Origin of the sequence: Chlorobaculum sp. MV4-Y, from assembly GCF_025244685.1 — a bacterium.
Classification (GTDB): domain Bacteria; phylum Bacteroidota; class Chlorobiia; order Chlorobiales; family Chlorobiaceae; genus Chlorobaculum.
Genome location: NZ_CP104202.1, coordinates 186,857 through 243,399 on the forward strand (window position 1 = coordinate 186,857; position 56,543 = coordinate 243,399).

General features: G+C 55.9%; 55 protein-coding genes, 2 tRNA genes, 3 pseudogenes and 1 riboswitch (2 of these 61 running past the window's edge). Of the genes and pseudogenes, 32 read left to right on the plus strand and 28 right to left on the minus strand.

Annotated elements, in window-relative coordinates:
• The 4 genes from NY406_RS00895 to NY406_RS00910 form a co-directional block, all read left to right on the plus strand.
• On the plus strand, positions 1-293 hold the 3' portion of the coding sequence (locus NY406_RS00895; RefSeq protein ID WP_260534717.1) for a phosphatidate cytidylyltransferase. Its footprint begins 508 nt before the window's first position; the window shows 293 of its 801 coding nt (coding positions 509-801); its start codon lies beyond the left edge, outside the window; it ends in the stop codon at positions 291-293.
• Positions 294-553: 260 nt separating this feature from the next.
• Positions 554-1,024 carry a PTS sugar transporter subunit IIA gene (locus NY406_RS00900; RefSeq protein WP_260534718.1) on the plus strand — a complete coding sequence of 157 codons (471 nt, stop codon included), beginning with the start codon at positions 554-556 and terminating at the stop codon, positions 1,022-1,024.
• A gap of 21 nt (positions 1,025-1,045) precedes the next feature.
• Positions 1,046-2,338: a histidine--tRNA ligase gene (gene hisS / locus NY406_RS00905; protein ID WP_260534719.1), complete on the plus strand. Its 1,293-nt coding sequence runs from the start codon at positions 1,046-1,048 to the stop codon at positions 2,336-2,338.
• The gene (locus NY406_RS00910; RefSeq protein ID WP_260534720.1) at positions 2,335-2,577 is read left to right on the plus strand and encodes a glutaredoxin family protein; all 243 of its coding nucleotides are present in this window, start codon (positions 2,335-2,337) and stop codon (positions 2,575-2,577) included. Before hisS ends, NY406_RS00910 begins: the two co-directional genes overlap by 4 nt.
• A gap of 62 nt (positions 2,578-2,639) precedes the next feature.
• Here NY406_RS00910 and NY406_RS00915 read toward each other — a convergent pair whose 3' ends face one another.
• The 7 genes from NY406_RS00915 to NY406_RS00945 form a co-directional block, all read right to left on the minus strand.
• Complete coding sequence (locus NY406_RS00915) at positions 2,640-3,863, minus strand: MFS transporter (RefSeq protein WP_260534721.1); 1,224 nt, start codon at positions 3,861-3,863, stop codon at positions 2,640-2,642.
• Positions 3,853-4,221, minus strand: a complete 369-nt coding sequence (locus tag NY406_RS00920; protein WP_260534722.1) for a DUF190 domain-containing protein — start codon at positions 4,219-4,221, stop codon at positions 3,853-3,855. Before NY406_RS00920 ends, NY406_RS00915 begins: the two co-directional genes overlap by 11 nt.
• A gap of 1 nt (position 4,222) precedes the next feature.
• The gene (locus tag NY406_RS00925; RefSeq protein ID WP_260534723.1) at positions 4,223-5,557 is read right to left on the minus strand and encodes a voltage-gated chloride channel family protein; all 1,335 of its coding nucleotides are present in this window, start codon (positions 5,555-5,557) and stop codon (positions 4,223-4,225) included.
• Positions 5,558-5,588: 31 nt separating this feature from the next.
• Positions 5,589-7,304: a dynamin family protein gene (locus tag NY406_RS00930; protein WP_260534724.1), complete on the minus strand. Its 1,716-nt coding sequence runs from the start codon at positions 7,302-7,304 to the stop codon at positions 5,589-5,591.
• On the minus strand, positions 7,258-8,541 hold the full coding sequence (eno, locus tag NY406_RS00935) for a phosphopyruvate hydratase (RefSeq protein WP_260534725.1): 1,284 nt from the start codon (positions 8,539-8,541) through the stop codon (positions 7,258-7,260). The genes NY406_RS00930 and eno overlap by 47 nt, the downstream gene beginning before the upstream one ends.
• Positions 8,542-8,557: 16 nt before the next feature.
• Positions 8,558-8,983 carry a fused DSP-PTPase phosphatase/NAD kinase-like protein gene (locus NY406_RS00940; protein ID WP_260534726.1) on the minus strand — a complete coding sequence of 142 codons (426 nt, stop codon included), beginning with the start codon at positions 8,981-8,983 and terminating at the stop codon, positions 8,558-8,560.
• A 112-nt stretch (positions 8,984-9,095) separates the two neighbouring features.
• Positions 9,096-9,362, minus strand: a complete 267-nt coding sequence (locus tag NY406_RS00945; protein WP_260534728.1) for a hypothetical protein — start codon at positions 9,360-9,362, stop codon at positions 9,096-9,098.
• 164 nt (positions 9,363-9,526) lie between these two features.
• Positions 9,527-9,588: riboswitch (Fluoride riboswitch) on the minus strand.
• A 440-nt stretch (positions 9,589-10,028) separates the two neighbouring features.
• On the opposite strand from NY406_RS00945, the gene NY406_RS00950 reads away from it, so the two are divergent.
• The 13 genes and pseudogenes from NY406_RS00950 (at position 10,029) to NY406_RS01015 (ending at position 21,478) form a co-directional block, all read left to right on the plus strand.
• Positions 10,029-10,232 (plus strand): hypothetical protein, encoded by a 204-nt coding sequence (locus NY406_RS00950; protein WP_260534729.1) that lies wholly within the window; start codon positions 10,029-10,031, stop codon positions 10,230-10,232.
• A gap of 153 nt (positions 10,233-10,385) precedes the next feature.
• Entirely contained in the window at positions 10,386-10,907 is a 522-nt protein-coding gene (locus NY406_RS00955) for a ribosome maturation factor RimP (protein ID WP_260534730.1), read from the plus strand.
• A gap of 66 nt (positions 10,908-10,973) precedes the next feature.
• Positions 10,974-12,557 (plus strand): transcription termination factor NusA, encoded by a 1,584-nt coding sequence (nusA, locus tag NY406_RS00960; protein ID WP_260534731.1) that lies wholly within the window; start codon positions 10,974-10,976, stop codon positions 12,555-12,557.
• An 86-nt stretch (positions 12,558-12,643) separates the two neighbouring features.
• Positions 12,644-15,425 (plus strand): annotated as a pseudogene (gene infB / locus NY406_RS00970) (translation initiation factor IF-2).
• An 18-nt stretch (positions 15,426-15,443) separates the two neighbouring features.
• A complete protein-coding gene (gene rbfA / locus NY406_RS00975; protein ID WP_260534734.1) occupies positions 15,444-15,806 on the plus strand; it encodes a 30S ribosome-binding factor RbfA in 363 nt (120 codons plus the stop codon).
• Positions 15,807-15,833: 27 nt separating this feature from the next.
• Positions 15,834-16,556 carry a tRNA pseudouridine(55) synthase TruB gene (gene truB / locus NY406_RS00980; RefSeq protein WP_260633714.1) on the plus strand — a complete coding sequence of 241 codons (723 nt, stop codon included), beginning with the start codon at positions 15,834-15,836 and terminating at the stop codon, positions 16,554-16,556.
• Positions 16,557-16,569: 13 nt separating this feature from the next.
• On the plus strand, positions 16,570-17,535 hold the full coding sequence (locus NY406_RS00985) for a bifunctional riboflavin kinase/FAD synthetase (RefSeq protein WP_260534735.1): 966 nt from the start codon (positions 16,570-16,572) through the stop codon (positions 17,533-17,535).
• 60 nt (positions 17,536-17,595) lie between these two features.
• Positions 17,596-17,865, plus strand: coding sequence for a 30S ribosomal protein S15 (gene rpsO / locus NY406_RS00990; RefSeq protein ID WP_260534736.1), 270 nt, complete (start codon positions 17,596-17,598; stop codon positions 17,863-17,865).
• Positions 17,866-17,933: 68 nt separating this feature from the next.
• Positions 17,934-18,821, plus strand: a complete 888-nt coding sequence (locus NY406_RS00995) for a YicC/YloC family endoribonuclease (RefSeq protein ID WP_260534737.1) — start codon at positions 17,934-17,936, stop codon at positions 18,819-18,821.
• 4 nt (positions 18,822-18,825) lie between these two features.
• Entirely contained in the window at positions 18,826-19,413 is a 588-nt protein-coding gene (gmk, locus tag NY406_RS01000) for a guanylate kinase (protein WP_260534738.1), read from the plus strand.
• A 12-nt stretch (positions 19,414-19,425) separates the two neighbouring features.
• On the plus strand, positions 19,426-19,779 hold the full coding sequence (locus NY406_RS01005; RefSeq protein ID WP_260534740.1) for a hypothetical protein: 354 nt from the start codon (positions 19,426-19,428) through the stop codon (positions 19,777-19,779).
• Complete coding sequence (locus NY406_RS01010) at positions 19,760-20,254, plus strand: VOC family protein (RefSeq protein ID WP_260633715.1); 495 nt, start codon at positions 19,760-19,762, stop codon at positions 20,252-20,254. The genes NY406_RS01005 and NY406_RS01010 overlap by 20 nt, the downstream gene beginning before the upstream one ends.
• A gap of 51 nt (positions 20,255-20,305) precedes the next feature.
• A complete protein-coding gene (locus NY406_RS01015; RefSeq protein WP_260534741.1) occupies positions 20,306-21,478 on the plus strand; it encodes a 6-phosphofructokinase in 1,173 nt (390 codons plus the stop codon).
• A gap of 75 nt (positions 21,479-21,553) precedes the next feature.
• On the opposite strand, the gene NY406_RS01020 is transcribed toward NY406_RS01015, so the two are convergent.
• The 7 genes from NY406_RS01020 to fni form a co-directional block, all read right to left on the minus strand.
• On the minus strand, positions 21,554-22,297 hold the full coding sequence (locus NY406_RS01020) for a sugar phosphate nucleotidyltransferase (RefSeq protein ID WP_260534742.1): 744 nt from the start codon (positions 22,295-22,297) through the stop codon (positions 21,554-21,556).
• A 29-nt stretch (positions 22,298-22,326) separates the two neighbouring features.
• The gene (gene panD / locus NY406_RS01025; RefSeq protein WP_010931944.1) at positions 22,327-22,713 is read right to left on the minus strand and encodes an aspartate 1-decarboxylase; all 387 of its coding nucleotides are present in this window, start codon (positions 22,711-22,713) and stop codon (positions 22,327-22,329) included.
• A gap of 21 nt (positions 22,714-22,734) precedes the next feature.
• Entirely contained in the window at positions 22,735-23,244 is a 510-nt protein-coding gene (lptC, locus tag NY406_RS01030) for an LPS export ABC transporter periplasmic protein LptC (protein ID WP_260534743.1), read from the minus strand.
• A gap of 139 nt (positions 23,245-23,383) precedes the next feature.
• Positions 23,384-23,827, minus strand: coding sequence for an OmpH family outer membrane protein (locus NY406_RS01035; RefSeq protein WP_260534744.1), 444 nt, complete (start codon positions 23,825-23,827; stop codon positions 23,384-23,386).
• Positions 23,828-23,998: 171 nt separating this feature from the next.
• Positions 23,999-25,141: a DNA-processing protein DprA gene (gene dprA / locus NY406_RS01040; RefSeq protein WP_260534746.1), complete on the minus strand. Its 1,143-nt coding sequence runs from the start codon at positions 25,139-25,141 to the stop codon at positions 23,999-24,001.
• Between the two features lie 57 nt (positions 25,142-25,198).
• Positions 25,199-26,197: a polyprenyl synthetase family protein gene (locus NY406_RS01045; RefSeq protein ID WP_260534748.1), complete on the minus strand. Its 999-nt coding sequence runs from the start codon at positions 26,195-26,197 to the stop codon at positions 25,199-25,201.
• An 11-nt stretch (positions 26,198-26,208) separates the two neighbouring features.
• Positions 26,209-27,282, minus strand: coding sequence for a type 2 isopentenyl-diphosphate Delta-isomerase (gene fni, locus NY406_RS01050; protein WP_260534750.1), 1,074 nt, complete (start codon positions 27,280-27,282; stop codon positions 26,209-26,211).
• Positions 27,283-27,389: 107 nt separating this feature from the next.
• Between fni and NY406_RS01055 the strand changes: the two are divergent.
• Positions 27,390-28,657 (plus strand): annotated as a pseudogene (locus NY406_RS01055) (ABC transporter permease).
• A gap of 130 nt (positions 28,658-28,787) precedes the next feature.
• Here NY406_RS01055 and NY406_RS01060 read toward each other — a convergent pair.
• The gene (locus tag NY406_RS01060) at positions 28,788-30,617 is read right to left on the minus strand and encodes an ABC transporter ATP-binding protein (RefSeq protein WP_260534752.1); all 1,830 of its coding nucleotides are present in this window, start codon (positions 30,615-30,617) and stop codon (positions 28,788-28,790) included.
• A 5-nt stretch (positions 30,618-30,622) separates the two neighbouring features.
• Entirely contained in the window at positions 30,623-32,056 is a 1,434-nt protein-coding gene (gene glmM, locus NY406_RS01065) for a phosphoglucosamine mutase (RefSeq protein ID WP_260534753.1), read from the minus strand.
• A 209-nt stretch (positions 32,057-32,265) separates the two neighbouring features.
• Here glmM and rpsT point away from each other — a divergent pair, with 209 nt between their 5' ends.
• From rpsT to NY406_RS01100, 7 genes are all read left to right on the plus strand, one after another.
• Complete coding sequence (rpsT, locus tag NY406_RS01070; protein ID WP_260534754.1) at positions 32,266-32,544, plus strand: 30S ribosomal protein S20; 279 nt, start codon at positions 32,266-32,268, stop codon at positions 32,542-32,544.
• 124 nt (positions 32,545-32,668) lie between these two features.
• Positions 32,669-33,274, plus strand: a complete 606-nt coding sequence (ruvA, locus tag NY406_RS01075) for a Holliday junction branch migration protein RuvA (protein WP_260534755.1) — start codon at positions 32,669-32,671, stop codon at positions 33,272-33,274.
• A 6-nt stretch (positions 33,275-33,280) separates the two neighbouring features.
• On the plus strand, positions 33,281-34,588 hold the full coding sequence (locus NY406_RS01080; RefSeq protein ID WP_260534757.1) for a bifunctional folylpolyglutamate synthase/dihydrofolate synthase: 1,308 nt from the start codon (positions 33,281-33,283) through the stop codon (positions 34,586-34,588).
• Between the two features lie 289 nt (positions 34,589-34,877).
• Complete coding sequence (gene rho / locus NY406_RS01085) at positions 34,878-36,167, plus strand: transcription termination factor Rho (protein WP_010931956.1); 1,290 nt, start codon at positions 34,878-34,880, stop codon at positions 36,165-36,167.
• A 296-nt stretch (positions 36,168-36,463) separates the two neighbouring features.
• A tRNA-Lys gene (locus NY406_RS01090) sits at positions 36,464-36,536 on the plus strand.
• A 37-nt stretch (positions 36,537-36,573) separates the two neighbouring features.
• A tRNA-Leu gene (locus NY406_RS01095) sits at positions 36,574-36,655 on the plus strand.
• A gap of 250 nt (positions 36,656-36,905) precedes the next feature.
• Positions 36,906-37,517, plus strand: coding sequence for a bifunctional nuclease family protein (locus tag NY406_RS01100; RefSeq protein WP_260534759.1), 612 nt, complete (start codon positions 36,906-36,908; stop codon positions 37,515-37,517).
• Between the two features lie 98 nt (positions 37,518-37,615).
• On the opposite strand, the gene bamA is transcribed toward NY406_RS01100, so the two are convergent.
• Positions 37,616-40,132 (minus strand): outer membrane protein assembly factor BamA, encoded by a 2,517-nt coding sequence (gene bamA / locus NY406_RS01105; RefSeq protein ID WP_260534760.1) that lies wholly within the window; start codon positions 40,130-40,132, stop codon positions 37,616-37,618.
• Between the two features lie 35 nt (positions 40,133-40,167).
• The gene (locus NY406_RS01110) at positions 40,168-40,965 is read right to left on the minus strand and encodes an isoprenyl transferase (RefSeq protein WP_260534761.1); all 798 of its coding nucleotides are present in this window, start codon (positions 40,963-40,965) and stop codon (positions 40,168-40,170) included.
• Positions 40,966-41,219: 254 nt separating this feature from the next.
• Between NY406_RS01110 and gatA the strand changes: the two genes are divergently transcribed.
• Together gatA and sucD are read left to right on the plus strand one after the other, a co-directional pair.
• A complete protein-coding gene (gene gatA / locus NY406_RS01115) occupies positions 41,220-42,665 on the plus strand; it encodes an Asp-tRNA(Asn)/Glu-tRNA(Gln) amidotransferase subunit GatA (protein ID WP_260534762.1) in 1,446 nt (481 codons plus the stop codon).
• A 35-nt stretch (positions 42,666-42,700) separates the two neighbouring features.
• Positions 42,701-43,603, plus strand: a complete 903-nt coding sequence (sucD, locus tag NY406_RS01120; RefSeq protein ID WP_260534763.1) for a succinate--CoA ligase subunit alpha — start codon at positions 42,701-42,703, stop codon at positions 43,601-43,603.
• A gap of 80 nt (positions 43,604-43,683) precedes the next feature.
• On the opposite strand, the gene NY406_RS01125 is transcribed toward sucD, so the two are convergent.
• A complete protein-coding gene (locus NY406_RS01125) occupies positions 43,684-44,583 on the minus strand; it encodes an SIS domain-containing protein (RefSeq protein ID WP_260633716.1) in 900 nt (299 codons plus the stop codon).
• A 274-nt stretch (positions 44,584-44,857) separates the two neighbouring features.
• Between NY406_RS01125 and NY406_RS01130 the strand changes: the two genes are divergently transcribed.
• The 3 genes from NY406_RS01130 to NY406_RS01140 are packed head-to-tail and all read left to right on the plus strand — an operon-like array spanning position 44,858 to position 47,586.
• Entirely contained in the window at positions 44,858-45,205 is a 348-nt protein-coding gene (locus NY406_RS01130; protein WP_260534764.1) for a hypothetical protein, read from the plus strand.
• 24 nt (positions 45,206-45,229) lie between these two features.
• A complete protein-coding gene (locus NY406_RS01135) occupies positions 45,230-46,774 on the plus strand; it encodes a lipopolysaccharide biosynthesis protein (protein WP_260534765.1) in 1,545 nt (514 codons plus the stop codon).
• Entirely contained in the window at positions 46,771-47,586 is an 816-nt protein-coding gene (locus NY406_RS01140; RefSeq protein WP_260534766.1) for a nitrilase-related carbon-nitrogen hydrolase, read from the plus strand. Before NY406_RS01135 ends, NY406_RS01140 begins: the two co-directional genes overlap by 4 nt.
• A gap of 15 nt (positions 47,587-47,601) precedes the next feature.
• Here the strand turns inward: NY406_RS01140 and NY406_RS01145 are convergent, their stop codons facing one another.
• The 6 genes and pseudogenes from NY406_RS01145 to NY406_RS01170 form a co-directional block, all read right to left on the minus strand.
• Positions 47,602-48,099 carry a hypothetical protein gene (locus NY406_RS01145; RefSeq protein ID WP_260534767.1) on the minus strand — a complete coding sequence of 166 codons (498 nt, stop codon included), beginning with the start codon at positions 48,097-48,099 and terminating at the stop codon, positions 47,602-47,604.
• Positions 48,100-48,250: 151 nt separating this feature from the next.
• Entirely contained in the window at positions 48,251-48,418 is a 168-nt protein-coding gene (locus NY406_RS01150; protein WP_260534768.1) for a DUF4405 domain-containing protein, read from the minus strand.
• A gap of 16 nt (positions 48,419-48,434) precedes the next feature.
• A complete protein-coding gene (locus NY406_RS01155; protein WP_260534769.1) occupies positions 48,435-48,995 on the minus strand; it encodes a Spy/CpxP family protein refolding chaperone in 561 nt (186 codons plus the stop codon).
• Positions 48,996-49,089: 94 nt separating this feature from the next.
• On the minus strand, positions 49,090-49,443 hold the full coding sequence (locus tag NY406_RS01160; protein WP_260534770.1) for a hypothetical protein: 354 nt from the start codon (positions 49,441-49,443) through the stop codon (positions 49,090-49,092).
• Between the two features lie 64 nt (positions 49,444-49,507).
• A pseudogene (locus tag NY406_RS01165) lies at positions 49,508-50,001 on the minus strand (RNA polymerase sigma factor).
• Between the two features lie 241 nt (positions 50,002-50,242).
• Positions 50,243-51,625: a phosphoglucomutase/phosphomannomutase family protein gene (locus NY406_RS01170; RefSeq protein WP_260534772.1), complete on the minus strand. Its 1,383-nt coding sequence runs from the start codon at positions 51,623-51,625 to the stop codon at positions 50,243-50,245.
• A 118-nt stretch (positions 51,626-51,743) separates the two neighbouring features.
• Between NY406_RS01170 and lpxB the strand changes: the two genes are divergently transcribed.
• Together lpxB and NY406_RS01180 are read left to right on the plus strand one after the other, a co-directional pair.
• Positions 51,744-52,910 (plus strand): lipid-A-disaccharide synthase, encoded by a 1,167-nt coding sequence (lpxB, locus tag NY406_RS01175; protein ID WP_260534773.1) that lies wholly within the window; start codon positions 51,744-51,746, stop codon positions 52,908-52,910.
• Positions 52,911-52,920: 10 nt separating this feature from the next.
• Entirely contained in the window at positions 52,921-53,220 is a 300-nt protein-coding gene (locus NY406_RS01180) for a hypothetical protein (RefSeq protein WP_260534774.1), read from the plus strand.
• Positions 53,221-53,247: 27 nt separating this feature from the next.
• Here the strand turns inward: NY406_RS01180 and NY406_RS01185 are convergent, their stop codons facing one another.
• From NY406_RS01185 to murI, 3 genes are all read right to left on the minus strand, one after another.
• Positions 53,248-55,209, minus strand: a complete 1,962-nt coding sequence (locus tag NY406_RS01185) for an FAD-dependent oxidoreductase (protein WP_260534775.1) — start codon at positions 55,207-55,209, stop codon at positions 53,248-53,250.
• Positions 55,210-55,234: 25 nt separating this feature from the next.
• The gene (locus NY406_RS01190; protein WP_260534776.1) at positions 55,235-56,233 is read right to left on the minus strand and encodes a 4-hydroxy-3-methylbut-2-enyl diphosphate reductase; all 999 of its coding nucleotides are present in this window, start codon (positions 56,231-56,233) and stop codon (positions 55,235-55,237) included.
• A 174-nt stretch (positions 56,234-56,407) separates the two neighbouring features.
• Positions 56,408-56,543, minus strand: the 3' end of a protein-coding gene (gene murI / locus NY406_RS01195; protein WP_260534777.1) for a glutamate racemase. 683 nt of this gene lie beyond the right edge of the window; the window shows 136 of its 819 coding nt (coding positions 684-819); its start codon lies off the right edge, out of view — the gene reads right to left on this strand; its stop codon occupies positions 56,408-56,410.

A 56,543-nucleotide genomic window follows, 5' to 3' on the forward strand; every position in this document is an offset into this window, starting at 1 on the left:
TCAGCCCGAAAAAAACCTGGGAGGGGTACCTTTTTGGTATTGCCGGGAGCGCCTCGGCGGCATGGTTCTGTTCGACGTACATCTCCGCTTGTCCGGATGGCCGGGCAGTAGCTGCTGGTCTCTTGATCGGCGCGGTTGCGCCTGCTGGCGATCTGCTGGAGTCGATGTTCAAGCGTGATGCCGGGGTCAAGGACTCATCGGGCCTCATTCCGGGGCATGGCGGTGTGCTCGACCGCTTTGATACGGTGATGTTCGTTTCCCCGCTGCTCTATTTTCTCGCGCATCACTGGTGATCTTTCGCCGGTTGATGCCGGTACATAAAAGAATGTTTTTCTTATATTCCGGTTCTGTTTTTTAGAGGTACTCCTCTGTTGACGGTATCGTGATCTCCGGTTTGCTGGAATTCTGAGCGGATCGCCTGCGGCAGCCAGACTGTACGCGGGTTTTTACTGTTTCCGGTCAGTCCGGTTTTCCAGTTCGGCGGCAGTCGGCAACATGCTCCGGAGAATGCGGTTTACGATCTTGCTTCCACACTCTGCAATGCTGATCGATCATGAAAATCGAAGCCCTTCTCACAGAAAAGCACATCAACCTGAATCTCGGTTCCAGTTCAAAGGACGAGGTGATCGATACGCTGATCGCCATGCTGGCTGGTCATGACAAGGTCAGGGATTTAAAGCAGCTTGCCGAGGATGTACGAAAGCGGGAACGGGAGATGTCCACGGGTATCGGCAAGAACATCGGGTTGCCTCATGCCAAGACCTCGGCTGTGACCGAACCGGTGCTGGCACTCGCCACGCTCTCCAATGAGGTCGATTTCGAGTCGATCGACAACCAGCCGGTGAAGATCGTGTTTTTGCTTGCCACGCCGGAGACCATGCTTGCCGAGCATCTCAAACTGCTCGGACGCATTACCAGGCTCGCGGGCCGCGACGATGTCCGTCGCAAGATTATCGACGCGGCAACTCCCGGCGAGGTGCTCGCCCTTTTTCACGAAGAGGAGAAGGATTTACCCCAGATTTAATTTGATGACCGCAAGGCAGCTATGACGCAGTTCCAGGGAGTGAAAGGGACAAGGGATATTTTTCCCGATGAGATTTCGAGATGGCACTATGTCGAGGGGGTTGTCCACTCGGTAGCCGCGCTGTACGGATTCAGCGAAATCCGCACGCCTGTTTTCGAGTACACCGAGCTCTTCCAGCGCGGCATAGGAGCGACCACCGACATTGTCGGCAAGGAGATGTTCACCTTTCTTCCCGATCCCAATGGACGCTCCCTGACGCTTCGTCCGGAAATGACTGCCGGGGTGATGCGCGCCTGCTTGCAGAAGAACCTGCTCTCGCAAGCACCGGTGCACAAGCTCTGGTACATCAGCGATCTGTTCCGCAAGGAGCGCCCGCAGGCTGGCCGTCAGCGCCAGTTCACGCAGTTCGGCGCGGAGCTGCTCGGTGTCTCCAACCCGGCGGCGGTGGCCGAAGTGCTTACCTTCATGATGCAGGTGTTCGAGACGCTCGGCCTGCACGGCTTGCGGCTGCGCATCAACTCGCTTGGCGACCTTGACGACCGCGCGCGCTACCGCGAGACGCTCCGGGGCTACTTCAAGCCCTACGAGTCGGAGCTCGACGAGGCGTCGAAGGAGCGGCTCGAAAAGAATCCGCTGCGCATCCTCGATTCGAAGAATCCGGCTTTGCAGGAGATGATCGCGGGCGCGCCGAGGCTCTACGCTTCGCTCAAGCCGGAGTCTGTGGCTGAATTCGAGGCTGTGCTCGCCTATCTCGACGACAGGCAAATCGCCTACGACGTCGATTACCTGCTGGTGCGCGGACTCGATTATTACTGCCACGCGGCTTTCGAGGTGACCAGCTCCGAGCTTGGCGCGCAGGACGCCATCGGCGGCGGGGGGCGCTATGATGGCCTGGCCCGTGAACTCGGATCACCAAACGATCTGCCCGCGGTCGGTTTCGCCGTCGGCATGGAGCGGCTGATGATCGTCATGGAGAAGCAGGGATTGTTCGCGACGCTCAATCCTCGCGGCCCGCTCGTTTACGTCGTCATACAGCAGAAGGCGCTTGTCGGGCATGCCATGCAGGTCGCTTTCCATCTGCGCAAGGCGGGCATTAAAACCGAGATCGACCTTGCCGGACGGAGCATGAAAGCGCAGATGCGTGATGCCAACCGAATGGGTTCGGCTTACGCGCTTTTCGTTGGCCAGTCGGAATTCGAGTCGGGCGTCTACACGCTCAAGAACCTCGTCACCTCGGAGCAGACCTCGCTCGATCTCGACGCCATCATCGATGTGCTGCGCGAACCGGCGGCGCGGGAGTCGTTTAGGCCGTGAAGCCGCAGGTGACCATCTACGGCAAGCCGGAGTGCTGCCTCTGCGACCAGGCGCTCGAAGTGCTCGAAGCGGTGCGAAAGCGTATTCCGTTCGACATCGACAAGCGGGACATCTCCGGCGACGCCGACCTCGTCGAACGCTACGGCTTCGACATTCCGGTCATTTTCGTCGATGGCAAACTCGCCTTCAAGCACCGGATCGACAAGGAGCGCCTGATTGCTCTGCTCAAAGGGAAGTAAATCACCATACCTGCGGTGATTGAAAAATGGCTGTGATGAAAGAGTGGCCAACTGTCTGTCACCTATTCTATGGCAGATGACTTGTCACGCATTCCGATGATGAGCATCAGAAACAGCATCGCCGAAATCGCTGCCATAACCGCCCCAAACCAGAAGGTCGCCGCCGGAGAGACCTTGTCCCACAGCAACCCGGCAACAAAGCTTGAAGGCAACGCGGCAATGCCGATTGCTCCCGCATAAATCCCGTAGGCCGTGCCTTTGAGAGATTCGGGTACGAGCGTCGCGAGAAACGCTTTCTGAATTCCTTCGGTCAAACCCATGAACACCCCATAGAAACCGAACAGCACCCAGATAGCCATCGGGCTTTTCGCCAGCGCAAATCCACTGTAGAGCCCTGCGAAGAGCAGGAAGCCGGCAAAAATCAATCGTTTCCTGCCGTATCTGTCGGCAGCGATCCCGGCGGGAATGGCCGTCACGGAATAGATGAGATTGAACAAGAGATAGACCACCGGTATCATCGTTATGGGAACGCCGAGTTGCCTGGCTCTGAGAATCAGAAATGCGTCGCTGGAATTGCCAAGCGCGAAAAGTGTGACGATCAGAAAAAAGAATCGTGTCCGGCCACTGAAGCCGGAGAGAGAAAGCCTCAGGCTCTGCGATGGGCTGGATGGCACGGCTTTTTTACTCTCGGTAATGAAGAGCGCGATGATCAGTAGAGCGAGAAGCCCCGGTACCATCGAGAGCCAGAAAAGCTGACGGTAACTGCTGTGGTACATCTGAAGCCCGATAAAGGCGATTCCCGGCCCGGCAACAGCCCCCATCGTGTCCATGGAGCGATGAAAACTGAAGGCTCTGCCAAGGCTGGACTGCTCGGTGGATTCAGCGATGATCGCGTCACGAGGCGCGGTGCGGACGCCCTTGCCGAAACGATCGACAAGCCGCGAGGCGAACACCTGCGGCCAGCTTCCGGCGGTTGCGACAAGCGGGCGGCTCAAGGTAGATACTGCATATCCGGCAAGCATGAGTCCTTTCCGTTTTCCCAGCCGGTCGGAAATCCAGCCGGAAAACACCTTGATAAGGCTCGCCGTCGACTCGGCGCTTCCCTCGATCAGCCCGATCATCGACTTGTTCACCCCCAGCATGCTCGACAGAAACAGCGGAACAAGCGGATAGATCATCTCCGAACTCACGTCCATGAAAAAACTGACCAGCCCGGCCATAAAGACGTTCCGGCTCAAGCCGAAAAGGCGCTTTCCGTGCGCGTTATGTGATTCTTCAGTCAACATCCCAAAACTCGACCTTCTTGTAGATGACAACGTTTCCCCGCAATGACTCCCGATGCTTCAGGAAAAATGCCTCGAGTTTTTCGCGTTGATCCACCAGCTCCACACACATCGCCAGTTTTGCATTATCGCTCTCCACACTGAATGAAATAATCTTCCCGTCTGTCGTAAAGCTCGTATGCGTCGTATGCGCCGAAGCATTAAGAATACCGTCCTTTTTGGCATCTTCGATCAAATGCATGTAGACGGACTTGGGAAACAGCTTGCGAAACAGGCTTTTGCTTGCATGTTTGACTTTCTGCGCTGGAGCGATATAAATCACCAGCTTTCCGAGAGAGTGATGTTTGACTTTGTTCGACATGTTATCCCTTTTTCATCCGTTTCTGGTGCAATTCCCGCAAGGTCGTATCGGCATGATGCCTTAATTCATCGATTTTTGGTACGCCAATTCGTTGAGCGTGATAAATGCCTGAATGGCCGCTGAAATAATAGGCAGTGAAGCAGGCGACTGCATAGTAGAGCACATTGTTCGCGCCAAAAAGCTCAACCCCCATAAGTGTGCAGGCAATCGGGGTATTGGTAGCACCGGCAAACACGGCGATAAAACCCAAGCCAGCCATGAGATCGACAGGCGCTCCGGTCAACATCGCCAGTGTATTGCCAAGCGCCGCGCCAATAAAAAACAGCGGCGTCACCTCTCCCCCTTTAAAACCGGTGCCAAGCGTGATGGCCGTAAAAAGCAGTTTCCATAACCAGCTGTAATAAGTGGCTCCGCCCGCATGGAAACACGAAACAATCGATACGGCTTTCGGATCAGGATTGGTCACGCCGAGGCTCAAATAGTCCTGCGTGCCCAACAAGTATGTCAGGGCAATGATCGTCAGGGCACCGGCAACTGGAATCAGCCATTTTGTTTTGATCAGCCGGTTACTGCCATTTTTAATAGCATGGGAGAACTCGGCGAACAGGGAGCCAACCAGACCGAAGGCCACGCCGCCAAGAATCACCTTGAGCAGCAAGAGCACATCGAAATGGAGAAAGTTCAGAAACACTATCTCTTTGCCGACATAATCAATATGGTAATGCGTGTGATGAATGCCCCATGCGGAACAGACAATATCAGCCATGACGCTAGCCATAAAGCAGGGCATGAGCGCATCATGTTTGATTCGTCCCAGAGCGAGGACTTCGAGGGCAAAAATGGTGCCGGTGATCGGCGTGCCGAAAACGGCCCCAAAGCCAGCAGCAACGCCGGTCATCAGGAGTGTTTTAACATCTTCCTGTGACAGTTTCAGCTTTCGGCCATAAAACTGCGCGATACTGCCCCCGATCTGAACGGCGGTCCCCTCTCTGCCTGCAGAACCTCCAAACAGGTGCGTGATCACGGTCGTGAGCAATACCAGCGGAGCCATCCTGAACGGCACGCCGCCGCCCGGTTCATGAATTTCATCCATGATGAGATTGTTGCCGCCCTCTGCATTTTTACCGACATAGGCATAGAGCGCATGAATGCACACTCCGGCGACAGGCAACAAAAAGAGCAGCCACGGATTGGCGAAACGGATTGTTATGGCTTTTTCAAGCAGCCATAAAAAGAACGCGACAAGTGAGCCGACCGTCAGGGAAACAGGCAAGACAAGGACGAGCCACTTCACGATGTATGACACGATAAACAGCTGCTCGACAGGTTTTTTCATTTTTTCATCTTGAGTTATTCGTTTGCAGGGCTCAATCTCTTTCGCTTCGCGACTCGGCAAGGAGCCGGCTCATCTCCTCAAGACGCGATTTGTTGTCAGTCAGATGCTTGAGTCCTGATGCATCACGCTGAAGCACACGCTCAAGATTGGCGATCTCATTGCCGACATAGCTTGAGACCTGGCGATGCATGTTATCGATCAGCTTGAAAATTTTCAGATTGACCGATGAAATATATCGCTCAAGATTTTTCTCGACTTCTCTCGGGATTTTGTTTTGGAAGTGTTTTAAAAACAACCATCTGAAAAGGCTCATGGGCAGAAAGAATATGAACATGTCAAGATGGGTATCAAACGCCCGATAAACGGCAATATCGGGCTTTTCGATGCCAGCGAAATCGAGTTGCCATGATTTTTCCGGAAGCTGAACGCCCAAAAGCTCAAACACTTTTTCTTCCAGACGAACGCGAAACTGCCGGGCCGCATATTCGAAGTGACGGAGCATTTCGTGTATCAATGCCTCAATCCTCGTATACACCTCTTCATTCACCTTTGCTATTTCCGCCCTCATTCTGTTTTTCAGCCATTGCTCGTACTGTTGCGATATCTCGGCAAGCGTACCCGGCCATGATGCATACTCGCGAGTAAAGGCAGACAACACTTCTGCTCTGATACCAGCAGCAAAAGGCAAGACGATTGCTTCGAGTTTCGTTCTTGCAAGAGACTTGAAATTACTTGCGAACAATCGCATCTCCTGTTCGTAATAGCTCCGATTGTCTTTGATCTCATCAAGCAATCCTTTGATGACCTCCTTGTTCTGGTTCTGAATCAAGGCTGCCTGAAGGGCGACTTCGTTATACCCGACACTCTCTTCAATGACGGTCAGGAGCTTTCTTCGTACGATTTGGTCGTACTTTGCGGCAAAATTATCATGAAGGGGCTTAATTGCCTGCTTCATCACCTCCGTTCGGTGCCGCGCTTCATCCTGATTGACAGAATACAGCAGGACAGGCACGTTATCGCCCATGAGCTTATTCACCGCCGAGGAGATATGCGTCTTTATCTCTTCAATTTCGGCATCCTTGAAGAGATCTGTTTTGGTGATGACGAAATAGATAAAGGGGCAATACCTGACGATACCTTTCAACAGCAGCAGGTCGTCGTCACCTAAAGGACGCTCTGCGCTGACGCTCACCATCGCAACGCCAGCATGTGGCATCCATTGCAGCGTTTCGTCAGTGTTGTGCCGGTACAGACTTCCAAGCCCTGGCGTATCGACCAGCGCGACTTTTCGATAATCAGCCAGGGCCGGATGCTCGACAATAGCAAGGGAGACCTTGTGGACATTGTCAGGATTTTGCTTCTCGGTGACATACTTCGGCAGTTCCTGCAGAGAGGTCTCAAGTCCCTCGCCACTGGTGAACTGGATGGTCACCTTGGGAACCGGCCCATACTTCACACACGTAACGATCGAGGTCAATGGCACGACGCCGACCGGCAAGAGTGGTTCACCAATAAGACTGTTGATCAACGAGCTTTTTCCCGATTTGAACTGCCCGAGTGCCGCAACGTAGATAAAACCGTCCTCTTCTTCCAGAAGCCGTTCGACGGAACGCGTGGTTTTCGGCGCACCGATTGCGTCATTGATTTCCGTAACTTCCCGGATGAGCTCGGCGTACTTTCCTACCATTGCTGAAAGAGCCTTATCTGTTGCGTTTAAAGGGATTTTCAAAAACAGCAGCTTTGCCAAGCTCCATCTCAATCTCCAGCAGGCGGTTGTATTTGGCTATACGTTCACTCCGGCAAGCTGAACCGGTTTTGATCTGTCGACCGCCCATGGCAACCGCAAAATCAGCGATAAAGGAATCTTCAGTCTCACCGGAACGATGTGAAATGACAAACCCCCATCCTGACTGCCGGCAAAGCTGGATAGCCTCGATGGTTTCCGTGACCGTTCCGATCTGATTCAATTTGATGAGGGCGGCATTGGCCGTCTTTTCCTGAATGCCTCGCGCTATGAAGCGGGTATTGGTCACGAGGATATCGTCACCAACAATCTGCACCTGCCCGCCCAGTTTTGCGGTGTGCTCCTGAAACCCGGCCCAGTCATTTTCATCCAGCCCGTCTTCTATCGAGACGATCGGATACTTTTCGATCCAGCTCTGGTACAGCGAGGTCATTTCGGCACTCGTTTTCTGTCCGAGTCCTGACTTTTCGAGATGATAGCTGCCATTACCATAAAACGAACTGGCAGCAGGATCGAGAGCAATTGAAATGTCTTGTCCCGGTTGGTATCCTGCGGCTTCGATCGCCTCGATAATGACTTCGCAGGCCTCTTCGTTGCTCTGCAGATTTGGGGCGAACCCACCTTCATCGCCAACACTGGTGCTGTATCCCTTGCTCTTGAGGATTCCCTTGAGGGCATGGAATGTTTCCGTTCCGTATCGCAAAGCTTCGGTAAAAGACGGAGCCCCTGTCGGCATGACCATGAACTCCTGAAAATCGACACTGTTGTCGGCATGTTTTCCTCCGTTCAGGATATTCATCATCGGAACCGGCAAGCAGAACGCTCCCGGACCGCCGAGATAGTGATACAGAGGCAGTCCCGAACTTTCCGCAGCAGCACGAGCGACAGCCATCGATACGCCAAGGATGGCATTGGCTCCAAGCTTTGCCTTGTTCGGAGTGCCATCGAGTTCGATCATCAGTCGATCGATTTCTGCCTGGCAGCATGGGTCCAAGCCAACAAGTTGAGGTGCGATGATCTGGTTGACGTTGGAGACGGCCTGTAAAACACCCTTGTTGCCATATCTGGTATTTGAAGTATCGCGCAACTCGACGGCCTCATGTTCGCCCGTCGAAGCTCCCGAAGGAACCGACGCGGATACACGAATGTCGTTATCGAGCGAGAGAAAAACCCTGATGGTAGGGTTGCCACGGGAATCCAGAATTTCCATGGCTTGCAGTGCAACGATTTTTCTGTTCATCTCATCATCCTTTTTTTCATTTAAGTGATCGCACAAAACGGGTGTAATCGGCAAAGCTTCTGTCCATCTCCTCGGTTTTGTCGTACATGTAAGGAATATGTCCATACAGTACCGAAAGTTGACCCGCAGCATCCTCCGGTAAACTCTTGTCGATTTTCAATTTCCACGCGGCACAGAAAAGGCCGGTTCGATCCGCTCCGCCCTGGCAATGGACGAGAACAGGTTTGGGGGCAGACTCCACAATAGTGACAATGCTGTCGAGAGATTTCGGAGCAAGGTAATGGGCCGCCGAAAGCCGGAAATCGAGATGCTCGGCGAGATCGGCTTTCGATACCCGAATTTCATCCAGGTACCATTGCTCGTCGGGAAACGCGCCCCGAAGATTGACGACTGTTTTGATGCCATACCTTCTGATAGTATCGTCAAGCTGCCAAGCATTCATCTGCTTCGACCGGTAAAGCACACCATGATCAACCTCATAAAAATTGGTGAAGAAAAAGAAAAAATATCCACCAGCTACCAGTATCAGGGTAATGGCAATAAGTATCGTTTTTTCATAAAATATTTTTTAATAATGAATTGCTATGAGCGAATTGGGTTCCAATGCGAAATGCCTTTTTCAGTACAGCCCGCGCCCCCGTGATCGTCCATCCTGATACAGCGTCAATACACAAACCTCCGGATGCAGGATCGTGATGTGGCATTGGATTGATGATGTTGCGGACAAAAAGTAATGGCGTGAATTCACTATAAAGGCCAGCGACAGGAATCAAGCGCCAGCCTGAAGAAAAGAGGACAAGCTTTTCGATGATCCCATACACGAGGCCAATCAGGAGGCAATCTACGACATTGAAGGGAAATGTAGCGTGAAATACCCAAAAAAACCTGTAGCGGGACAGTAGCGGAAAAGACTATCGAGGAAACCGTCAAAACCAGAAAAACAATAACTCCCCCCATTTCGAACGCACCACTGTATGGTTGTTGAATCTGTGTAGGAGTTATTAGCCTTGCGGGCGGTTAATGGCGAACTCCATTGCCCTTATGGAGCTAAATATAAGAAAAATCAATTGTTACAACGCAAGTCTCATGAACGCTAACCATGCAATTTCTTTGCTGCAACTGGTAGTCTGCTCCTGACCGACTTGGGAGATTCACGGCAATACAGTGTGATGAAGATCGCCAAAATGCTTACGGGCGTTAGTTTCAAAAGGTTATTAAGTCGGTTTGTGGCAGGTTTCCCTGAGAACATATCAATTCCGGCGCGTAGGCCCAGCAGATCATCATTCTGTCGGCAGAAATCCTTATCTTATTTGGATAATAACAGTTATAGCCATATCACGTCAAATGATGATCAAGAGCATCAAAGCCTTTTGTGCAGTCGTAGGTATTGGCTCAGTTGGTGGATTTTTTGGATCCCCGCAGATTTGCCGTTTTATTTACATTCGGGAACATGACAAAAACTGAAAATCGCTCATCGATCGCTCATCATGTTGAAATTCATTCTTCTTCTCATAGCCCTGTGGCTGGCCGTGCGGTTTGTGTGGCGGCTGATCGTTTTGACGTTTACCGTCAACAGGTATAATAGCGTATCGGGTAGCGCTTCATCTTTTTCCTCTTTGCGCAGGCAGGAGGAGCCTGTTGAAGAGGCCGAGTTTGAGGTGATCGACAGCCAGATCAAACAAAAGGAGTGATCTTTTGCCGATTGCACGACAGCTGTTTGGCTTGTGTTCGATTTTTTTATACATTATGGCTCACTGGAGCACTGGCCTGTTAGAAGCAAAGTTTCTGAAAGTGGGGGATCCCCACTTTTTGTTTTCGGAAATTCGAGCGAAGCAATTGATACGATGACGGATGACTTGATAAAGAAGGCGATTGGCGAAACGATCGCTGAACTCTCTGCCACAACCGGTGAAGAGATTTACGTTGTCGAAGCCGCTATTCGCGCGGGCGGCAGGAAAATCGAGCTGACCGTCGATACCGACAAAGGGGTCAGCATTGATAAGTGTGCAAAGTTAAGCCGGGCCATCAGGGCGCGTCTTGAAGCGTGCGAAGAAGATATCATGCTTTCGAGCGGAGAGTTCGATCTTATGGTTTCATCCCCCGGCATTGGCGAGCCGATTCAGGTGCAGCGTCAGTATCTGCGTCATCTGAGCCGTCTGATCCGGGTGAACTACCTCGACCAAGAGGGGCAGCCGAAGGAGATTGCGGGCAAATTGCTCGAAGCCGCCGTTGGGCCCGAAGTCGAGCAGCCCTCGATCACCATCGAGGCCGTCAAAGAGGGCAGGAAAAAAAGAACTGCTGGTGAGCCGCCGCTGACGCTTCGCCTCGTCGATGTCGTCAAGGTGGTTGTGCTGACCGGTTTGTAGGTCATAGTTCCGTGAAGTGCAAAAACGAATCGCAGACTATTTTATATCAATAAAGATCACACAGCGATGCCAAGAAAGCAGCTAAAGGGTGAAACTCAGGATCAGAAGGCGCAGATCGCCAGCGCTTTCGGGGAAATCGAGCAGTCGAAGATCTTTCTGGAAAAGCGCTCCGAGAGCGCCGCGGTCAAGATGGACATTGCCGACCTGCTCAAGGAGATCATCCAGAAACAGCTCAGGAAAGATTACGATCCCGAGGTTGAGGCCAATATCTTCATCAATCCCGAGCGTGGCGATTTCGAGGTGTATATTCTGAAGAAAATTGTCGATGACGTCGATCTTCCGACCATCGAAATCGATATTAACGAGGTTCGCAAGATCGACGATTCACTTGAACTCGGCGATTATTACGAAGAGGGGCCGATCAAGCTCGATGACTACCTGACCCGCAAGTCGATCCAGATCATCAAGCAGTCGGTGCAGAAAAAAGTGCGCGACCTGGAGCGCCTGGCCGTTTACGAGGACTGCCTCGAAAAGGTCGGCGAGGTGGTGGCCGGTGAGGTTTACCAGGTCAGGCCGAACGAGGTGATCTTCACCTACAACACCTCCAAGGATCACCGCGTCGAGCTGGTGCTGCCGAAGGCGGAGATGATGAAAAAGGACAATCCGCGCCGCACGCCGCGCATGAAGCTGTACGTCAAGCGCATCGAGCGAGAGAAGGTGAATGTGCGCAACGACGACGGCACCGTCGAGGAGCGCGAGAAGCCGGACGGCGGCATGAAGGTGATCGTTTCGCGCGTTGATGACCGCTTCCTTTACAAGCTTTTTGAAAGCGAGGTTCCCGAGATTCTCGATGGCCTGATCGTCATCAAGGGCATCGCCCGTGTGCCGGGCGAGCGTGCCAAGGTGGCTGTTGAATCGACCAGCTCGCGCATCGACCCGGTCGGCGCGACGGTGGGCTATCGCGGCAAGCGCATCCAGAGCATCGTCAAGGAGTTGAACAACGAGAACATCGACGTTATCTACTACACCGACGAGCCGCAGGTTTTCATTGCCCGCGCGCTTCAGCCAGCCAAGATCGATCCGATGACTGTGCACGCCGACATGAAGACCCGCAAGGCGCGCGTCATGCTGAAGCCCGACCAGATCAAGTACGCCATCGGCAAGAACGGCAACAACATCCATCTGGCCGAAAAGCTGACCGGTTACGAAATCGATGTTTATCGCGACGTGATCGACAAGTCGCTCGAAGATCCGAACGACATCGATATCATCGAGTTCCGGGAAGAGTTTGGCGACGACATGATCTACCAGCTGCTCGATGGCGGCCTCGACACGGCAAAAAAGATTTTGCAAGGGGGCGTCGAAAAGATCGAGGAGGCGCTGATCGGTGCCCCGAAAACCGAAGAGCTGTTTGTTTTCAACAAGGGGCGCAAGCCCACAAAGCTTCGTGAGCGCAGGATTTCCGACGATGAGAAGCGGTACTGGAAGAAGATTGCCGAAACGATTTACCGCACGGTGCGTGAGCAGTTCAGCGAGGATGAGTTCAAGGCGCTCCTCGACGACAGCCGCAACAGGTTGCTCATGGGCGAGAACATGGATATGGGCGAGAGCCTGAATCCTGAAGAGCGCTTGGACGAAGAAACAAACTGAGAATTACCATGGAATTTCCAGGCAGGCGTCAGGGCGGCGGATTGTGAAGGAATTCCGGCAAGAGGATAATCATCCAGGAGAGGCCAATGGCTATCGAGGAAAAACAGATAAGGTACCGCATCAGTGATATTGCCAGGGAGCTGCAGGTCAGTCCCCAGGAGGTCCTGCAGTTTGTCAAGCAGGAAGGAGGCAAGGTTGCCTCGACCTCTTCAATGGTGGGCGAGGAGATGCGTGACATGATTTTCGGCAATTTCAGCCAGGAAAAAAAGCAGGTCGATGAGACCCGCAAGATCAGGGCTGAAAAGCAGAAGCGCCTGACCAGGCTCGAAGAGCAGTCGAGGAAAGCGTACGAAAAGGAGCAGCAGCTCAAGGAGAGCCTGAGCATCGCTCCTCCTCCGGCGCCTGTGCTGCATGCGCCCGAAGTCAAAATCGAGATTCCTCCGCAAACCGTAACAACGCCCGTTGCCGCCGAGCCGCCTGCCGTTCCTCCGGTTGCTTCCACGCCGCAGCCGGAACCGGTTGCCGACCAGCCATCTGTCACCGAGCCTGTTGCCGCCGAGCCGCCGCCTGCCGAGCCTGTTGCTGAAGCAGAACCTGTGGTGGTTGAGGCGCCTGTTGCGGAGACCGCAGGACCGGAAGTTGTGATGCCGCTGGTTCAGACTCTGCCCGAGTCGATGCAGACCTATGAAGCGCCGCAGAAGATCGGTGGTCTGACGGTTCTTGGTACGATTGATGTCATCAGCGAAGCGGAGCGGAAAAAGAGGTCTCGCAAGAAGAGCTTCAGAGAGAGTGCTGTCGAACTCAAGGGTGAGTTTGAAAATGTGGTGAGCGCTGGCAGCGAAGATAGTGAAGCAGCCAAAAGAAAGCCGTGAAGAGTTCTGGTGAGGGCGAGACTACGGCTGCCGGAGAGGATGCCGGTGTCAAGAAAAAGAAGGCCAAGAAGAAAAGAAGGTCGAGGTTGACGACAAGGTCATCTCCAAGAATATCAAGACCACGATCAGCGGCATGGATGACAGCAGTTCGTCCGGCTCCCGCCAGAAGTTCCGTAAGCAGCGCCGTATGGAACGCGAACGCGAGTTCGAGGAGGCCGAAGCGATGCGTGAGGCTGAAAAGACTCTGATCAGGGTGACCGAGTACGCTTCGCCGCACGAGCTTGCCGAACTGATGGGGCTGACCGCCAAGGAGATCATCCAGAAGTGTTTCTCGATGGGCAAGTTCGTGACCATCAACCAGCGTCTCGACAAAGAGACCATCGAGCTGATCGGTCTTGAATTTGGTTTCGCGGTCGAGTTCATCTCCGAAATCGAGGCGACGACGACCGAAGAGCTGGTGGACAACGCAGAGGATTTGCAGACCCGTCCTCCGGTGGTGACCATCATGGGCCACGTCGATCACGGCAAGACCTCGCTGCTCGACTACATCCGCCGAAGCAACGTGGTTGCGGGCGAATCGGGAGGCATCACCCAGCACATCGGCGCCTACGAGGTTGCGCTCGATGGCGGACGCCACATCACCTTCCTCGATACGCCGGGTCACGAGGCCTTCACCGCCATGCGTGCTCGTGGTGCGCAGGTGACCGATATCGTCATTCTGGTGGTGGCTGCCGACGACAGCGTCATGCCGCAGACCGTCGAGGCGATCAACCATGCCAAGGCGGCGGGCGTGCCGATCGTCGTGGCGTTCAACAAGATCGACAAGCCCGAGGCAAACGTCGAGAAGATCAAGACGCAGCTCTCCGAAGCGGGCGTGCTGGTCGAGGACTGGGGCGGTGAAACCCAGTGTCAGGAGATTTCAGCCAAGAAGGGCATCGGCATCAGCGAGCTGATGGAGAAGGTGCTCACCGAGGCGGAAATCCGCGAGCTGAAGGGCAACTATTCGAGAGAGATCATGGCCAGCGGTATCATTGTCGAGTCCGAGCTTGACAAAGGCAAAGGCGTGGTTTCGACTGTGCTGGTGCAGCGCGGCTTCCTGAAGGTTGGCGATCCGTTCGTGGCCGGAAACTCGCTGGGCAAGGTAAGGGCGCTCATGGACGAACGCGGAAAGCGCATTCACGAGGCCGGTCCCTCGACGCCGGTGCGCGTGCTCGGTTTCGAGGATATGCCGCAGTCCGGCGACGTGCTGACCGTGATGGCCTCCGACCGCGATGCCCGCGACCTGGCCCAGAAACGCCAGATCATCAAACGTGAGCACGAGTTCCGCCGCAGCACCCGCGTCAAGCTCGACAGCATCGCCCGCCAGATCAAGGAGGGCCTGAAAAAGGAGCTGAGCGTCATCATCAAGGCCGATACCGACGGATCGATCCAGGCGCTGGCTGACGGTCTGATGAAGATCCACAACGAAGAGGTCAAGGTGCAGATCATCCATCAGGGTGTCGGTCAGATCACCGAAACCGACGTGCTGCTGGCCGCCGCTTCGGATGCGATCATCATCGGCTTCCGGGTGCGCCCGAACGTCAACGCCAAGCGGCTCGCCGAGAAAGAAGACCTCGATGTGCGCTTCTACAGCGTTATCTACCACGTGCTCGAAGATGTGGAGACGGCGCTCGAAGGTATGTTGTCGCCCGAACTGCACGAGGAGAGCCTCGGTTCGATCGAAATCCGCCAGGTCTTCAGGGTGCCGAAGGTGGGCAATGTCGGCGGTGCTTACGTGCTGGAAGGCAAAGTCCCGCGCGACTCGAAAGTCCGTCTCCTTCGCGACGGCGTGCAGATTTTTGAAGGCCAGCTCGACTCGCTCAAACGCTTCAAGGATGACGTCAAGGAGGTCGATGCCGGCTACGAGTGCGGCGTCAGCCTCAAAGGATACGACGATATCAAGGTGGGCGACGTGATCGAAGCCTACAAGATCGTCGAGAAGAAACGCAAGCTCTGAGCTGAAAGGAGAGCCCTCATGTCAATACGTACCGATAAAGTCTCCTCGCTGTTGCAGCGGGAGTTGAGTGCTATTTTCGAGAAAGAGCTGCCAAGAAGCGGGCCGCTGGTTACCGTGACCGAGGTGAGGATTACGGCCGATCTTGGCATCGCCAGGGTTTATGTGTCGGTGATCGGTTCGGAAGCGCAGCGAGCAGAGGTGATGGAGTATCTGGATGCCGAAAACAAGATGATCCGCAAGACGCTCTCTGCGAAAATCCGCCACCAGTTCAGGCGGATTCCTGAGCTTGAGTTCTATGAAGACCGTCTGTTCGAGCAGGCCAACCGGATCGAGCAACTGCTCAAATCGGTCAAGCCTGCCCGGGATCAAGAGCAGCCGTAACCCGTATTGTCCGGAATGACCACGACGATGAGCGAACAATGCCGCATGCCCATCCTGAGCGAAGAGGGTGACTATCTGCTTGTGGACAAGCCGCTCGACTGGACCTCGTTCGACGTGGTAGCCAAAATTCGCGGCGCGTACAAGCGCAATGGCGCAAAGCGGAAGGTTGGTCACTGCGGCACGCTCGACCCGAAAGCCACCGGCCTGTTGATTCTTGCCACCGGGCGCAAAACCAAGACCATTTCATCGCTTGAACTGCTCGACAAAGCCTACGAAGGCACGATCAGGCTGGGCGCGAAAACGGCGAGCCACGACACGGAGTCGGAGGAGTACGACATCCGGGATGTTTCGCATCTTGACAGGCAGGCCATCCTTGAGGCCGCAGCATCGATGGCCGGAGAGCGGATGCAGCAGCCTCCGATGCACTCGGCGGTCTGGCACAACGGCAAGCGGCTCTACGAACTGGCGCGGCAGGGCCACGAGGTCAAGGAGCGCAAGGCTCGCCAGATCGAGATTCACCAGTTCGAGATTACCGGTATTGAGTTGCCGTATGTCTATTTTTACACCAGGGTCTCCAAGGGTGCCTATATCCGGGTGATTGCCCATGAACTGGGGGAACTGCTTGGCGTTGGCGGCTATCTCAAATCATTGAAACGGGTTGCGATTGGTCAGTACCAGCTTTCGGATGCGATGAGCGTCGATGCTGTCGTTGACGAAATAGCCCGTGCCGCTTCGGCCATCGAAGAGTAAAAAAGCAGGGAGTATGCGCGTCGTAGTTTTGCAGGGCGATACGGTCCTTGATTCCGTAACCGGTTTACCGATTCAGCTTTCACCGGAGCCATCGGCGGTGACCATCGGTTCGTTCGACGGACTGCATGTCGGCCATCGGAAGATTGTCGGTTCCATGATCGGACACGCCAGAGAGCTGGGTCTCAGAAGCGTCGTGGTGACCTTCGAGCCGCATCCGAGAATCGTGCTCGAAGGTAGCGATGGCTGTCCGGTGCGCTTGCTGACAACCTTCGACGAGAAGATCAGTCAGTTCGGCTCGATGCCGATTGACCTGCTCTTCGTGGTGCGTTTCGACCGGCAGTTCGCCTCGAAAAGCTCCGAAGCGTTTATCCGCGAAGTGCTGGTGAAGATGCTCGGCGCGCGCCATGTCACCGTCGGCTATGACCACGGCTTCGGCAAACGGCGGAGTGGCAACGAAGAGACGCTGCACACGCTTGGCGCGGAGTGCGGTTTCAGCGTCGATGTGGTCGGCGAAGTGATCGTTGCCGGTTCGCCGGTATCGAGCACCCGGATCAGGGGATTGCTTGAAGCGGCAAAGATACGGGATGCCAACGAATGTCTCGGGGCGCCGTACGCGATTAGCGGCATGGTGGTCGAAGGCGACAAACTTGGTCGCGCCATCGGATTTCCGACAGTTAATCTCGCCCTTCCCGACCGTTGCAAAATGGTTCCGGCCCATGGAGTCTACGCCGCCAGTGTCGAGATCGACGGCAGGGAGTACTCTGCCATGATGAACATTGGCCGTCGTCCGACCATATCGGCAGATGGCGAGGTGAGGGTTGAGGCTCACATCATCGGGTTTTCAGGTGATTTGTATGGACGGTTTCTGATCGTGAGGATGCTCGATTTTATCAGGGAAGAGAGGCGCTTCGCCTCAATCGACGAACTCCGGGCGCAGCTCGAACTCGATAAAAAAGAGGCGGGATTCTGCAAGAAATAATGCTATATTAAGGGCCATTTTTTATTTCGTTATTTACAAACATATCACAGAGCAAACATCATGGGTCTGACAAAAGAACACAAAACCGAGATTATTACGAAGTTTGGTGATTCTGCGACGGATACCGGAAAAGCGGAAGTGCAGGTTGCCCTGTTCACCCGCAGGATCGCCGATCTGACCGGTCACCTTCAGCAGCATCCCAAAGACAAACACTCACGCCGTGGCCTCTTGATGCTGGTCGGAAAACGCAAGCGCGTGCTGAACTACCTGAAGAAGGTCGATATCGAACGTTACCGCAAGGTGCTCGCCGAGCTCGATTTGCGTAAGTAACCGGGTTGCCCGAAGCCTGCGGAGACTGCTCTCCGCAGGTATTTTCAAGAATGTAACAGAGTGAATGTATGTTGGAAAGCATGACCGGATACGGCAGTGCCGAGCGTTCGGAAAAGGGTATGAAGGTGCTTGTCGAACTTCGCTCGGTCAACAATCGTTTTGCCGAAATCGGGGTCAAGCTGCCCAGGCAGCTGCTGTCGTGGGAGCTGGAGGTCAGGGAGTTGATCCGCGCCAGTTTCCAGCGAGGCAAAATATCGGCTTTTGTCCAGCTTCAGCTCGAAGAGGCCGAGCAGTTACCGGTGACTGTAAACCCTTCAAAAGTGAGGGCCTACAAGTCTCTTCTTGAAACCGTCCGCCGGGAGGCGGAAATCGAAGCTCCGGTCACCCTCGATCATGTCCTTCGCTTTTCCGAAATTTTCGAGTCGGACCATACCATTCTGGAGCACCCGGACGAAATCTGGCCTATCGCCCAGTCAGCGCTTATTGAGGCTATTGGTAATCTCAAGGAGATGCGCCAGAAAGAGGGCGAAGAGCTTGCGGCTGACTTTCTGTCGAGGATCGACGAAATCGAACGCACGCTCAAAGATATTCGCGAGATTGCCGCGGACAATCTCGAAACGATCCGCAAACGGCTGGCCTCCAAAATCAGCGCGATTGCCGGTCGCGATGTCGAGTACAGCAAGGATCGCCTTGAAATGGAGATCGTCATTGCTGCCGAGAAACTCGATATTACCGAGGAGTGCATTCGTTTCAACAGCCACAACAAGTTTTTCATTGAAGAGCTGAACAACAGTTCGAGCGGCTCTGGTCGCAAGCTCAATTTCCTCCTGCAGGAGCAGCTCCGCGAGGCTAACACCATCGCTTCGAAATCGCAGAATGCGGACATTTCGCAGAAGGTGGTACACATCAAGGAGGAACTCGAAAAGGTCAGGGAGCAGCTGCAAAACATCGAATAAGCCTATGAGCGCAGAACAGGTTTCGGGCCAGGGCAGGCTGATCGTTTTTTCCGCCCCGTCGGGCACCGGCAAATCGACGGTGGCCAAGCTGGTGATGGAGCGTCTCGGCTCTCTCGAATTTTCAGTTTCGGCCACGACGCGCCAGATGCGCTCAGGCGAGCGTGATGGCGTCGATTACCACTTCCTGAGCCGCGAAGCGTTTGAGAAAAAGATCGCTGAAAACGGATTCATCGAACACGAGTTCTTTTTCGGTAACTTCTATGGAACGCTGCTCGACAAGACCAGCGAGGCGATCGAAGCGGGCCGCAATCTGCTTTTCGATCTCGATGTCAAGGGCGCGCTGAACCTCAAGAGGATTTTCGGGGACCGGGCGCTACTCGTTTTTCTTAAACCCCCGAGCATGGAGGAGCTTGCCCGCCGCCTGCAGGCTCGCGAAAGCGAGAGCCCCGAGGCGTTGAAGACCCGTCTCGAACGGGCGGAGATGGAGCTGTCTCATGCCGGAGAATTTGATTTTGTCGTGGTCAACGACGATCTCGGGCGCACCGTCGATGCGGTTGCGGCGCGGATCGCCGAGTTTCTTCCACAACCATAACGCACTATTGCCATGTCGGTCAAACCTGTCGATTTGAACAAGCTGAGAAGTACGCATGGAAATCTCTACGAAACCGTTGTAGCCATTTCAAAGAAAGCGAGGGAGATTCACGAGGAGGAGCGGGCTGAACTCGAAGAGCGCCTGATGCCCTACAAGGAGATGATCCGGAACCCCGCGTCGGAGTCCGAATCGGAGAAGGTGTTTCCCGAGCAGATCGCCATCAGCGTGGAGTTCGAGTGCCGCGAAAAGCCGTCACAGCAGGCGGTGGCGCAGTATCTCGATCACCAGTACGATTATGTGCTCGAAAAGAGTCCCGAAACGAAAGTAGCGGAGAACGGGGATGAAGATGAATCTGACGGGGATTAACCAGATCACGCTTCGGGTCAACGATGTCCGGTTGTCCGAAGAGTTCTATGCCGGAATTCTCGGCTTTCGGGTCGATCACCGCGCCGGGGCAAACATCTCCTACCTCCGGATCAATTCCGACATGCTCGTGCTGGTCAAGGCGGAAACGCCGGGCACAGCCGATGCGCGCGACATCCGCGTGGATCACTTCGGATTCAGGCTGGCCTCTGACACCGAGGTGGATGAGGCCGCCGTCTATCTCGATGACCGCGGCGTGCACCTGGTGACCCAGCCCGCGCATCGCCGCGAAGGGCGCGCCTTTTTCGTGATGGATCCCGACGGCAACCTGATCGAGTTCTACTCCATGAACGCCACCGGCCTTCAGTCGCCGGCGGAAAACATTGATACCCGCACGGCCAGCGATATCGCATCAGACTCCCGCCGGGAGCTTGCCGCTGGCAGCGATCTCAAAAAAACGAGACGCTCGCGGAAGTAAGCCGGTTCTTGCCGTTTTTTTGCACCCCAACTCTTTGACGGGATAATTGCCATGCATATCGGTGTTTTGACCGGCGGCGGCGACGCTCCCGGTATCAACGCGTGCATCAAGACCATCGTAACGATCAGTGCCGAGAAGGGTTACCGGGTGACCGGTATCCGCCGGGGCTGGAATGGCCTTCTGGCGTTTGATCCCGATGATCCGGCATCCCGCGCGGAGCATATCGCCGATCTTGATTCCGGGCTTGTCCGCAGAATCGATCGTACCGGCGGCACCTTGCTTCACACCAGCCGCATCAATCCCGGCAACCTCAAAAAAAACGAGATTCCCCCGTTTCTTCGCAACTCGCCACACCTGTTGCGCACGGGCTTGCATCACTCCGGAAACTTTGATCTGACCGATCATGTGCTGCGGAGTATTGATGCGCTCGGCCTGGATGTCATCATTGTCATCGGTGGTGACGACACAATCGGCTACGCCGATCACCTGGCCAAAGCTGGTGTCAAGGTGATTGGCGTGCCAAAGACGATGGACAACGATGTTTATGGCTCGGACTATTGCATCGGTTTCGGCACGGCCGTCACCCGCAGTGTCCAGTACATTCACCAGCTCCGTACCAGCTCCGGTTCGCACGAGCGCATCACCATTGTCGAGCTGTTCGGACGCAGCACCGGAGAGACCTGCCTCGTCAGTGCCTACCTGGCCGGTGTTGATCGCGCCCTCATTCCGGAAGTCCCTTTCGACCCCGAAACTCTCGCTGATTATGTCATTCAGGACAAGGCAGCCAATCCGAGCCAATATGCCATGATTGCTATCAGTGAAGGCGCGCGGATGATTGGCAGCAAGATGATCGAATATTGCGGACGGCGGTACGACGAGGATGGCCATGAGCCTGCCGGAATTGGCCAATTGACCCGCGAAACCATCTCGATGTTGACTGGGCAGGATGTCATTTGCCAGCCGCTTGGCTATCTGATGCGTTCAGGTATTCCAGATGCTCTGGATCTGATGGTCGGCTTCAATTTTGCACAGCTGGCCGTGGAGCTGATCGCGGAAGGCACCTTCGGCGTCATGGTGGCGCTTCAGCAGGGTATCTACACCTGTCTTCCGCTTGCAGAGGTGTCGGCGAACACCAAGCAGGTCGATATCAGCGAACTGTACGACCTGTGCTACTATCGTCCGAAGATGCGAAGCGTCATGGGCAAGCCGATGTTTCTTTATTAAGAATAGATCTTGGCGGTCGAATAGGACGTACAGGTTGTGTAGATCAGGCCTGTCGGATCGGTCGGGCCGACAGCTTCACAAATACTCGTCGCCTTGGAGGAGTTGTTCAGCTTCCCTGAGCTGTTCAGGTGTGTTGATACCGCGGATTTCGTTGGCGTCGGCTACCTTGAAGGCGCACACCTTTTTGCCTTTTCCGAAGCAGATTCCGAACACATCGGTGAGGTAGTACTCTCCCTGGGCGTTTTTGTTGGTGATGCCGTGCAAGGCGGAAAACAGCTCGGTAGCGTTGAACACATACACGCCTGAATTGATTTCAGTTACCGCTTTTTCTTCCTCCGTGGCGTCCTTCTGCTCGACGATTTTGAGCACCTCTTCACCCGCATCACTTCTGATGATCCGCCCGTATCCTGTTGGATTGTCCATCTCGGCGGTCAGTACTGTGGCGACAGCTTGCCGCGAACGGTGGAAGTCGATCAGTTTTCTGAGTGTGCGCCCGGTGAAAAGTGGTGCGTCTCCCGAGAGGATGACAATCTCTCCCTCAAAATCCTTCAGAAACGGTTCAGCCTGCATGACGGCGTGGCCTGTACCGAGTTGAGGCTCCTGCAAGGCATAATCGACCGGGAACGTGGCGGTTGCTGTTCGGACCAGCTCTGCCTGATGGCCGATGATGAGGACAATCTTGTCGGGATCGAGCGCCTGCGATTTTTCGATGACATACGCCACGAGCGGCTTGCCGTTGGCCTTGTGCAGTACCTTCGGGAGATCCGATTTCATTCGCGTGCCTTTACCGGCGGCCATGATGACGATTGCCAGACTCATAACGTTTTTGGTGAGGGGTTGAGACGGCTTCAGCCGAGATATTCGTCTTCGGAACCTACCCTGTGGCGTCGCTTTGGATTGTTCATCCGGTCAACGATGACAATCATCGGTTTCCAGTTGCGCGCCTCTTCCGGTTCCATTTCGGCGAAGGTCATGATAATGATCTCGTCGCCGGGCAGCGCGCAACGGGCCGCCGCACCATTAAGCTGGATTTCGCGCAGTCCGCGTGTTCCCTCGATGATGTAAGTCTCGAATCGCTCACCGTTGTTGTTATTGACAACCAGCACCTTTTCATTGGCGATCATATCGGCCATGTCAAGCAGCTCTTTGTCGATGGTGATGCTTCCTTCGTATTCCAGGTCTCCACTGGTGACTATGGCGTTGTGGATCTTGGATTTGAGCATGTGTAATTTCATAACGGCGCAAACAGAGTCGAGTTATTTTGATAAGGCTTCACCGCTGGCATGAAAAATTCTGTACCGTTTCATAGCGTCATCGCTTTCAAAGCCATAGCCCCGTATGGTACGGGAGGGGCCTGAAATAGTGACATATTTGTCTGACCGTATCATACGGTTGCTGCTTGATCGGGTGATATGTTCGGTGCGAATGACCGTGTTGTCCGCTGAACGGATGACGACGTTATCGAATGCTTCGATATCCTGGTTGTCATGCACGATGCCTCGACCTGCCGTTACCAGGGTTGCGGTGCCGTCACGGTTGATCAGTTGTACGTTGATTCCTCCATCGAGCCGGATTTCCTGTTTCTCTCCCTGACGGTATTCCGCCGCATGGCGGGCGCTGACAATCGTTTTGGTTCTCCCATTGTCAGAAACCACCAGGGTGACATTCCAGCTTTCCTGGGAAGGCATATCAGCTTTTGTTGAAACAGCAGCCGCCGGCGTGCGAGCCTCCTTTTTGGGAGCGCTACAGCCAGCGGCACTGAACACTATTGCCAGAAAAAAAAAGTTGTCCGGCGAAAATTCAAAAGGCTTCCAGGAGAATGTTACTTGATGTTCAGCTGGTCGAGCACCTTGTAGGTGATATCGGACTGGTCATCGCCGTATACACGGGCACTCTTGTCAAAAATCATGCTATAACCGTCTTTTTAGCGACAGCGGCAACGGTAGCGTCAATTTTCTGACGGATAGGGGTGATAAGTGCCTGCTCCTTCTGAGCGAGCAGCCTCTGTTTTTCCATGGCGCTTTTCTGCAGGTTCTCCTGTTGAGTGCGCAGCTCTTTCTCTTTGACTGCGTTTGGTTTCCCTCCTTTCTGATAAGCCTGGATGGCGCTCTGGAGCGCGCTCTGCTGTTTGGCAAGCTCTGCGCCGCTCTGGTTTTTCATCGTCTGGAGGGTCTGGTCGGCGGCTTTGGTTTCCGGCATCATCTGGAAAATCTTGCCATAATCGACCACGCCTATTTTCTGGGCATTATCGGCAGCAAAAGCCTGTGGAGCCGAGAAGGTCATGCCGAGCGTGAGCGACATGAACAGAAATCCTGATACCGCTTTCTTGATTCCTTTGAAATCTGACATTATCGGTGTGTTTAGGTTTTTCATGATACAGCGTGTACGGTTCTTTGTCTTGTCATCGAATCGTTACCCCGAAAAGTAACATTTCCGGTTTTAAAATACTATTGAAGCCGAGAAAAACAGGATTGGAGAAACATTCTCTGCCTTGTCGTTACCGTTCGGTTTTTGAGTGTTTCAGGGGGTACGTTTTCTGAAAATCTGCCCGGCCTCCTGCTCAATGATCCGTTTCAGCTCAAGCTCAAAAAGATGTACCAGCAGGACGTCGATTTTCAGACCGGTTTTTTCGGCGATGAGGTCGATATGCATTGCGCCCGACTGAAGCGCTTCGACGATGCACGACTCCTCGATGTTCAGGTCGGGCGGTTCGGAAGCTTCGGGATGTGGTCTCAGCGCAGGATTTTGCGCCGGGTTGAGCTCGGCGAGAATGTCTTCGGCGGAAAATACGGGCTTGGCATGGTTCTGCTGGATGAGGTAGTTGGTGCCGCGTGAGGCGTTCGAAAAGATGCTTCCCGGCACGGCGAACACTTCGCGATTCTGTTCGAGGGCATAGGATGCCGTGATCATCGAGCCGCCTTTGATGTCCGATTCGACGATCAGCGTGCCGAGGGTCAGGCCGGCGATCAGGCGGTTTCTTCGCGGAAAATTGCCCGGTTCGGGCTTGATGCCGATCCACTCTTCCGAGACGATCGCGCCTCGTTCGAGTATCCTCGGCCAGAGCCGCCCGGCGGGGTCGGTGTAGATGCGGTCGATGCCGCAGCCGAGCACGGCGACGGTTACGCCATTGCTCTCCACCGCTGAGCGGTGCGCCATCATGTCGATGCCGTAGGCCAGGCCGCTGAGGATGGCGTAACCATTGTTTACCATTTCGCGGCAGATGAATTCGGTGGCCTGCTTGCCATACGCGGTGGCCTTACGGGTGCCGACGACGGCGAGCGAGGGCAAAGAGAGCGCCTCGGGATTGCCGCGAACGAAAAGCAGAAGTGGCGGATCGTAAATCTCTTTCAGGAGCGGTGGATAGGCCGGATCGAGGATGGTCACGACCGAGGCTTCCAGCCGTTCCGCCCGCGCGAGTTGCTCTTCGGCTGCCTGATACGCTTTCTGCAGCCATGCCGGGCTGGCAAGCCGCTCGGCGGTTTCGCGGGCGATGGTTTCACCGATGCCGGGAATCTGGCGCAGGGCGTCATAGTCCGCTTCGAGGAGTGCGGGGGTCGCACCGAAACGGTTCAGCAGGGTGCGAGCTCTCGATGGGCCGATGCCGGGAAGCTGCGAAACGATGAGCAGCAAAAGCGCTGCGCCTGGCTCAGGGATCGTGGTCATGGTTGGGGCAGGGGAGTTGAAGAGAGTTCGGGGGAGGGGTGGCCCCCCGAAACAAGCTCAGAAATCGCGCTTCATGAGAATGTTGGCAAAGCCTCTCAGATAGCCGCGTCCCTCCTCGAACGGAAGGGCGTCGAGCGCTGCCAGCGCCGCTGCGGTATCCTCGTTGATTTTCGCCCTGGTCTCGTCGAGCACACCGCACTTCTCGAAGATTGCCTTGACCGCCGGGACGTTCTCCGGCGAGGTGCCGTTGTTGTCGAAGATCGACTGTAGCAGCTCGCGGTCAGTGCCTTCGGCCAGTTCCAGCGAGCGGAGCAAGAGCCAGGTCTTCTTGCCGTTGATGACGTCGCCGCCCGGCACCTTGCCCGATTTGCCGTCGCCAGCCATGATGTCGAGATAGTCATCCTGAATCTGGAAGGCGCGTCCGATCTTTTCGCCGAAGGTGACCAGCGCCGCGATCTGCTCCGGTGTGCCGTTGCCCGCCACGCCGCCCGCTTCGAGCGCTGCTGAAATGAGGCGTCCGGTTTTTTTGGCGATCATATCGAGGTAGTCGGCGATGGTGACATCCTTGCGCTGTTCGAGTTCCATATCGAGCGCCTGCCCTTCGCAGATGGTGATGTTGGCGTCGTTGAAGATGTGGATCATCTCGGCGTGGCGGGAACTGATCGCCTTGAGCGCCAGCTCGTAGGCGTAGGCGATCATCATGTCACCCGAAAGAATCGCCGCGTTGACATCCCACTGCTTGTGCACGGTGGGGCGGCCATGGCGCAGATCGGCCGCATCCATGATGTCGTCGTGCATCAGGGTGAAGTTGTGCAGCACCTCGATGCCGAGGGCCACGCCAAGTGCGTTGTCGGACTTGCCACTGACCGCTTCGGCGGCGAGCAGAGTCAGGAACGGACGGATTCGCTTGCCCTTTCCTTCGAGGATGTAGCGCGCCGGACCGTAAAGGGTTGCCGGCTTCTCTTTCGGAAAGCACGCGGCAAGCGCTTCGTTGATCTTCGCGTGGTATTGCTGGTACTTGCTTTCAACCTGTGCTTGGGTAATCGGTGAGGACATGACTGCTGTCGTCAGGGTTTACGGTAGATTGGTGCGTGTTTGAGCTGTGTCGTTGTGGCTGAACCGGTCAGGAACATGGCTGCGCGGAGATCATTCGCCCAAGTGCGGATCGTCTCTTCAAGCCTCCCCGAGTGCAGGGCCTTGAGCAGGTGCTGCGCCGATGCGGCGATGTCCGCGCCGAGCGCGATTGATTTGGCGATGTCGAGGCCGTTGCGGATGCCGCCCGACGAGATAACGCTGAGTGCGCCGTACTCCGGGTTTTGCCGCTTCAGCGTCTGGATGCCGGTCAGGCAATCGGCAGTCGGGATGCCCCAGTTCAGAAATTCATCGAGCGCCGATGGGCTGAAGCGCTCCTCGTGGCCGAAGCGGTCGAGGTAACGGCACTCTTCGACCTTCTGCCAGCTGATGCCGCCCGCTCCGGCCACATCGATGGCCTTGACTCCCGCGTCGGCGAGTTTCCGGGCGACGGTCGCCGAGATGCCGCAGCCTACCTCTTTGGCGATCACCGGCACGCCGATGGTGGCGGTGATGTCGTGCAGCCGGTCGAGAAATCCGCTGAAGTCGGTGCCGCCCTCCGGCTGGAACAGCTCCTGCGCCGGATTGAGATGCACGATGAGCCCGTCGGCTTCGATGAGGCCGATCAAAATCGAGAGCTGTTCGTGGCTCAGTCCGGCGGCTACTTCGGGCGCGCCGATGTTGGCGAAGATCGGAGCGGACGGCGCGGTTTTGCGGACAATCGAGAAGCTTTCACGATGCGCCGCTCCTTCAAGCGCCTGGCGCATACTGCCGACGCCGAGCGGAATGCGGAACTGTTCGGCAGCTTCGGCGAGGGTGCGGTTCAGCGCAAGCGCATCGCCGTAGCCGCCGGTCATCGAAGAGATCATCAGCGGCAAGCCTATAGCATGGCCAAGAAACTCCGTCGAAAGGTCGATCTGCGCAAAATCGACTTCAGGCGCGGCGTTGTGCTCAAATCTCCAGGAATCAAGACCGGTATCCTGCCCGTCGAAACAGACCGGCCGGTTCAGGCAGATATCGACGTGGCTGTGCTTGCGTTCGGCGGTTATGGTTGCGCTTGTCTCTTGCATTGAAAGGAGGCGGCTCCTAAGTTGAACGATTTTCAGAGGTGCTCTGTAAAGTATAACTTATGGCAAATATCCCATAACTTTTTTCGGGCTTGTCCGGTTTGCGCCTTATGTTCAGAACCCTGTTCGATATAGCCATCAGGCACATTCTCGGGCGCAAGCGCCAGACGCTGACCACCATGCTTGCTGTCTCTGTCAGTACGATGGTGCTCATCACCACCATTTCGCTGACGAGAGGGCTGCTCGATTCGTTCACCGAAACCATTATTGACGCGGCGCCGCATATCCGGGTCAAAGGCGAGAAGATCGATCCGGTGCCGACCAACCTCTTTGATTCGTTAGCCGTTTCGAGAACGGCTTTTGTGACGGACAACATCGGCAGGGATGAACCCGAGGAGGTGCGTAACTACGGGAGAGTCCTCGATATTGTTTCATCTCAGGCGTTTTCCGGAAAAGTTACCGCCGCGTCGCCGTTTGTCGAGTCGCAGATCATCGCGGTCAAGGGGAACCGCACCCAGCCGGTGGTGCTCAAGGGGGTGGATATTGATCGCGAAGATCGTATCAGCCACATCGGGCGGAGCCTTACCTCCGGCGATCTGGTGCTCTTCAGAAAAACCCCCGACGCGCTGCTGGTCGGAAGTTCCGTGGCCACAGATCTCGGTGTGGAGCTGAACGACCAGATCACCATCATTACGCCCGACGGACGCAGTCGACAGGGCAAGGTCACCGGAATATTCTTTACCGGCATCAACGCGGCCGATAACACGATCCTTTCGTCGCTCAAGCTTGGCCAGATTGTCGAGGGAATGCCGCCCAACAAGGTTACCGGCATAGCGCTGAAGGTCGCTGATCCGCTCAATGATGCGCCGCTGGCCCGCGATCTGGAGCGGATGACCGGCTACCGGTGCCTGACCTGGCAGGAGGAGAATGCCAGTGTACTGGTGCTTTTCAAGCGGATCGGCTCCATCGTGCTGTCGCTGGTGGGGTTTGTCGGCGTGGTGTCGGGTTTCGGCGTGGCGAACATCCTTGTGACGACTGTTTTCGAGAAGAGCCGCGACATTGCTGTTATGAAGTCGTTCGGCTTCTCGTCGGCGCAGATGGTGGGTTTGTTTGTCTTTGAGGGCTTTCTCGTCGGCCTCGGCGGCGCGCTTGCCGGAGGTCTCATGGCGACCGGCTCCATCGGCGTTCTCGCCAGCCTGCACATCGAAAGCTCGCAGGGACCGCTCACTAAAAGCGGTTTCAGCATGTCTTGGAATCCCTGGTATTTTTCTTCGTAATTATCGTGACGGTTATCATCAGTACGATTGCGGCAGCGATTCCCTCGCTCAGAGCTGCCCGGCTGGAGCCGGTCAAGGTGCTGCGGGAGAGTAATCTTTGAGGTTGCGGGGTTTGCCTTGCTGTGGTAGTTGGGCTTCTTCGGACTGGTGGGACTTTTGGGAGGAAGAAGGATCGGAGATCGGTTTTCTTTTTCGCTCTTGCTGTCCCAACAGTCCCAATAGCCCTATTTCTTACGCCGCCCCCTCTATTCTGCTTCTTTCCGGGTGCTGGAGCAGATACAGCTTGTAGTACAAACCGCGCTGGGCGAGCAACTCCTGGTGGGTGCCGGTTTCGCGGATGGTGCCTTTGTGCAGCACCACGATTTTGTCGGCGTGCTGGATCGTCGAAAGCCGGTGAGCGATGATGATCGAGGTGCGGTGCTTCATCAGGCGGTCGGTGGCCTGTTCGATGAGCGACTCGGTTTCGGTATCGACCGAGCTGGTGGCTTCGTCGAGCACGAGAATGTCGGGGTTGTAGAGCAGCGCCCGCACGAAGGCGAGGAGTTGCTTCTGGCCCGCCGACAGACCGGAGCCGTTCTCGCGGATGCGGTAGTCATAGCCGCCCGGCAGCTTTTCGATGAATCGGTTCGCCCCAACGATTCGCGCCGCATCCCGAATTTTTTCGTCCGAAATCGATGGATCGCCGAACGAGAGATTCTCGCGAATCGAACCGGCGAAGAGCACTACATCCTGCATCACCACCCCAACGAGTTTGCGCAAATCATGGCCGGGAATGTCGCTCAGCTCAATGCCGTCAATCGTCACTGAACCCTTCGCGTACGGGTAAAATCGTGACAAAATGTTGATGAGCGTGGTCTTGCCGCTGCCGGTCGCGCCGACGATGGCTACGGTTTCGCCCGCCCGGATATCGAGCGAAATGTCGCGCAGCACCCAGTTTCCCTCGTCGTAGGCGAACCACACCTTGTCGAAACGGATCCGATCCCGGAACGAATCGAGCGAGCGGGCGCTCTTCGCCGGTTTGGGATCGAGCGGCTCTTCGAGCAGCCGGAAGATACGGTCGGAGCTGGTGACGGCGGTCTGCATGATGTTGAAGCGGTCCGACAAATGCTGTAACGGGCGGAAGAAGAGCCAGATAAACTGCACGAACGACACCACCACGCCCACCGACAGATCAGCCTGCAATATCCGCGTCGCGCTGAACCAGAGCACCAGTCCCGCCGCCGCAGAGCTGAGGAACTCGATCAGCGGGAAGTAGATCGAAAAGTAGAAGACCGTTTTGATGTTAGCGTCGCGGTGGTCGGCGTTGATTGCGGAGTGTTTCTGGAACTCGGCCTCCTCCCGTGCGAAAAGCTGCACCACCTTCATGCCGGTGATGTGCTCCTGGAAAAAGGAGTTCAGACGGGCCAGATGTGTCCGGACATCGAGGAACGCCTGGCGTACCTTGTCCTTGAAAAAAATGGTCGAGTAGATCATGATCGGCAGAATGCTCAGCACGACAAGTGTCAGCCGCCAGTCAGTCAGGAACATCATGACGACGATGAAGAGCAGCTGCAGAATGTCGCCGATGATGGTGATGAGTCCGCTGGAGAGCATCTCGTTGAGCGCCTCGACGTCGTTGGTGGTGCGGGTGATGATGCGGCCCACCGGGTTGCGGTCGAAGTAGCGGATCGGCAGGCGCTGCAAGTGGCGGAAGATGTCGAGCCGGATCGCGTAAACCGCTTTCTGCCCGATGAGCTGCGTCAGCCAGGTGGCGGCGTACTGCTTGAGTCCGTCGAGCACGACCACGAGCAGCATGATGAGGCTGACGACGGCGAGTCCCTTGTGATCTCCTTTGGCGATGTGGTCGTCGATGGCGATGCGGGTCAGCCAGGGGCGGAGCGGGGTCAGGATTGCACCGGCGGCGGTCAGTGCCACCGCGCCTGCGACCAGCCCCTTGAAGGGCTTGATGTAGCCGAGAAGCCGCTTGATGATATAGCGGTCAACGGAACCCTTTTTCCGATTGCCGAGGGTTTCGTCCTGCTGCGTGCGGAATCCCGAGGCCGCGCCTGCTCCCATTCTCATGCCGGTCAGCCCTCGGTCGGATTTGCCGATGCGGCGGCGGTTGCGATCTCATCGATGAAGCTCGCAGCGAGGGCGTCGGCCTCTGCCTGTGTCGAGGCTTCAGTGTAAATCCGGACGATCGGCTCGGTGTTCGAGGGGCGAAGATGCGCCCATCCTTCCGGGAAGTCGAGTTTGAGGCCGTCGAGCCGGTTGCACTCTGCCTCGGGATGATTTGCCGCCACGGTGTCGAAAATCCTGCCGAGCGCCTCTTTGGTCAGCGTCGCAAGCTCGACCTTCTTTTTCGACATGAAATAGTCGGGGAAGGTTTTGCGGAACTGCGAGAGCGTGCCGCCCGTTTCGGATTTCCACCCGGCGAAGGCCTGGAGGAAGAGCGCGATGCCGGCGAGCGCGTCGCGGCCGTAGTGCAGCTCCGGCAAAATGACGCCGCCGTTGCCTTCGCCGCCAATCACTGCGCCTTTTGCTTTCATCACCTCGGTCACGTTGGCCTCGCCGACTTTCGCGCTGAAGCACTCCACCTCGTGCCTGCGGGCGATGTCGAAGAGAGCGCGGCTGCTCGACAGGTTGTTGACCACCGGGCCTTTGTGGTGCTTCAGGTAGAAATCGGCGCAGGCGACCAGCGTATATTCCTCGCCGAAGAGCGTGCCATCCTCGCACACGAGCGCAAGCCGGTCAACGTCGGGATCGACGATGATGCCGAGGTCGCAGCTCTCGCGGGCGAGAATCTCCATTGTCTGGCGAAGGTTCTCTTCGACTGGCTCCGGGTTGCGCGGAAAGATGCCCGTGCCTTCGCAGGCAAGGGTCTTGATCTCGCGGATGCCGAGCTTGCGGCAGAGTTCGGGCACAATGAACGACCCGGCCCCCTCGACGGCGTCGATCAGCACCCGGAAGTTTAGGCTTTTGATGAGGTCGATGTCGAGGTAGGAGAGCTTCAGGATTCGGTCGATATGCACGGCGTCCCACGAGCCGTTTGCCGTTACGGCACCGATGCCGTCCCATCGGGCGAAGTCGAACGCTTTTTCGGCGGCGATGTCGAGCAGTTCCTCCACGTCCGGCGCGGAGAGGAATTCGCCCTTTTCGTTGAGCATCTTCAGCGCGTTCCACTCGACGGGGTTGTGGGAGGCGGTGACGATCAGGCCGCCGTCAGCCTCTTCGCCGACAGTGGCGATCTCGACGGTTGGGGTGGTGGTCATGCCGACATCGATCACATCGCAGCCGCAAAGCGAGAGTGCGTTGGAGACCAGCCCGGTGATGACGCCGCCTGTCGGACGGCTGTCTCTGCCGATGACGATTTTCGGTTTGGACTGTGAGCCGGGGTTCCGGGACTCTTTCCGCCGCCTGAGCCAGGTGGCGAAGGCCATGGTGAAGGCCGTGAGGTTTTCCGGGGTGAGGCTCTTGCCGACGACGCCGCGGATGCCGGAGACGCTGATCATCAAGCTCATTGGCTTATAATCGTGAGAGTTGACAGGGATATGCTGTTTTGTTGCGGGAATATACAGAAAAAACACCGAAGCCTGCTCGTCAGTCTGGCGGATTCTGTCAATAATTTGTTTCGATATTTTTAATTTTCGAGGCAGGTTCGTATATTACATGCCTTTTGTTGCGGATACCGCACACTCTTAACAAGATATTATTATAATAGCACAAGGTTATGCCTCTACACAAATCAGCCGAAAAAAGACTCAGACAGGCAGCGCGCAGAAATGAAAGGAACCGTGCCCGTAAAAAAGAACTCAAGGGCGTTTTGAAAAACATGCAGAAGCTGATCGATGCCAATGCCGCGAAGAGTGAAGTCGAGGCGGCCTACAAGGCTGCCGTGCAGAAGCTCGACAGACTTGGTGTCAAGCGTTACATCCACGCCAACAAGGCTTCGCGCAAGAAAGCACAGCTGACCAAAGTGCTTAACAACTACACGCCGACTGCCGGCTGATCATCGGCCTTTCGCAAGCGTGTCGCGATTGGGCGATGTTTTATATTCAATCATACCCGGCCAGCAACCGGCGCTCTCTTGGCGCTAAAGGTTCGCGAGCCGGGTATCGTCCATCCCATACATCATGTTCGCATTTTTAAGAGGTGAGCTGGTAACGGTCTCCCGCGAGGAGGCGGTTGTCGAGGTATCCGGCATCGGCTACCTTCTGCACATCTCGTCCGGCACGAGCCGCCGGTTGCCCCCGGAGGGGAGCCAGGTTCGTCTTTTTACCCATCACTACATTCGCGAGGATCTTCAGCAGCTTTTCGGCTTTCTCGACGAAGAGGAACTTCAGCTTTTCCGTCTGCTGCTTACCATCGGCGGCGTTGGGCCGAAGCTGGCGATGGCTGCGCTGTCGGGCCTGAGCGTTGGCGAAATCCAGGAAGCGATTGTCGCCAATCGTCCGGAAACCCTTTACGGCATTACTGGTGTGGGCAAAAAAACCGCCGCCCGTATCATTCTTGAACTTCGTGACAAGATTCTCAAAATCCAGCCAGCGACGAGCGGCAAGCCAGCGGGTGCGTCTCACGCCATCCAGCTGAATGAAGATGCTTTGGCGGCGCTCATGACGCTCGGTTTTCCGAAGCCAGCGGCTCAGAAAGCCATTTCGGGCATTCTGGAGACTTCCCCCGGCCTGTCGGTCGAAGAGGTTGTCAGGGCTGCGCTCACCGCTATTCACAATAACTCCTGAGTCACTGTGGATTACCAGCAAGCTATCGATTTCCTTTTTCCCCTTCACCGTTTTGGCATCAAACCTGGTCTCGAACGCATCGAAACGCTGCTTGACGCGCTTGGTCATCCGGAGCGTAAGCTCGGCACGATTGTTCACGTCGCCGGAACCAACGGCAAAGGCACGGTCGCCTCGTGCGTTGCCTCGATCTTCAGCGCCTCGGGCCGCAAAACCGGCCTGTTTACCTCGCCGCATCTGGTCGATTTCACAGAGCGGATCCGCATCGATGGCCAGCAGATCGGTCGGCAGCGAGTCGCTGAATACTGTACAAAGCTGCAACCGGTGGTGCTCGAAACCGGTGCAACTTTTTTCGAGGCGACCACGGCGATGGCGTTCGCCTTTTTCGCCGATGAAGGCGTCGATGCCGCGGTGATCGAAACCGGCATGGGTGGGCGGCTCGATGCGACCAATGTCGTGCAATCCGACGTGGTGATCATCCCGAGCATCGGCATGGATCACACCGAGTGGCTCGGCGGGAGCATTCCGGAAATAGCTGCCGAGAAGGCGGCGATCATCAAGCCAGGTTCTCGGGTGTTTACCGCCGTGCCGGAAGCGGGCGAGGCGTTCGCGCCGATCCGCGAGGTTGCCGAAGCGGCGGGCGCGGAGCTGCACCAGGTCGAGCGGGAGGCCGAGTGGTCGGTGGAGGAGGTTTGTCCGGGCGCTCTCGCCCTGCGAATCGCACTCGATGGCGGGGAGTCGCGGCAGTTTCGGGCTGCGCTGACCGGATCGTTCCATGCGCCGAACGTTTGCCTTGCTGTCATGGCCGCCCGTTCCGAGGGTATCTCGTGGGAACATATCGGCGATGGTCTGGCACGGGTTGGCGCTTCAGGTTACCGGGCGCGCCTGGAACGCATCGCGGACAAACCGGCAGTGATGCTTGATGTCTCCCACAATCCGGAAGGGATGCAGAAAACCGTCCAGGCGCTTCTGGAGATACGGGACCATTTCCGTTTTCTGTACGTGATTATCGGTGTCGCTGCTGACAAGGATGCTGCCGGTATTGTCCACCATATCGCCCCGGTCGCCGACGAAATTGTCGCTGTGGAGCTACCCACAGCGCGGACTCTTCCGGCGGAGGAGCTGGAGCGCTTGTGCGCGGAGTCAGGGGCGCAGCAGGTCAGCTCGTGCCGGACGGTTGCCGAAGCGCTGGAATTTCTCGATCAGCGCGTCGAACCCGAAGATATGATTCTGGTGACAGGTTCGTTCTATCTTTCCGGAGAGGTGGCGGCTATGGAGCGGTTTCGTTCACCGGGCGCATCGGCTGGCACGATATGATTCATCTGTTTTTACATAAAATATTTTATATTCGTGTTGACCTCTGAGATTCTCCAGCCAAGGTCGAGGCCTTCCTCTGGCGGTTCTCCTGGTAAATCCGGTTTCATTACATACCATCTTACCTCATACGGCTTCTTTTCTCATTTTCATGTCGCTTCCTACAGGATCGAAGGTGTCATTCACCATATCCGGCGGCCATCGACGATGATCCCGTTGTTTCTCCTCAGTGATTACGCATGAGGCAGTTCTTTTACTGCATACTTAACCATTAAGCGTTGACCAATCAACAATGTCGAACAATTCGGTATCCAAAGGCCTGGACATCAATGCACTCCAGAAGAAAAAGGTTCATGAACTCAATGCTATCGCCAAAGAGCTTGGCGTGATTACCGCCGGTTTTCGGAAGGAGGAGTTAATCTACAAGATTATCGAGGCGCAGTCCCTGAAAAATCCTGATTCCGAGAGTGGGCAGGTAATGGTCAATACCGGAGTGTTGCAGGTCATACCCGAAGGCTACGGTTTCCTGCGCTCCTCGAACTACAACTACCTCTCCTCCCCCGACGACATCTACGTTTCTCCCTCACAGATCAAGCGTTTCAACATGCGAACCGGCGATACCGTCTCCGGTCAGGTTAGGGCGCCGAAAGAGGGGGAGCGCTTCTTTGCGTTGCTGAAGATCAACACCATCAACGGTAAGGATCCCGAGGTGACCCGCGAGCGTCCCTTCTTCGAGAACCTGACGCCGCTTTTTCCCCATTCGCGCCTCAAGCTCGAAACCCGTCAGAACGAGTACTCCGGGCGCATCATGGATATTTTCACGCCCATCGGCAAAGGCCAGCGCGGACTGATCGTCGCCCAGCCGAAGACTGGTAAAACCATTCTGTTGCAGATGATCGCCAACGCCATCATCAAAAACCATCCAGAGGTTTATCTCATCGTGCTGCTTATCGACGAGCGCCCTGAGGAGGTGACCGACATGGCTCGCAGCGTGGAAGCGGAGGTGGTCAGCTCGACTTTCGACGAAGATCCGGAGAGGCACGTGCAGGTTGCCGACATGGTGCTTGAAAAAGCCAAGAGGCTGGTCGAGGTCGGTCACGACGTGGTGATTCTGCTCGACTCCATCACCAGGCTTGCCCGCGCGCACAACACCATTATTCCGCACTCCGGCAAGATTCTCTCCGGCGGTATCGACGCCAACGCACTCACCAAGCCGAAGCGCTTTTTCGGCGCAGCCCGAAACATTGAGGAGGGAGGTAGTCTGACCATTATCGCTACGGCGCTGGTCGATACCGGCTCGCGCATGGACGACGTGATCTTCGAAGAGTTCAAGGGCACCGGCAACATGGAACTTGTGCTTGACCGGCGCTTGTCGGAGCGCAGAATTTTCCCGGCCATCGACATTCTCCGCTCAGGAACCCGCAAAGAGGAACTACTGTTTACCCAAGAAGAGCTGTCGCGCACCTGGCTGCTTCGGAAATACCTCGGCGACAAGAATCCAATCGAGTGCATGGAGTTTATGCGCGAAAAGATCGTCGAGACCAAGGACAACAAAGAGTTCTTCAAGTACATGAACGCTTGACCTGATTTATCTGTCTTATCTTATTCGTCAGATTGGCCCATCGGATTCGACCTGAAGCAGCTTCCGAAGTAAAAATGTTTTCGGGCATTTTTAATTTGGAAGAATTCCCTTGAGACCCTATATTACTTGCCTTCTAAAACAAAGGAAAGAATTTACTATTCATGCCCTGCGGAAAAAAAAGAAAACGCCATAAAATGGCAGTACACAAACGCAAAAAGATGCGCCGTAAGAACAGGCACAAGAAGCGTTTGCGGTACCAGAACAAGTAGGCTTGTAAAAAGCCGTGAAGCTTGGTTGAGAATATAGCTCAGTCGGTAGAGCAACTGCCTTTTAAGCAGTGGGTCGAAGGTTCGAGTCCTTCTATTCTCACTGGGTACAAATTTGTTCCCTGAAATACATACAAAATGCCCGAGTGGTGGAATTGGTAGACACACCATCTTGAGGGGGTGGCGCCGTTAGGTGTAGGAGTTCGAATCTCCTCTCGGGCACATAAACAAAAAAGCCGCAATACGCGGCTTTTTTGTTGTCGTGAAGAAGCTCATCTTCAAGTATGCGGCATCTTGCCTCGGCTGGTCGTTCCCTTTAAGCTGTTCGCTTTACAGCGGCGGCCTTTAAGGTTCACGCTGACAAATAAATAGCAGCGTTCCTCTTTGATTGAGAAATGTTTAACAGTACTTTTTCGTTACAGACTCACGGCATAACACCGCTTCCGCTGAAACGATAAATGTTCCTGACATTATGCACAAACTTCAGGTTGATATTCTCGGATTGTCAACGAGTCCGCATACCAACGGCGCCTACGCCCTGATTCTTTATGAAGTGGAAGGCAAACGCAAATTGCCTATCATTATTGGCGGGTTCGAGGCTCAGGCTATTGCTCTCAAGCTCGAAAACATAAAGCCGCCTCGCCCGTTCACTCATGACCTGTTCAAGCAAGTTGCCGATGCCTTCGATCTTCATGTCAATGAAGTGTTCATTGATGAACTGCACAACGAAACCTTTTATGCGAAAGTTATTTGCGAGATGGGGGGCGTGGTGCATGAAATTGATGCGAGGCCGAGCGATGCCATTGCCATAGCGGTTCGTTTCAGTGCTCCGATTTTCGTTTCGGAAGAGATTATGAACGAAGCCGGCATTGTCGAGGAGCGCCAGAAAGAAGATGAAGAGCAGGCTTCCGTTGAAGAGCTTGTCGAGCACGAGGGTGAGGAGGAAGCCGCCAAAGGTGAATCGGTTGAGGCAGAGCTGAGCAGCAAGCTCGAAGAGGCGATCAACCGTGAGGATTACGAGGAGGCGGCGCGAATAAGAGACGAGCTTTCGCGTCTCAGGAAGGGTGGTGAAGGTGAGGCGTAGCCATCTTTTAGTGCACCCGCAAATTCTTTCGGAGCCATAAAAAAGCCATGACTAAAAATTTTCTAGTCATGGCTTTTTCAGTTTACAGAAAAGAACGGTCAGTCGTTGGGCTGACCGAACGAGAAGGTGAAGTTCCAGCCTTGAGACTTTTTATCCGGTTCTGATGGAGCGGAGTCAAACCCGTAACCGTAGTCGATACCGATCTGGCCGATGATAGGCAGGTAGAGCCTCAGACCGATACCGGCTGATTTTTTCAGATCGGTCAGGTCGAAGGTTGATGCATCAGCCCAGAGATTGCCCGCTTCTGCAAAAACCAGGGCATAGATGCTCGCCGAAGGACTGAGCGTAAGCGGGTAGCGAAGCTCGGTGGTGAATTTAGAATAGATTCTGCCTCCGTACAGATCGGTTTCACCATCGAACTTCTGACCGAGGCTGTGGTCAGGATAGCCACGGAGCGGGATGGTCGGCAGGGACGACATACCACTGCCGCCCATATAGAAGTAGTTCGTGTAGGGGATATAGTCATCTTTGCTGAAGGTGTCGAGGTAACCCTGCTGTGCGGATACGTTGACGATCAGGTCTTTCGATACCGGGAAAAACCAGCTTGTTGTTCCGATCAGTTTGTAGAAGTTGATCGTTCCGGGTAGCACACCTCCAGCCAACTGGGCAGTAAAGACGCTCTTGCTTCCATGCCGCGGATAGATCGGGTTGTCGATACTGTTTCTGCTGATTGTCTGGGTTATTGAGAACTCCTCGGCCTCCTCAGGCGCATCTGTCTCGTTGAGGAAGCTGACGAAGCCGCCTTTGGTATGCAGGTAGCTCAGTCGCCAGCTGATAGCGAAATAGTCGTCTGGCCAGGTGAGTCTTCTTCCGATGGTGATGTTAGCGCCGTACTGGTTGATTGTTTTCGTGGCGTCACTGACTCCATTATTAGTCAGATCGTAGCTCTGCTTGGTTTTGAATGCGGTGAACCCCAGGGAGGTATGGGTGCCGAACGCCCACGGATCGCTTGCTGACAGCGAAAGGGTCCGGTAGTTGTTGGAGCCGAACTGCCATTGCACGGCGAGTCTCTGTCCGTCGCCGTGGGGCAGTGGCCGGTATGCCGACGGATGAAAGAGGTCTCCGAACGAGAAGTTGTTGAAGGTCAGACCAAGAGATCCGGTGCCACCGCTCGAAGCGCTGTAGCCGATGGCGGCGTTGAAGGTATCGGTCTGTCGTTCTGTCACATTATAGGTCAGATCGACCGTATCGTTTTTCTGGTTTGGCTGGATGTCCGGTGTCAGGGTTTCAGGGTCGAAATAGTTGAGCATCGAGAGCTCCCTGATGCTTCTGACGACGTTCTTCCGGCTGAAGGTGTCGCCCGGAACAGTATAGAGTTCCCGCCGGATAACGTGATCCTTCGTTTTGGTATTTCCCTTGATGTTGATGATGTTCAGCGTGTAAGGGTCGCCTTCTGTCAGGGTGATGACCAGATCGACCTGATTTGGCTGCACCACCTGTTCTTCGAGTTGTGCTCTGAATGAGAGGTATCCCCGGTCGAGGTACAGTGAACTGACATCGGAATGATCCTGGGAGTAGTTCAACCGTTCGTTGATCTTTTTTGCACTGTACAGGTCACCGTTTTTGACGCCGAATGTGGTATTGAGTATCTGGGTCGTGGCGAAATCCTTGGTGTTGCCGATCCAGGTGATGTTCCTGATATGATATTTTGGCCCCTCTTCGACGTAAATATCGAGGATAAGCCCTTTTTTGTCATCGGTGTAGGTGACTGTGTCCTTGACTATGCGTGCGTCGCGATAGCCATTGTCGCGATAAAATTCAACCAACAGGTTCTTGTCCTCTTCGAACTTGTCCTTGTCGAGTTTGGGCTGCCCGAAAATTTTTCGCCACCATGAGTTCTGCGTGGTCTCTTTGAGCACACCCCGGAGTTTGCCCTCTTTGAACGCTGTATTGCCGTGGAATCTGATTTTTTCGATGACAACCTTGCTGCCTTCGTGAATGGTAAAGATCGCTTTGACTTTGTTCTCGCCGGTATTCTGGAGTCGATACTCCGCGCCTGCTGTCAGATAGCCTTTCGCTGCATACTGCTTTTCGATTCTGTTCTCGGCGTTCAAAAGCTCCTGGTTGCTTATCCGTTGTCCGGGGTTCAGATTGGCGGTGTTCAGCAACTCCTTTGTTTTGAATTTGTGATTGCCCTGGAACTCGACGCTTTGGAGGAGAGGGAGCTCGGTGACGACAAAGGTCAGCTTGATGTTGCCACCGCCAAGATCGGTCTGTTCGATCTGGATATTGCTGAAATATTGCAGGTTCCAAAGGTATTGCAGCACGCCGGGAATCTCCTGACCCGGGACAGTAATCTGGTCATTGATTTTGATGGGCAGGCTTTTGAGCAATTCAGACTCCTTGATGGTCTGAAGTCCGCTGAAGGTGATTTCGCGGACGGTGAGCGTGCGGGTTTCCTGTATGGCGGCTGCTGCCGGACGCGCTGTAACGGAGCTGTTTGCCGGAGCCGAAGGCTTTGCCTTGGCAAAAACCGAAGATGAGGGGATGTTGAGCAGAGCCAGAACAATCAGGAGTGCTGATAACCTGTCTGGTGGAAATGGTGTCGTTTTCATGAAAGGGCTGATTGGTTCTGTGTTTCAGTTCGGCGTTATTCTACTTCATTGGTTTTCAGTTGCTCGCTGGTCTTGCCAAACCGTCGTTCGCGTTTTTGAAACTCCCGGATGGCTTCATACAACTCGTTGCGCCGGAAATCGGGCCAAAGGGTGTTACTGAAAATGATTTCGGAATAGGCGTTTTGCCAGAGCATAAAGTTGCTGATGCGGTACTCACCGCTGGTTCGTATCAGCAGATCAGGATCGGGCATTGATTCGGTTGAAAGATACGAAGCAAATAGATTTTCATCTATGGTTTCGGGGTCGAGCGAACCCTGTTTTACCTGACGGGCGATGTGCTGACACGCCTGGGTGATATCCCATTTTCCGCTATAGCTCAGGGCGATGGTCATGGCCATGCCTCGGTTTTTTCTGGTCAGCTCTATGGTTTCATCGAGTGTCTTGTGCACGTCATCGGGGATCATCTCCATATCTCCGATAACCTCCAATCGGATATCGTTTTCAAGCAGTTTCACGGCCTCTTTTCTGAGCACCTTGATGAGCAGCTTCATCAGGGCCGAAATTTCAGGTTTCGGTCTTTTCCAGTTCTCGATCGAAAAGGTGAACAGCGTCAGGTTTTCGATGCCGAGTTGAGAAGATGCCTCGACCACATCTCTCACCGATTCAACACCAGCCACATGGCCTGCAATGCGCGACTTGCCTTTGATTTTCGCCCATCGGCCGTTTCCGTCCATGATGATGCTGATATGCCGGGGAAGCACGCAGGATGATTTCAGCGTTTCCTGGATTCGGGTATCTTCAGGATCAGATTTCGATGTGAACCACTGGGGCATGTAAGAGTAGGAAAATCCAAGGGTTAATGCTGTTCATCGGACCTCGCGGCTTTTAGAGGGGGTTCGTTATCATCCTTGAAGCGCGCAACCTCCATCAAATTGAATTATAGACAGTTATTTATTATTATACAAACTTCATGGCGGCAGAGCCCCCTGGACTCTTCCGGCCGGCAGCGCCCTCTATCCGCAGGAGTTGTTGTCCCGCCGCAACATGCAGATGAACGATCTTCAATTTATAATCCAGCCGAATAAACGTGCAGTTTCATGGTTACGAGGACCTCAGGTCCAGGCTGCTCTCAGGTGAGCTAACCTGTGAGCAGGTGATTTCAGATTATTTACAGCGCATCGATTCCCGCCGCGACGACAATATTTTTACCGTTGTGTTTCACAACGAGGCAATGGTTCGTGCTCGCGAGCTTGACGGCAAGCTTCAGCGCGGCCAGGCCCCCGGGGTGCTTTTCGGTATGCCGATTGCCATCAAGGACAACATCGCCATGAAGGGTGCGCCTCTGTCGTGTGCCTCGAAGATTCTCGCTGGTTACGAAAGCGTTTATGACGCCACGGTGATCGAGCGGATGCATGCCGAGGATGCCATTTTTGTCGGACGCACCAACATGGACGAGTTCGCGATGGGCAGTTCCAACGAGAACTCTGCTATCGGTCCGGTGCCGAATCCCTACGATAAAACCCGCGTGCCCGGCGGCAGCTCCGGCGGCTCGGCGGCGGCGGTGGCCAATGATCTCGCCATGGTAGCGCTCGGCTCTGATACCGGCGGTTCGGTTCGCCAGCCCGCAGGTTTCTGCAACATCATTGGTCTCAAACCAACTTACGGCCGCATCTCGCGTTACGGCCTCGTCGCCTTCGCCTCGTCGTTCGACCAGATCGGCCTGCTCGCCGCGAACTGTGACGATGCGGCGCTCGTGCTTGGCGTCATCGCCGGAAAGGACGAGCATGATGCAACCTCGTCGCACCACGACGTGCCGGAGTACGACGCCACGATGGATCACGTCTCCGTCGAGGGACTGCGCATCGGTGTGCCGCGCGCGTTTTTTCCCGAGAGCCTCAATGCCGACGTGGCCGGAGTGGTCAAGGCGGGTCTGAAAAAGCTCGAAGATGCTGGCGCTGAGCTGGTCGAGATCGACCTGCCTGAAAGCGACTACGCCATCGCAGCCTACTACATTCTCGTCACCGCCGAGGCTTCCTCGAACCTCGCACGGTTCGACGGTGCGCGCTACGGCTACCGTTCGCCCGACTCGCCTGACCTTTCGAGCATGTACGTCAACTCGCGCACCGAGGGATTCGGCGCGGAGGTCAAGCGTCGCATCATGCTGGGTACCTACGTGCTTTCGGCGGGCTACTACGATACCTACTACAAAAAAGCGCAGCAGGTGCGCCGCGTCTTCCAGGACAAGTATCGCGAAGCGTTCGAGAAGGTCGATGTGATCTTCGGGCCGACCTCACCCTTTCCGCCTTTCGGTATTGGCGACAAGATGGACAATCCGCTCGAAATGTACCTGGCCGACGTTTTCACCGTTCCGGCCAGCATCGTGGGAATGCCCGCCATCAGCGTGCCGGTCGGCTTCGACAGCCTCGGCCTGCCAGTTGGCGTTCATCTGATTTGCAACTTTTTCGAGGAGGGCAAGATGCTCGGCATCGCCCGCCATCTCCAGACCTTGTGTCAGACAGTTCCGTCCAACTGACGGCTTTTTTCATCACCACAAAAGATTATGGAAATATGAGCGTTCTGGTCAATAAAGATACCCGTCTGGTCGTGCAGGGAATCACCGGTGGCGAGGGAACCTTCCACACCTCGCAGATTCTGGAGTATGGCACCAACGTCGTTGCTGGCGTCACTCCCGGCAAAGGCGGTATTCTCTATAATGGCAACGAAAAAGATCAATTCTGCCGCCCGGTTCCGGTGTTCGACACCGTGAAGGAGGCTGTCGAAAAGGCCGAAGCCAACGCGACGGTGATCTTCGTGCCCGCGCCGTTCGCCGCTGACGCCATCATGGAGGCTGCTGCCGCCGGTTTGAAGGTGATCATCTGCATCACCGAAGGCATTCCGGTCAATGACATGATGAAAGCCTACAGCTACGTGCAGGAGAAGGGCGCAGTGCTGGTCGGTCCGAACTGCCCCGGCGTCATCACCCCCGGCGAAGCCAAAGTCGGCATCATGCCCGGTTTTATCCACAAGAAGGGCACCATCGGCGTCGTTTCGCGCAGTGGCACCCTGACCTACGAAGCGGTGCACCAGCTCACCGAAGTCGGCCTCGGCCAGTCCACCTGCATCGGCATTGGCGGTGACCCGATCATCGGCACCCGCTTTCTCGACGCCGTCAAGCTCTTCGCCAAGGATGACGACACCGAAGGCCTCGTCATGATCGGCGAAATCGGCGGCAGCGCCGAAGAAGAGGCTGCCGAGTACATCAGGAAATATTTCAAGAAGCCGGTCGTTGGCTTCATCGCAGGCCGCACTGCCCCTCCCGGTCGCCGCATGGGCCACGCCGGAGCTATCGTCTCCGGAGGCAAAGGCACCGCCGAAGAGAAGATCAAAGCAATGGAAGCAGCAGGCATCAAGGTTGTCGAAAACCCCGCCGACATCGGCGAAGCAATGCTGAAGGCGCTCGGCAGAGCTTGATGGCTTTCTTCAGTCCAGTTACAATAAAAAGAGCGCTTTCGGGCGCTCTTTTTATTGGTGGCAGACAGATCTGAGAAACACTACAACCCCAGTGTCACCAGATCGTGGATGTGAACTATCCCCACCGGACACCGCTTTTCATCGCACACCATGAGCTGGGTGATGCGGTGGGTTTCGAGAAGTTCGAGGCAGGCTTTGGCCTTCATGTCGGTTGAGACGGTTTTCGGGTTGGGGGTCATCACCTCTGAGGCCTTCTTGTCGAGGAATGATTTGCCGGTCTGCACCAGTCGCCGCAAGTCGCCGTCGGTGAAGATGCCGGTCAGTCGGCCCTCCGCATCCACGATGCCGCTGACGCCGTAGCGTTTGGAGGTCATTTCGAGGATGAGGTCCGAGATGGTCGCACTCTCGCTGACGACGGGTAGCGCCTCTCCCTGTGCCATTACGTCGCTGACTCGCATCGTCAACTGCTTGCCGAGCGAGCCTTTTGGGTGGGTGAGGGCGAACTCCTGGTCGGTGAAGTTTTTCTTTTTCATGAGGCAGATCGCCAGCGCGTCGCCCATCGCGAGCATCGCCGTGGTTGAGCTGGTTGGCGCGAGGTCGTATGGACACGCCTCCTGATCGACGCCGGTGTCGAGCACCACGTCGGCGTTCATCGCGAGGTAGGAGCGAGGGTTGCCGGTGAAGGCGATGATGGTCGCCTTCCGCTCCCGGAGCGCCGGGAGGATGAAGTTCAGCTCTTCGGTCATGCCGCTTTTGGAGAGGCAGATGACCGTGTCGCCCTCCGAAACCACGCCGAGGTCGCCGTGCGCCGCTTCCGCCGGATGGAGGAAAATGGCCGTGGTGCCGGTCGATGAGAGCGTTGCCGCGATCTTCTGGCCGATAATGCCCGATTTGCCCATGCCGGAGATGATGATCTTGCCTGTGCAGGCGAGCATCAGTTCAACTGCTCTGGAAAAGTTCTCGTCCAGCCGCTCGCTCATCAGGCGGACGGCTTCGGCTTCCTGCAGAAGAATGCTCTTGCCCTCCTGTATGGTGGTTGCTTGTTCTTTCATCATCGCTGGTATGGGTTCGGCAGCAGCGATCCGGTTCGCCGCCAAAAGCTGGAAATATTCATTTTTAATCCGATATTCAGCGCTATAATCCGGAAAATTCATGATATTTTCAAAGCCCGGACCGGAAGCGCCGGAGTTACCGCGCCGCGGCGGCTTCGCACAGTTACCGGAAACTGTTCATGCTAACCATAACTTGCGGATTATGAGCTGGATTTTAATTCTCGGATTTGCTCTGTCGGTCTTTTTTCTGCTCATGTATTTTCTCTCCAAGTTCGTCAATCACATGAAGATGGAGCAGAACATGGAGATCGAATCGTTCAAGGACAGCCTGATTGACAAGGACAATCCGGTCGGTTTGACGGGTGAAGAGCTCGAAAAGATGAAGCAGCAGCAGGCCGAAGCGCAGGCGCATCTGCGCGAGGTGATCTCCAAGATTCCGGTCATCCAGAAAGACGGCAAGTTCCAGGTCGATATGGACGCCGTCCGGCAGCAGAAGGCGGAGGCCGCCAAAACCAACGGCTCGATCGGCCCGGCGACCGGCAAGAACTGACCGCTACCTTCAGCTACCCAGCGGATGTTCTCCAAACTCAAGCTTCTCGCGAAGGATACGGTCATCTACGGCGCGAGCACCATTCTGGCCCGCAGTCTTAACTATGTTCTCGTTCCGCTTTACGCCAACAAGCTGACCACCTTCGATAATGGTATCCAGGCGGTGGTTTACGCCAACATCGCCCTGGCGAACGTCATTTTCACCTACGGTCTCGAAACCTCCTACCTGAAGGTCGCCTCCGACGCCATCAAACGGAACGAGGACGAACGCTCGCTGTTTTCGACCGCTTTCTTCAGTCTCTTTGTTACATCGATCCTTTTTTCGGCGCTGATGCTGCTCTTTGCGCCGTCGATTGCCGTAGCCATCGGCCTCGCGTCCAGTTCGGGCATCTACATACAATACGCCGCCGCGATTCTTTTTCTCGATACGCTGCTCGTCGTACCGTTTGCCGAACTGCGGCTGAAACGCAAGGCGATTCCGTTCGCGCTCGCCAAGGTGATGGGCGTGGTTGGCGGCGTGATCAGTACCTTCGTGCTCATTCTCGGACTTCATGCGGGTCTCTCCGGCGTGTTCATCGGCGAGGCGCTCGGTTCGGTGGTGAGCCTGCTTTTCATTCTGCCGGTATTCAAAAATCTCAAACCCACTTTCTCGCCCGGCATGTACCGGCAGTTGCTCGGCATCGGTCTGCCCTACGTGCCGACTGGCATCGCAGGTCTGCTCATCCACCTGATCGACCGGAACCTCCTGATCCGCATTTCGCAGCAGGATATCGACCGGCTGTACGGCGCGGGTTTCCAGGCTTCGGATATTACCGGTATCTACGGGCGGGTGGCGGCATTTGGTGTGGCGCTCCAGATGTTCATCCAGATTTTCCGCTTCGCATGGCAGCCCTTTTTTCTGCAACATGCCGACGATCCAGAAGCCAAGCCGCTCTTCAAGCAGGTGATGAACCTTTCGGGGATTGCGGTGATCGTGCTCGCCGTGGCCTGCACCTTTTTCGTGCCCGATCTGGTGCGCTACCACTGGGGCGGCAAGCTTTATCTTCTGCCGCCGAAATACTGGATGGGCATGTCGATTCTGCCGTGGATCTTTTTCAGCTACGTATTTGACATGATTTCGACCAACCTGTCGGCAGGTATTCTGATTACCGGAAAGACCAAATATCTGCCCGTGGTGACCTTCGCCGGTGCCGCAGTGACGACCGTCGGGTGCTGGATTCTGATTCCGCTTGGCGGCATGGATGGTGCGGCGGTGGCTATCTTGTTCGGCACGGCGGTGATGTGCCTCTGCATGGGGTGGTACTCGGTGAGGTTTTATCCGATCAACTATGACTGGGGCCGTTTGTCACTCTTGCTCGGTGCCGGGCTGGCGTTCGCAGTATGGCATGACGACCTGCTCGTCTGGCTTGCCGGCTTCGGGATCAGCGGCCTGCTCGCGATGATGGTGAAACTGCTGATTGTACTGCTTTATCTGGCTCTCGGCGTGCTCATTTTCCGCAACGAGGCGTCGGCTGTCGTGAGGATGGTAAAGAGAAAATTGCGTCCGGCGGGAGGTTCCGGTACTCGATGATGCGCCTCGTTACCGTCCAGTTCACGCCACGTCTCGGGGAACGCCAGGCGAATCTCGAAGCGATCCGGAAGCTGCTCGATCCGGTGCATGCGGACATCGTTGTTTTGCCCGAGCTGTGCACGAGCGGCTATTTTTTCGTTTCGCGCGAAGAGCTTGCGCCGCTCGCCGAAGCGCCGGGCGGCATGGCGTGTGCTTTTTTCCAGCGCCTCGCCGATGAAAAGCGGTCGATCATCATCGCCGGTATGCCGGAGGTGGCGGGAGAGCGTTTCTACAATTCGGTGTTTGTGTTCCGGCCCGGCATTGTCGAACCGCTCGTCTATCGAAAGTCGCATCTCTTCTACAAGGAGCGGTTCGTGTTCGAGCCGGGCGATACCGGCTTTCCGGTCATCCGCGACGAACGTCTCGACATTTCCATCGGCATCATGCTTTGCTATGACTGGCGTTTTCCCGAAGTGTCGCGCGTGCTGGCGCTTGACGGGGCCGACCTCATTGCCTGTCCGTCCAATCTCGTCACCGATGCGTGGAAGAAGGTGATGCCCGCTCGCGCTATCGAGAACAAGCTGTACGTCGCCGTGGCCAATCGGTGCGGTACTGAAACGAGGGGTGATGAGACGCTGCTGTTCAAGGGATGTTCGGCGGTGTATGATCCGCAGGGCGAGATAGTTACGCTTGCTGATGCTGAAGTCGACCGGGTGCTGCTGGCGGAGATCGATCCCAAGCCATGCCGCGACAAAAGCTTCAACGAATTCAACGACATTTTCGCCGACCGGCGTCCCGAGTTGTACGGCGCGATCTGTCGTCCCCGCCGTTGAAGTCCTCGATCTCCGTTACCGCTTTTCAGCCATCCGGTTGATCCGGCTGACCAGCTCGGAGGGTTCCATGCCATTTTTCGTGGCGATGTCGCGAATCGGCTCTTCCGGGGAGGCTTTGATGCCCTGTTGCTTCAGGGCCTGTTGCAGGGCGAGCGGCGAGACGCCGATGGTTTCGGCGGCCTCCGTGAGCGTTTTGCGGCCCCATCCGGAACCCTGAAGTCCGCCGGTTTGCCTGCCCTCCATGATAATGTTGTAGAGCTTCTGCACCTCCAGGCCGTTCTCTTCCGCAATCTCTTGCAGCGTCTGGCTGGTACTCTGCACCTTCACGCCCGCCGCGCGGAGCTTTTCGATCATCGTTTCAGCCGACGCGCCCACCTGCGGTAGTTTTCCAAGCTCTTCAAGGGAGAGGGTTTCGGCATGAGGCACGGGCGGCCCGCCGGTTTTGTTCTCCCAGGAGGCTGAAAGCCGGTCACCGAGCGCGATGATCTGCTCGAATGGCGGCAAGTTCGGCAAAAAGAAGGAGCGAGGTTACAAGTTCTGCGGGGCTGTTCAAACCCTTCGATGCTTTGGTTTTGATGTAAGAGAGGAATGCTTTCCAGTTGATGACGAACAGGTGGAAGATCGACACCATGATGAAGGCGAAGCCAAAGACGACGTGCTGGTTCTACCACCCTTTTTTGGTCAGGCAAAAGATATTCCAGTCAGTCCAGTTTGCCACCCTTTCTGGTGGAGAGACAAAGCGTACGATGCCTGAGATGAGCATCACGAGAAAGATCAGCACCAGCCCTGTGCTGATGAAGACACGCCACTTGAAATGTTGCTGGACAGTCATGCCTGTTACCGGATTATCAGGGTTCAGAAACTGATGGAGGGATTGAGCCTCGATGATTGTCTTCCCGATCTTCCCGATGGGGTCGGCCTCTCCATGAACTCATTTTCTGGTACCTGACGGTGTAGATATTGCTGAGCAGCTTTTCCAGAGAATCTCGCTGGGCCGGTGTGCAGAGCGCGGCAAGTTCGTGGAAATGGAGGGCGAGAGCCTTTTCGAGCCAGCTCTGTCGCTTGCCGAGGCTGTCGGCGATAGCGGCGATTTTGGTCTGGTCGGGATTTGGCTTGACCGCTTCGGAGATCATCTCTTCTTTGAATTCGATAATCTTCTGCACAGCGGGCATGGTCTTGCGGAAATGTTCCTGTCGAAGCTTTCTGAATGCCGTTTTTTGCTGATCAGTCAGATCCAGTTTGCTCCCCCCATGCGGGCTGGTTCCGCTATAGAATCGGGTGATTTCAACCGAACGGTAACTGCTGCTGACAAAGTTTTGCCACCAGAGGACACCCAGCAACGTGACGTTAAGAATGGCCAAAAGCACAAGGGCTGTTGTGACGAAGCGCTTGGAAGAGAGAAAGTCCATCGTAATCATTGATAATTAATACCACAAGAGAGTGCCTGCGCGATGCGTTTCATTCTTGCAGGCTGTTGCCGTCCAAAGTATCCATCTCCAGGCGTCAGCGGCCAATAGCCGACTGATCGTCGTAATAGGAGAGCGCCGGGCCGCCGTAATCTTCGCTCAACGATTCGGCGATGGTTCCCGAGGAGCCGGTTGCTTGCGGTGTCTCGTGCATGAAAAGCATGAGGGCCGAAGCGATATTCAGCACCATCAGGAGCGTCATGAAGGCGAGCTTCGGACTCAACGCGCCGCCAAACAGAGCAGCTCCGGAAGATTTTCCGGTCTCCATCCCGTCGATCCGCTGCATGAGCCTGGCCCTGAACAGGTGATTTACCTCCACCCTGGGCATCTGGTCCAGCAATTCAAGGGTCTTGTTGACCTCGGCGTTGCGTTGTTCGATAGTTCTGTTCATGTTTTTTTCGGTTGCTATCAAATGTGACGTCGAAACGTTTTAAATCTTGTGTCGAAAGAAGCGTTCACTCTGCCGACCGGTAGTGACGTTCAAGACGCGATTGCAGATTTTTTTTGCCCGGTGAATCAGCGACTCGACCGCCGGAATAGTGGTCTGGAGGATGTCGGCAATCTCCTGGTTGCTGTAGCCATCCTGCTTGCTCAATAGGAACGCTGTTTTCTGGTTGTCGGGCAATCCGTCGAGCGCGTTTTGCAGCACGGCCACGCGTTCCTTATTGCCGAGCACGTCGGCAGGGTTGTCATCATCGGCGGCTAGTATCGAGTCCGCCGGATCGTCAATCCCGATGACCCGCTTCAGCGAGCTGAACCGCTTCTTGCGTTTCAGGCGGCGTAGGTGATCCAGCGACTTGGTGACGGCGATCCGGTAGATCCAGGTGGAGAGTTTCGACTCCTCGCGGAATTTGTCGAGCGATCGATAGACTTCAATGAATACCTCCTGCGCCAGATCCTCGGCATCTTCGCGATTGAAAACGAAGCGGTAACAGGTGTTGACGACCATATCCTGGTGTTCGGCGACAAGTTCGCTGAATGATCGCTCCGCTGATGTTGAAGCCTGCTGCTGCAATAGACAAATGTTAGAGCAAATCGAAAATAATTTCCGGTAAATCCTGTGCGTTGAAAGCAAAGCGCAGGGTCGTCTTTCAGGTCAACCGCAAGCGTTTCGCGCTTTCCGGAACTGTCCGGTATCGGGCGGAATGCCACGCGGTAGGACGCCATCCTGCCGGGTTTCTTGCGCTGTTTTAAGCGAGTTTCGATGCGAACGCGAGTACTTTTTCGACTTTTTCGGTTGAATCGGCCTCACAATAGATCCGGAGCACCGGTTCGGTGCCCGAGGCCCTGATGAGCAGCCAGCCTCCCTCGAAATGGTATTTGAAGCCGTCAAGATCGTTGAAGCCGGTGACCGGATAACCGGCGATGCTCTTCAGCTTGCCTTCCGACGCTGCTTCGATGATGGCCGCTTTCTTCGATTCTGCGACCCTCATGTCGAGACGGTTGTAGCTGAAAAATCCATACTCGTCGTACAGCTCTTCGACCAGACCGGTCAGCGTTTTCTGCCGTCGCGCCATGATTTCAAGCATCAACAGGCCGGTATAGACGCCGTCCCGCTCGGGCAGGAACGAGGTGATGCCGATGCCGCCGGACTCTTCACCACCGATGAGAATGTCGTTGGTGGTCATCAGGCGGCTGACATATTTGAAGCCGACCGGCAACAGGTGCATTTTCAAATCATGTTTCTGGCAGATTCTGTCGATAATGTCGGTCAGGGCAAAGGTTTTGGCCACCTCACCACGCTGGCCTTTCTGTTCGACAAGGTATTTGAGGACGATGGCGAACAGTTTGTGCGAATCGACAAATTCTCCCTTCTCGTCGAGCATGCCGATGCGGTCGGCGTCGCCGTCGTTGATGATGGCTACGTCGGTCTCGACCTCCTTGAAGAACTCCACGAAATCAGCGATGTATTGCGGAATCGGTTCGGGATTGATGCCGTCGAAGCCCGGATTGAGCGAGCAGTGGTAGCAGTTGACCATCGATTCGTCGAGCAACCGGGTGACGATGTCCTGACCCGCGCCGTACATGGCGTTGTGAGCGATCTTCAGTCCCGACTCGCGGATCAGCTTCAGGTCGAGCTTCGATTCGAGATAGGCAATATATTCCGACTTGATGTCGGTCATGGTGATCAGGTTTTCCGCTGGTTTTACCGGTGTTGCGGGATCGATGCCGGGCAGATTTTTCTCGATTTCGTCGATCACTTCCGGGTGTGCCGGCCCGCCGTAGGAGGCCTTGACCTTGAAGCCGTTGTAGATCGGCGGATTGTGCGAGGCGGTGATCATGACGCCACCAGCGAGTTTGTGTTCCCTGGTGTAGAATGAAACCGCCGGTGTGGAGACAAAGCTGTTGGAGAGGAATACCTTGAGGCCTATCGACGAGAGCACTTCCGCTGTGAAACGGGCGAACTCCTTCGACATGAAGCGCGTGTCGTAACCGACGCAGACGCCGTTGGACTTGTCCGGATGCGAGAGAAAATATTTACCGGAAGCGAGAGCAGCCAGCTTGAGATTGTCGTAAGTGTATTCTTTGGCTATAATTGCCCTCCATCCATCGGTTCCGAATTTGACTTGCATTCTATAGTAGATTTGATATAATGGTGTTGACTGGCTACTGGCTCTTTTCGTGCATCTGCCGGTTCCTCTTCCTGTACACAGGCGCGGTAACGTGACACAAAATACGGTTTCCTGTTCGATGATGCAATCAACGCAGACGATGCCCCGGAAGAAGCTTTTCGTTCTGGCTGGAGAGGTTTCCGGCGACCTTCATGCGGTGGGTCCCGTGCGCGAGCTGCTCGCAGCCCGGCCTGATACGAAAGTGTTCGGCGTGGGCGGGCGAAAGCTCGCCGAACTCGGTGCGGAGCTGCTTTATACCACTGACCAGATGAGCATCATGGGTTTCGTGGAGGTGCTCAAACACGCGTCGTTTCTGCGCAAGGTGATCCGTGAACTCAAAGCGGCCATCGTGCGGGAAAAGCCCGATGCGGCGCTGCTGATCGACTATCCCGGCATGAACCTGCACATCGCGGCGTTTCTGAAGAAGCAGGGCATTCCAGTGATCTACTACATCTCGCCACAGGTTTGGGCCTGGAAGGAGCGGCGGGTCGAGAAGATTCGTGCCTGCGTTGACCGGTTGCTGGTGATTTTCGACTTCGAGGTGGAGTTTTACCGTCGCCACGGCATCGAAGCGGAGTTTGTCGGCAATCCGGTCGTCGAGGAGCTGGCGGAGCTGGAGTTTCCGCCAAAGCCGGAGTTCCTCGCGCGGATGGGCATCGATCCAGCCGTCCGCACCGTCGGGCTGCTGCCGGGCAGCCGTAAGCAGGAGATCGAGAAGATTTTTCCCGAAATGCTCGGCGCGGCAAAACGCATCGGCGAGCAGGGCAAGACGGTTTTCCTGCTCGGCAGGTCGCCGCATATCGATCCGGCGCTCTACGAGCGGCACCTCCGCGAGGCGGGCATCGAGCCGCTCGACTGCACGTCGTACGAAGTAATGCAGTACAGTGATCTGGAGCTGGTCACCTCCGGTACGGCGACGCTCGAATCGCTCTGCTTCGCCGTGCCGATGGTGGTGCTCTACAAAACCTCGCCGCTGAACTACTTCATCGGCAAGCGGCTGGTGAAGCTCCACAACATTGCGCTCGCCAACATCGTTGCCTGCGGATTGCTGTCGGAAAAACAGACCGTGCCGGAGCTGATCCAGCACGAGGCCAACGCCGGAAACATTAGCCGTAAAGCGCTGGAAATTCTTTGTGATGACGTCGTATTGTCGTCGATGCGGCGAGAACTCAGGGAGGCGCGTGCGCGGCTCTCCTCCGATTTGCCCTCACGCCATGTGGCCACCGTGCTGCTTGAATATTTATGACCTGCAAACCATGACTACGATTATCAACTACCTGACCGCTCATCCGGTGGTGCTTGGCATCGCGGTGATCTTTTCGCTTTTGATCGTGCTCTCGTTCGCTCGGCGGATTCTGCGCTTTCTGATTGTTTTGGCCGCTCTTGGCATTCTCTACGTTGCCTGGGTAAGCTGGCACGGTGGCAACCCCGCCGAAAAAGTAGAAAAGGCGGGCAAGTCGGTAAAACAGGCCGTCCACAAGGGTGAAGGAGTGATGAGGGCGGTCGACTGGCTTTTCAAAAGTGAAGACCGCCCTCGGAAAGAAGAGAATAACTGACGACAGAAACGCGAGTTATCAGCCATCTTATCTGCTGATCGCTCCGGTCGGGCAGTGATCGATCAGCTCTTCCCGGATCGAGACTGCATCTGCCGAAACCGACTCCATCGTGCGGATGCAGACGCCGCAATCGACGCACTTCTCCCGCTCGAACCGTATGTTGCCCGATCGGTCGATGCTGAAGTATTCGTGCGTCTCTTCGGTGGCCGGAGTCGCCACGCCGAACGCTGTGGCGAGGTTCCGCAGGCGGCAATTGTCAACCGCCTGGCAGCGGCAGCGCAGGCAGCGCTTGGCCTCCTCGCGGGCCTGTTCCGGATTGTACCCCGTCACCGCCTCCTCGAAGCTTCTGCGTCTCGATTCCGCCTCAAGCTCCGGTACGGCCACTCGCGCCGCAGGCCTCGCCCGGTCGTAGAACTGGTGCGGGGCCTTGTCTCGCGCTCCGTACGATGAGTTGAACATCGCCGCTCCCGTCGCTGCCGGATCGCCGCCGTTCAGGAAGCGGTTGATGGCCTCGGCAGCCAGGCGGCCCTGCCGGACAGCTTCGATGGCCAGATCGGGGCCACTGACGCAGTCGCCCGCCGCGAAGACGCCCGCCGCGCCGGTGAGCATCGATCCATCATTGACTTTGACCTTGCCGTTGCGCTCAGTGCCGACGCCCGACGCCGCTTCAGCCGGGAGGTCAACCTGCTGGCCGGTGGCCGAAATGACCGTGTCGGCCCGGAGCGTGAACTCCGAACCGGCGACGGGAACCGGACGACGGCGGCCACTCGCGTCCGGTTCGCCGAGCTGCATCTTCACCGCCGTGACGACGAGGCCATCCTCACTTTTTTCAATTGCAACCGGCGCGGTGAGCAAACGAAGCTCGACCCTTTCGGCGACCGCTTCTTCGATTTCGAGGCGGTTGGCGGGCATCTCCTCGCGTCCGCGGCGGTAGAGAATCGTCACCGAATCAGCTCCAAGTCGCAGGGCGGTTCGCGCCGCATCGATGGATGTGTTGCCGCCGCCGATGACGATCACCGACTTGCCGGGCGCGGCGGCGGTTCCGTCCGCAACGTCGGCAAGAAACCCGATGCCGCTCTGTACGCCGTCAAGCTCCTCGCCCGGAATGCCGAGTTTCGAGGCTTGGCTTGCGCCGATGGTGAGCAGCACGGCGTCGTGCTCCTTCTGCAACTCCGCCAGTACAGCATCTTTCCCGAACACGGTCGAGAAGCGGAAGTTCACACCCATTTTTACCAGCGGCTCGATGTCGGCGTCGATCACTGCTTCGGGCAGACGGAATTTCGGGATGCCGTAGCGCATCATGCCGCCCGCTTTTTCGTTCGCATCCAAAATCGTCACCTCGTGCCCGCCGATCAAGAGGAACCACGCAGCAGTGAGTCCCGCCGGGCCAGCGCCGACGATGGCCACGCGCTTGCCGGAGACCGGTTTGCGCTCCGGAAGTTCCGATCCGTAGGCCATCTCCCGGTCGGCGGCGAAGCGCTTGAGGGCGCAAATCGAAACCGGCTCGTCCACGCCGTGGCGGCGGCACGCCTCTTCGCACGGAGCGGGGCAGACACGCCCAAGAATGCCCGGCAGCGGGATGGTCTGGCGGATAATGTCGATGGCCTCGCGGTCGTTGCCTTTGGCGATGGCCGCGACGAATCCGGGAATGTCGCAACCTGCCGGGCAGGCCAGCTCGCATGGCGCGAGGCAGTCGCCGCAGTGCCGGGCGAGGAGCCGTTCGAGGCTCTGTCGGCGCATCGAGTCAAGCTCGGCATTGCGCGTTTCGACCACCATGCCTTCGCTTACCTTCGTGCTGCACGAGGGGATGAAGCGGTTCTTGCCCTTGAGCTCGACGATGCATATCCAGCACGAGCCGGTCGCTTCGATCTCTTTGTGGAAGCAGAGCGTCGGGATGCGGATGCCGTTGTCGCGAGCCGCTTCGAGGATGGTCTGTCCCGGAGCCGCCTGCACGTTGCGGCCATCGATGGTGAGGTTGACAGATTTCATGGTTGGTAACGTTTCTTGGTTGCATTCATGCGTCCGGGTTGGCGGAGTCATCGCCGAAGGTCTTGCCGATATGGTTGGCCACCTTTTCGAGCAGCCACATGGGGGTCGAGGTCGCTCCGCAGATGCCTACGCTTTCGACCGGTTTGCCATTCTTGCCGACGAACCACTCGGGCTGGATTTCATCCACATCCTCGATGAAATAGCTTTTCGGATTGGCGTCTTTGCAGATCGAGTAGAGCACCTGGCCGTTCGAGCTTTTGCGCCCCGCCGCGAAGACGATGCAGTCGTTCGCCAGCGCGAAGTCGCGCAGCTTGCCGTTGCGGCTCGAAACCTGGCGGCAGATGGTGTCCTTGAAAACAAGCTCCGGCATCGCGCGAGCGCCGGTTTTTTCGGCGGTGATGTCGATGTCGCGTACGGCCATCCACTCGCCGCTCTCCGTGCCGGGGTTGCGGTGGCCGTGTTCGGCGAAGAGTTTTTCGAGGTTCCTCTTCAGCTCGTAAAAGCCAGGCACGTCCATCGTGGTCTGGGAGATCAGGGCGGTTTTACGGCTGAGGTCGAGCGGGGCGATTTCCGCCTCATCGGAGAGGTCGGGGTGCTTGATGACGACGCCTTCGTCGTCGCACTGGCCGTTGATACCGATCACCTCCGGGTGAACTTTCTTGCCGTAGATCACTACCTGGTAGCCGAGCTGGTGCAGCATTTTCGCGGTCTTCTGCAATTTGGCCACCACCGGGCAGGTGGTGTCGGTGATTGCGAGGTTGTTGCGGCGGGCGGTTTCGTAGGTCGAGGGCGGCTCGCCGTGAGCGCGGATCAGCACCTCGGCGTTCCGCAACTTCTCGAACGCCGGAATGTCGATGGTCTCCATGCCGAGCGCTTCGAGCCGCTTGACCTCCACCTCGTTGTGCACCACGTCGCCGAGGCAGTACAGCTCGCCGGCCTCTGCGAGTTTCTCTTCGGCAACGTGAATCGTGCCCTGCACGCCGATGCAGAAGCCGGATGATGTTCTGTCAAGATTGATTTTCACGATCGTCTCTCCGGAATGGTAAGGCCCGCGCCTTTCAAGGTTCAGATTTTGCCGGAAAAGATACAATTAAAATGGGAAAGGCAATGAGGTGGTGATCTGACAGAACAGTCCGTTCCGACAGATCTGCGGGAACCTTGCGGATTTTCGGGACAGGGCAACCGCAAGGGATTGCCCCTACATTTCGACCAGCTCGACGTCGGGGAGTTCGGTCCCCATGAAGAGGCGGTAGAGTTCGCGGAATTTCTGGGGAAGATCGCTGACCATGAGGTGCGGCAGTGCTTTTTCGGCGCTCTGGTTCAAGATGCCACGA

Excerpts from the sequence above, each read along its gene's own strand:
- NY406_RS00900 (WP_260534718.1), top strand. The coding sequence starts at position 554 with ATGAAAATCGAAGCCCTTCTCACAGAAAAGCACATCAACCTGAATCTC.
- hisS (WP_260534719.1), top strand. The coding sequence starts at position 1,046 with ATGACGCAGTTCCAGGGAGTGAAAGGGACAAGGGATATTTTTCCCGAT.
- NY406_RS00915 (WP_260534721.1), bottom strand. The coding sequence starts at position 3,863 with ATGTTGACTGAAGAATCACATAACGCGCACGGAAAGCGCCTTTTCGGC.
- NY406_RS00920 (WP_260534722.1), bottom strand. The coding sequence starts at position 4,221 with ATGTCGAACAAAGTCAAACATCACTCTCTCGGAAAGCTGGTGATTTAT.
- NY406_RS00925 (WP_260534723.1), bottom strand. The coding sequence starts at position 5,557 with ATGAAAAAACCTGTCGAGCAGCTGTTTATCGTGTCATACATCGTGAAG.
- eno (WP_260534725.1), bottom strand. The coding sequence starts at position 8,541 with ATGAACAGAAAAATCGTTGCACTGCAAGCCATGGAAATTCTGGATTCC.
- NY406_RS00940 (WP_260534726.1), bottom strand. The coding sequence starts at position 8,983 with ATGAATGCTTGGCAGCTTGACGATACTATCAGAAGGTATGGCATCAAA.
- NY406_RS00950 (WP_260534729.1), top strand. The coding sequence starts at position 10,029 with ATGTTGAAATTCATTCTTCTTCTCATAGCCCTGTGGCTGGCCGTGCGG.
- NY406_RS00955 (WP_260534730.1), top strand. The coding sequence starts at position 10,386 with ATGACGGATGACTTGATAAAGAAGGCGATTGGCGAAACGATCGCTGAA.
- nusA (WP_260534731.1), top strand. The coding sequence starts at position 10,974 with ATGCCAAGAAAGCAGCTAAAGGGTGAAACTCAGGATCAGAAGGCGCAG.
- rbfA (WP_260534734.1), top strand. The coding sequence starts at position 15,444 with ATGTCAATACGTACCGATAAAGTCTCCTCGCTGTTGCAGCGGGAGTTG.
- truB (WP_260633714.1), top strand. The coding sequence starts at position 15,834 with ATGAGCGAACAATGCCGCATGCCCATCCTGAGCGAAGAGGGTGACTAT.
- NY406_RS00985 (WP_260534735.1), top strand. The coding sequence starts at position 16,570 with ATGCGCGTCGTAGTTTTGCAGGGCGATACGGTCCTTGATTCCGTAACC.
- rpsO (WP_260534736.1), top strand. The coding sequence starts at position 17,596 with ATGGGTCTGACAAAAGAACACAAAACCGAGATTATTACGAAGTTTGGT.
- NY406_RS00995 (WP_260534737.1), top strand. The coding sequence starts at position 17,934 with ATGTTGGAAAGCATGACCGGATACGGCAGTGCCGAGCGTTCGGAAAAG.
- gmk (WP_260534738.1), top strand. The coding sequence starts at position 18,826 with ATGAGCGCAGAACAGGTTTCGGGCCAGGGCAGGCTGATCGTTTTTTCC.
- NY406_RS01005 (WP_260534740.1), top strand. The coding sequence starts at position 19,426 with ATGTCGGTCAAACCTGTCGATTTGAACAAGCTGAGAAGTACGCATGGA.
- NY406_RS01010 (WP_260633715.1), top strand. The coding sequence starts at position 19,760 with ATGAATCTGACGGGGATTAACCAGATCACGCTTCGGGTCAACGATGTC.
- NY406_RS01015 (WP_260534741.1), top strand. The coding sequence starts at position 20,306 with ATGCATATCGGTGTTTTGACCGGCGGCGGCGACGCTCCCGGTATCAAC.
- NY406_RS01020 (WP_260534742.1), bottom strand. The coding sequence starts at position 22,297 with ATGAGTCTGGCAATCGTCATCATGGCCGCCGGTAAAGGCACGCGAATG.
- panD (WP_010931944.1), bottom strand. The coding sequence starts at position 22,713 with ATGAAATTACACATGCTCAAATCCAAGATCCACAACGCCATAGTCACC.
- NY406_RS01035 (WP_260534744.1), bottom strand. The coding sequence starts at position 23,827 with ATGTCAGATTTCAAAGGAATCAAGAAAGCGGTATCAGGATTTCTGTTC.
- dprA (WP_260534746.1), bottom strand. The coding sequence starts at position 25,141 with ATGACCACGATCCCTGAGCCAGGCGCAGCGCTTTTGCTGCTCATCGTT.
- NY406_RS01045 (WP_260534748.1), bottom strand. The coding sequence starts at position 26,197 with ATGTCCTCACCGATTACCCAAGCACAGGTTGAAAGCAAGTACCAGCAA.
- fni (WP_260534750.1), bottom strand. The coding sequence starts at position 27,282 with ATGCAAGAGACAAGCGCAACCATAACCGCCGAACGCAAGCACAGCCAC.
- NY406_RS01060 (WP_260534752.1), bottom strand. The coding sequence starts at position 30,617 with ATGAGAATGGGAGCAGGCGCGGCCTCGGGATTCCGCACGCAGCAGGAC.
- glmM (WP_260534753.1), bottom strand. The coding sequence starts at position 32,056 with ATGAGCTTGATGATCAGCGTCTCCGGCATCCGCGGCGTCGTCGGCAAG.
- rpsT (WP_260534754.1), top strand. The coding sequence starts at position 32,266 with ATGCCTCTACACAAATCAGCCGAAAAAAGACTCAGACAGGCAGCGCGC.
- ruvA (WP_260534755.1), top strand. The coding sequence starts at position 32,669 with ATGTTCGCATTTTTAAGAGGTGAGCTGGTAACGGTCTCCCGCGAGGAG.
- rho (WP_010931956.1), top strand. The coding sequence starts at position 34,878 with ATGTCGAACAATTCGGTATCCAAAGGCCTGGACATCAATGCACTCCAG.
- NY406_RS01100 (WP_260534759.1), top strand. The coding sequence starts at position 36,906 with ATGCACAAACTTCAGGTTGATATTCTCGGATTGTCAACGAGTCCGCAT.
- bamA (WP_260534760.1), bottom strand. The coding sequence starts at position 40,132 with ATGAAAACGACACCATTTCCACCAGACAGGTTATCAGCACTCCTGATT.
- NY406_RS01110 (WP_260534761.1), bottom strand. The coding sequence starts at position 40,965 with ATGCCCCAGTGGTTCACATCGAAATCTGATCCTGAAGATACCCGAATC.
- sucD (WP_260534763.1), top strand. The coding sequence starts at position 42,701 with ATGAGCGTTCTGGTCAATAAAGATACCCGTCTGGTCGTGCAGGGAATC.
- NY406_RS01125 (WP_260633716.1), bottom strand. The coding sequence starts at position 44,583 with ATGAGCGAGCGGCTGGACGAGAACTTTTCCAGAGCAGTTGAACTGATG.
- NY406_RS01130 (WP_260534764.1), top strand. The coding sequence starts at position 44,858 with ATGAGCTGGATTTTAATTCTCGGATTTGCTCTGTCGGTCTTTTTTCTG.
- NY406_RS01135 (WP_260534765.1), top strand. The coding sequence starts at position 45,230 with ATGTTCTCCAAACTCAAGCTTCTCGCGAAGGATACGGTCATCTACGGC.
- NY406_RS01140 (WP_260534766.1), top strand. The coding sequence starts at position 46,771 with ATGATGCGCCTCGTTACCGTCCAGTTCACGCCACGTCTCGGGGAACGC.
- NY406_RS01150 (WP_260534768.1), bottom strand. The coding sequence starts at position 48,418 with ATGACTGTCCAGCAACATTTCAAGTGGCGTGTCTTCATCAGCACAGGG.
- NY406_RS01155 (WP_260534769.1), bottom strand. The coding sequence starts at position 48,995 with ATGGACTTTCTCTCTTCCAAGCGCTTCGTCACAACAGCCCTTGTGCTT.
- NY406_RS01160 (WP_260534770.1), bottom strand. The coding sequence starts at position 49,443 with ATGAACAGAACTATCGAACAACGCAACGCCGAGGTCAACAAGACCCTT.
- NY406_RS01170 (WP_260534772.1), bottom strand. The coding sequence starts at position 51,625 with ATGCAAGTCAAATTCGGAACCGATGGATGGAGGGCAATTATAGCCAAA.
- lpxB (WP_260534773.1), top strand. The coding sequence starts at position 51,744 with ATGATGCAATCAACGCAGACGATGCCCCGGAAGAAGCTTTTCGTTCTG.
- NY406_RS01180 (WP_260534774.1), top strand. The coding sequence starts at position 52,921 with ATGACTACGATTATCAACTACCTGACCGCTCATCCGGTGGTGCTTGGC.
- NY406_RS01185 (WP_260534775.1), bottom strand. The coding sequence starts at position 55,209 with ATGAAATCTGTCAACCTCACCATCGATGGCCGCAACGTGCAGGCGGCT.